This is a genomic window from Spiroplasma endosymbiont of Cantharis nigra, assembly GCF_964019925.1.
In the GTDB taxonomy this organism is placed as follows: Bacteria; Bacillota_I; Bacilli_A; order Mycoplasmatales; family Mycoplasmataceae; genus Spiroplasma_A.
Window position 1 is genome coordinate 1153430 of record NZ_OZ026470.1, and the last position, 57671, is coordinate 1211100.

62 protein-coding genes and 1 tRNA gene (1 of these 63 cut by a window edge) are annotated in these 57671 nt (G+C 26.4%); 58 read left to right on the forward strand and 5 right to left on the reverse strand.

Annotated elements, in window-relative coordinates; translation table 4 throughout:
- Window positions 1–27 precede the first annotated feature (27 nt).
- The 35 genes from rplB (at window position 28) to AACL04_RS05225 (ending at window position 26055) form a co-directional block, all read left to right on the forward strand.
- Complete coding sequence (gene rplB, locus AACL04_RS05055; RefSeq protein ID WP_339030106.1) at window positions 28–870, forward strand: 50S ribosomal protein L2; 843 nt, start codon at window positions 28–30, stop codon at window positions 868–870.
- 12 nt (window positions 871–882) lie between these two features.
- Window positions 883–1152, forward strand: a complete 270-nt coding sequence (gene rpsS, locus AACL04_RS05060; protein ID WP_339030108.1) for a 30S ribosomal protein S19 — start codon at window positions 883–885, stop codon at window positions 1150–1152.
- A 26-nt stretch (window positions 1153–1178) separates the two neighbouring features.
- Window positions 1179–1514 (forward strand): 50S ribosomal protein L22, encoded by a 336-nt coding sequence (rplV, locus tag AACL04_RS05065; RefSeq protein ID WP_339030110.1) that lies wholly within the window; start codon window positions 1179–1181, stop codon window positions 1512–1514.
- Window positions 1515–1530: 16 nt separating this feature from the next.
- Window positions 1531–2238: a 30S ribosomal protein S3 gene (rpsC, locus tag AACL04_RS05070; protein WP_339030112.1), complete on the forward strand. Its 708-nt coding sequence runs from the start codon at window positions 1531–1533 to the stop codon at window positions 2236–2238.
- 2 nt (window positions 2239–2240) lie between these two features.
- Window positions 2241–2654, forward strand: a complete 414-nt coding sequence (gene rplP / locus AACL04_RS05075; RefSeq protein ID WP_053946583.1) for a 50S ribosomal protein L16 — start codon at window positions 2241–2243, stop codon at window positions 2652–2654.
- 20 nt (window positions 2655–2674) lie between these two features.
- Window positions 2675–3901, forward strand: a complete 1227-nt coding sequence (rpmC, locus tag AACL04_RS05080; protein WP_422397918.1) for a 50S ribosomal protein L29 — start codon at window positions 2675–2677, stop codon at window positions 3899–3901.
- Between the two features lie 2 nt (window positions 3902–3903).
- Window positions 3904–4161: a 30S ribosomal protein S17 gene (rpsQ, locus tag AACL04_RS05085; RefSeq protein ID WP_339030116.1), complete on the forward strand. Its 258-nt coding sequence runs from the start codon at window positions 3904–3906 to the stop codon at window positions 4159–4161.
- A gap of 18 nt (window positions 4162–4179) precedes the next feature.
- Window positions 4180–4548, forward strand: coding sequence for a 50S ribosomal protein L14 (gene rplN, locus AACL04_RS05090; protein WP_053946581.1), 369 nt, complete (start codon window positions 4180–4182; stop codon window positions 4546–4548).
- A gap of 13 nt (window positions 4549–4561) precedes the next feature.
- A complete protein-coding gene (rplX, locus tag AACL04_RS05095; RefSeq protein ID WP_339030118.1) occupies window positions 4562–4879 on the forward strand; it encodes a 50S ribosomal protein L24 in 318 nt (105 codons plus the stop codon).
- A 17-nt stretch (window positions 4880–4896) separates the two neighbouring features.
- Entirely contained in the window at window positions 4897–5451 is a 555-nt protein-coding gene (rplE, locus tag AACL04_RS05100) for a 50S ribosomal protein L5 (protein WP_339030120.1), read from the forward strand.
- A 19-nt stretch (window positions 5452–5470) separates the two neighbouring features.
- Window positions 5471–5656 (forward strand): type Z 30S ribosomal protein S14, encoded by a 186-nt coding sequence (locus AACL04_RS05105; protein WP_053946578.1) that lies wholly within the window; start codon window positions 5471–5473, stop codon window positions 5654–5656.
- A gap of 18 nt (window positions 5657–5674) precedes the next feature.
- Complete coding sequence (gene rpsH / locus AACL04_RS05110; protein ID WP_339030124.1) at window positions 5675–6064, forward strand: 30S ribosomal protein S8; 390 nt, start codon at window positions 5675–5677, stop codon at window positions 6062–6064.
- Between the two features lie 16 nt (window positions 6065–6080).
- A complete protein-coding gene (gene rplF / locus AACL04_RS05115; RefSeq protein WP_339030126.1) occupies window positions 6081–6623 on the forward strand; it encodes a 50S ribosomal protein L6 in 543 nt (180 codons plus the stop codon).
- A gap of 23 nt (window positions 6624–6646) precedes the next feature.
- Window positions 6647–6997, forward strand: a complete 351-nt coding sequence (gene rplR, locus AACL04_RS05120) for a 50S ribosomal protein L18 (protein WP_339030127.1) — start codon at window positions 6647–6649, stop codon at window positions 6995–6997.
- Window positions 6998–7014: 17 nt separating this feature from the next.
- Entirely contained in the window at window positions 7015–7665 is a 651-nt protein-coding gene (rpsE, locus tag AACL04_RS05125; protein ID WP_339030129.1) for a 30S ribosomal protein S5, read from the forward strand.
- Between the two features lie 16 nt (window positions 7666–7681).
- Window positions 7682–8119, forward strand: a complete 438-nt coding sequence (gene rplO / locus AACL04_RS05130; protein ID WP_339030131.1) for a 50S ribosomal protein L15 — start codon at window positions 7682–7684, stop codon at window positions 8117–8119.
- Window positions 8120–9550, forward strand: coding sequence for a preprotein translocase subunit SecY (gene secY / locus AACL04_RS05135; protein WP_339030133.1), 1431 nt, complete (start codon window positions 8120–8122; stop codon window positions 9548–9550).
- An 18-nt stretch (window positions 9551–9568) separates the two neighbouring features.
- On the forward strand, window positions 9569–10204 hold the full coding sequence (locus AACL04_RS05140) for an adenylate kinase (RefSeq protein ID WP_339030135.1): 636 nt from the start codon (window positions 9569–9571) through the stop codon (window positions 10202–10204).
- A 3-nt stretch (window positions 10205–10207) separates the two neighbouring features.
- Window positions 10208–10981, forward strand: coding sequence for a type I methionyl aminopeptidase (gene map, locus AACL04_RS05145; protein ID WP_339030137.1), 774 nt, complete (start codon window positions 10208–10210; stop codon window positions 10979–10981).
- Window positions 10981–11208: a translation initiation factor IF-1 gene (infA, locus tag AACL04_RS05150; protein WP_053946570.1), complete on the forward strand. Its 228-nt coding sequence runs from the start codon at window positions 10981–10983 to the stop codon at window positions 11206–11208. The genes map and infA overlap by 1 nt, the downstream gene beginning before the upstream one ends.
- A 60-nt stretch (window positions 11209–11268) precedes the next feature.
- Window positions 11269–11382, forward strand: a complete 114-nt coding sequence (gene rpmJ, locus AACL04_RS05155; RefSeq protein WP_020834730.1) for a 50S ribosomal protein L36 — start codon at window positions 11269–11271, stop codon at window positions 11380–11382.
- A gap of 63 nt (window positions 11383–11445) precedes the next feature.
- Window positions 11446–11811, forward strand: a complete 366-nt coding sequence (gene rpsM, locus AACL04_RS05160; RefSeq protein WP_339030139.1) for a 30S ribosomal protein S13 — start codon at window positions 11446–11448, stop codon at window positions 11809–11811.
- 17 nt (window positions 11812–11828) lie between these two features.
- Window positions 11829–12218, forward strand: coding sequence for a 30S ribosomal protein S11 (gene rpsK / locus AACL04_RS05165; protein WP_339030141.1), 390 nt, complete (start codon window positions 11829–11831; stop codon window positions 12216–12218).
- A 9-nt stretch (window positions 12219–12227) separates the two neighbouring features.
- Window positions 12228–13181, forward strand: coding sequence for a DNA-directed RNA polymerase subunit alpha (locus AACL04_RS05170; protein ID WP_339030143.1), 954 nt, complete (start codon window positions 12228–12230; stop codon window positions 13179–13181).
- Window positions 13182–13198: 17 nt separating this feature from the next.
- Window positions 13199–13558, forward strand: a complete 360-nt coding sequence (gene rplQ / locus AACL04_RS05175; RefSeq protein WP_053946566.1) for a 50S ribosomal protein L17 — start codon at window positions 13199–13201, stop codon at window positions 13556–13558.
- A 105-nt stretch (window positions 13559–13663) separates the two neighbouring features.
- On the forward strand, window positions 13664–14470 hold the full coding sequence (locus AACL04_RS05180; protein WP_339030146.1) for a pyrroline-5-carboxylate reductase family protein: 807 nt from the start codon (window positions 13664–13666) through the stop codon (window positions 14468–14470).
- A gap of 101 nt (window positions 14471–14571) precedes the next feature.
- A complete protein-coding gene (locus AACL04_RS05185; RefSeq protein ID WP_339030148.1) occupies window positions 14572–15774 on the forward strand; it encodes an energy-coupling factor transporter ATPase in 1203 nt (400 codons plus the stop codon).
- Window positions 15775–16091: 317 nt separating this feature from the next.
- Window positions 16092–16991, forward strand: a complete 900-nt coding sequence (locus tag AACL04_RS05190) for an energy-coupling factor transporter ATPase (RefSeq protein ID WP_422397919.1) — start codon at window positions 16092–16094, stop codon at window positions 16989–16991.
- An 18-nt stretch (window positions 16992–17009) separates the two neighbouring features.
- Entirely contained in the window at window positions 17010–17909 is a 900-nt protein-coding gene (locus AACL04_RS05195) for an energy-coupling factor transporter transmembrane component T (protein ID WP_339030152.1), read from the forward strand.
- Between the two features lie 9 nt (window positions 17910–17918).
- Window positions 17919–18656 (forward strand): tRNA pseudouridine(38-40) synthase TruA, encoded by a 738-nt coding sequence (gene truA, locus AACL04_RS05200; RefSeq protein ID WP_339030154.1) that lies wholly within the window; start codon window positions 17919–17921, stop codon window positions 18654–18656.
- A gap of 331 nt (window positions 18657–18987) precedes the next feature.
- Window positions 18988–19686 carry a hypothetical protein gene (locus AACL04_RS05205; RefSeq protein WP_339030156.1) on the forward strand — a complete coding sequence of 233 codons (699 nt, stop codon included), beginning with the start codon at window positions 18988–18990 and terminating at the stop codon, window positions 19684–19686.
- A 39-nt stretch (window positions 19687–19725) separates the two neighbouring features.
- A complete protein-coding gene (locus AACL04_RS05210) occupies window positions 19726–24123 on the forward strand; it encodes an ABC transporter permease (RefSeq protein ID WP_339030158.1) in 4398 nt (1465 codons plus the stop codon).
- A 149-nt stretch (window positions 24124–24272) separates the two neighbouring features.
- A complete protein-coding gene (locus tag AACL04_RS05215; protein WP_339030160.1) occupies window positions 24273–25043 on the forward strand; it encodes a DeoR/GlpR family DNA-binding transcription regulator in 771 nt (256 codons plus the stop codon).
- Window positions 25044–25118: 75 nt separating this feature from the next.
- A complete protein-coding gene (locus AACL04_RS05220) occupies window positions 25119–25553 on the forward strand; it encodes an RpiB/LacA/LacB family sugar-phosphate isomerase (RefSeq protein WP_339030162.1) in 435 nt (144 codons plus the stop codon).
- 1 nt (window position 25554) lies between these two features.
- Window positions 25555–26055 (forward strand): RpiB/LacA/LacB family sugar-phosphate isomerase, encoded by a 501-nt coding sequence (locus AACL04_RS05225; protein WP_339030164.1) that lies wholly within the window; start codon window positions 25555–25557, stop codon window positions 26053–26055.
- A 983-nt stretch (window positions 26056–27038) separates the two neighbouring features.
- Here AACL04_RS05225 and AACL04_RS05230 read toward each other — a convergent pair.
- Window positions 27039–27476: a hypothetical protein gene (locus AACL04_RS05230; protein ID WP_339030166.1), complete on the reverse strand. Its 438-nt coding sequence runs from the start codon at window positions 27474–27476 to the stop codon at window positions 27039–27041.
- 188 nt (window positions 27477–27664) lie between these two features.
- Here AACL04_RS05230 and AACL04_RS05235 point away from each other — a divergent pair, with 188 nt between their 5' ends.
- The 3 genes from AACL04_RS05235 (at window position 27665) to AACL04_RS05245 (ending at window position 30751) form a co-directional block, all read left to right on the forward strand.
- On the forward strand, window positions 27665–28258 hold the full coding sequence (locus AACL04_RS05235; protein ID WP_339030168.1) for a hypothetical protein: 594 nt from the start codon (window positions 27665–27667) through the stop codon (window positions 28256–28258).
- 73 nt (window positions 28259–28331) lie between these two features.
- Window positions 28332–29045: an ATP-binding cassette domain-containing protein gene (locus AACL04_RS05240; protein ID WP_339030170.1), complete on the forward strand. Its 714-nt coding sequence runs from the start codon at window positions 28332–28334 to the stop codon at window positions 29043–29045.
- Window positions 29045–30751 carry a hypothetical protein gene (locus tag AACL04_RS05245; protein ID WP_339030172.1) on the forward strand — a complete coding sequence of 569 codons (1707 nt, stop codon included), beginning with the start codon at window positions 29045–29047 and terminating at the stop codon, window positions 30749–30751. Before AACL04_RS05240 ends, AACL04_RS05245 begins: the two co-directional genes overlap by 1 nt.
- 771 nt (window positions 30752–31522) lie before the next feature.
- Here the strand turns inward: AACL04_RS05245 and AACL04_RS05250 are convergent.
- The 3 genes from AACL04_RS05250 to AACL04_RS05260 form a co-directional block, all read right to left on the reverse strand.
- Window positions 31523–32692, reverse strand: coding sequence for a hypothetical protein (locus AACL04_RS05250; protein WP_339030174.1), 1170 nt, complete (start codon window positions 32690–32692; stop codon window positions 31523–31525).
- 531 nt (window positions 32693–33223) lie between these two features.
- The gene (locus AACL04_RS05255; protein ID WP_339030176.1) at window positions 33224–33424 is read right to left on the reverse strand and encodes a hypothetical protein; all 201 of its coding nucleotides are present in this window, start codon (window positions 33422–33424) and stop codon (window positions 33224–33226) included.
- A gap of 303 nt (window positions 33425–33727) precedes the next feature.
- Window positions 33728–33964, reverse strand: a complete 237-nt coding sequence (locus tag AACL04_RS05260; protein ID WP_339030178.1) for a hypothetical protein — start codon at window positions 33962–33964, stop codon at window positions 33728–33730.
- A 1036-nt stretch (window positions 33965–35000) separates the two neighbouring features.
- On the opposite strand from AACL04_RS05260, the gene AACL04_RS05265 reads away from it, so the two are divergent.
- From AACL04_RS05265 to AACL04_RS05310, 10 genes are all read left to right on the forward strand, one after another.
- Window positions 35001–35699 carry a hypothetical protein gene (locus tag AACL04_RS05265; RefSeq protein WP_339030180.1) on the forward strand — a complete coding sequence of 233 codons (699 nt, stop codon included), beginning with the start codon at window positions 35001–35003 and terminating at the stop codon, window positions 35697–35699.
- 131 nt (window positions 35700–35830) lie between these two features.
- A complete protein-coding gene (locus tag AACL04_RS05270; protein ID WP_339030182.1) occupies window positions 35831–37873 on the forward strand; it encodes a lipoprotein in 2043 nt (680 codons plus the stop codon).
- A 4-nt stretch (window positions 37874–37877) separates the two neighbouring features.
- Window positions 37878–41972, forward strand: coding sequence for an ABC transporter permease (locus AACL04_RS05275; protein ID WP_339030184.1), 4095 nt, complete (start codon window positions 37878–37880; stop codon window positions 41970–41972).
- A gap of 4 nt (window positions 41973–41976) precedes the next feature.
- Complete coding sequence (locus tag AACL04_RS05280; RefSeq protein ID WP_339030186.1) at window positions 41977–43023, forward strand: Vmc-like lipoprotein signal peptide domain-containing protein; 1047 nt, start codon at window positions 41977–41979, stop codon at window positions 43021–43023.
- A gap of 170 nt (window positions 43024–43193) precedes the next feature.
- Complete coding sequence (gene rplM, locus AACL04_RS05285) at window positions 43194–43649, forward strand: 50S ribosomal protein L13 (RefSeq protein ID WP_339030187.1); 456 nt, start codon at window positions 43194–43196, stop codon at window positions 43647–43649.
- Entirely contained in the window at window positions 43649–44053 is a 405-nt protein-coding gene (gene rpsI / locus AACL04_RS05290; RefSeq protein WP_422397903.1) for a 30S ribosomal protein S9, read from the forward strand. The genes rplM and rpsI overlap by 1 nt, the downstream gene beginning before the upstream one ends.
- 150 nt (window positions 44054–44203) lie before the next feature.
- Window positions 44204–45157 carry an L-lactate dehydrogenase gene (locus tag AACL04_RS05295; RefSeq protein WP_339030188.1) on the forward strand — a complete coding sequence of 318 codons (954 nt, stop codon included), beginning with the start codon at window positions 44204–44206 and terminating at the stop codon, window positions 45155–45157.
- A gap of 92 nt (window positions 45158–45249) precedes the next feature.
- The gene (locus tag AACL04_RS05300) at window positions 45250–45597 is read left to right on the forward strand and encodes a hypothetical protein (protein ID WP_339029627.1); all 348 of its coding nucleotides are present in this window, start codon (window positions 45250–45252) and stop codon (window positions 45595–45597) included.
- Complete coding sequence (locus tag AACL04_RS05305) at window positions 45528–46499, forward strand: IS3 family transposase (RefSeq protein ID WP_339030190.1); 972 nt, start codon at window positions 45528–45530, stop codon at window positions 46497–46499. Before AACL04_RS05300 ends, AACL04_RS05305 begins: the two co-directional genes overlap by 70 nt.
- A 95-nt stretch (window positions 46500–46594) precedes the next feature.
- Window positions 46595–47512 (forward strand): alpha/beta fold hydrolase, encoded by a 918-nt coding sequence (locus tag AACL04_RS05310; protein ID WP_339030192.1) that lies wholly within the window; start codon window positions 46595–46597, stop codon window positions 47510–47512.
- Between the two features lie 28 nt (window positions 47513–47540).
- On the opposite strand, the gene AACL04_RS05315 is transcribed toward AACL04_RS05310, so the two are convergent.
- On the reverse strand, window positions 47541–48278 hold the full coding sequence (locus AACL04_RS05315) for a type III pantothenate kinase (RefSeq protein ID WP_339030194.1): 738 nt from the start codon (window positions 48276–48278) through the stop codon (window positions 47541–47543).
- A gap of 101 nt (window positions 48279–48379) precedes the next feature.
- On the opposite strand from AACL04_RS05315, the gene coaD reads away from it, so the two are divergent.
- The 10 genes from coaD to AACL04_RS05365 form a co-directional block, all read left to right on the forward strand.
- Entirely contained in the window at window positions 48380–48832 is a 453-nt protein-coding gene (gene coaD, locus AACL04_RS05320) for a pantetheine-phosphate adenylyltransferase (protein WP_339030196.1), read from the forward strand.
- Window positions 48811–49794, forward strand: a complete 984-nt coding sequence (gene pta, locus AACL04_RS05325) for a phosphate acetyltransferase (RefSeq protein WP_339030198.1) — start codon at window positions 48811–48813, stop codon at window positions 49792–49794. The genes coaD and pta overlap by 22 nt, the downstream gene beginning before the upstream one ends.
- A complete protein-coding gene (locus AACL04_RS05330; protein ID WP_339030200.1) occupies window positions 49794–50984 on the forward strand; it encodes an acetate kinase in 1191 nt (396 codons plus the stop codon). The genes pta and AACL04_RS05330 overlap by 1 nt, the downstream gene beginning before the upstream one ends.
- An 88-nt stretch (window positions 50985–51072) precedes the next feature.
- Window positions 51073–52368, forward strand: coding sequence for a hypothetical protein (locus tag AACL04_RS05335; protein WP_339030202.1), 1296 nt, complete (start codon window positions 51073–51075; stop codon window positions 52366–52368).
- A 74-nt stretch (window positions 52369–52442) separates the two neighbouring features.
- Window positions 52443–55478 carry a 2-oxo acid dehydrogenase subunit E2 gene (locus AACL04_RS05340; RefSeq protein ID WP_339030204.1) on the forward strand — a complete coding sequence of 1012 codons (3036 nt, stop codon included), beginning with the start codon at window positions 52443–52445 and terminating at the stop codon, window positions 55476–55478.
- A gap of 66 nt (window positions 55479–55544) precedes the next feature.
- Window positions 55545–55620, forward strand: a tRNA-His gene (locus tag AACL04_RS05345).
- 70 nt (window positions 55621–55690) lie between these two features.
- Complete coding sequence (locus AACL04_RS05350; protein ID WP_339030206.1) at window positions 55691–56953, forward strand: hypothetical protein; 1263 nt, start codon at window positions 55691–55693, stop codon at window positions 56951–56953.
- 106 nt (window positions 56954–57059) lie between these two features.
- Window positions 57060–57353 carry a hypothetical protein gene (locus AACL04_RS05355; protein ID WP_339030207.1) on the forward strand — a complete coding sequence of 98 codons (294 nt, stop codon included), beginning with the start codon at window positions 57060–57062 and terminating at the stop codon, window positions 57351–57353.
- A gap of 25 nt (window positions 57354–57378) precedes the next feature.
- Window positions 57379–57603, forward strand: coding sequence for an acyl carrier protein (locus tag AACL04_RS05360; RefSeq protein ID WP_339030208.1), 225 nt, complete (start codon window positions 57379–57381; stop codon window positions 57601–57603).
- A 3-nt stretch (window positions 57604–57606) separates the two neighbouring features.
- Window positions 57607–57671, forward strand: partial view of a Fur family transcriptional regulator gene (locus AACL04_RS05365; RefSeq protein WP_339030210.1) — the beginning only. Its footprint extends 364 nt past the window's final position; the window shows 65 of its 429 coding nt (coding positions 1–65); its start codon is at window positions 57607–57609; its stop codon lies off the right edge, out of view.

Below are 57671 nucleotides of genomic sequence, written 5' to 3' on the forward strand. Positions count from 1 at the left end.
GATTAGGCGAAAACAGGAGGATATATTATGCCAATCAAAAAATATAAGCCTACGACCAATGGTCGTAGAAACATGACTAGCTTAGATTATAGTATCCTTACAACTTCAAAGCCGGAAGGTTCATTAGTTTCAAAACTAAATGAAAAGGCTGGAAGAAATAATCACGGTCAAATAACTACTCGCCATAAAGGTGGAGGACATAAAAGAAAATATCGTATCATCGATTTCAAACGTAATAAATTAGATATTGCTGGAAAAATCGCAACTATTGAATATGATCCAAACAGAAATTCATTTATTTGTTTAGTAAATTATATCGATGGGGAAAAAAGATACATCTTATTTGCAAAAGGAATGCAAGTAGGACAAGAAGTAATTTCTAGTGAAAATGCAGATATCAAAACTGGTAATGCAGCACCACTAAAAAATATTCCTGAAGGAACATTAATTCACAATGTTGAATTAAGACCAGGAAAAGGTGGACAAATTGCACGTAGTGCAGGAAGTTCAGTACAAATTTTAGGTAAAGATGAAGAAGGTAAATATGTCACTTTACGTTTAGGTTCAGGAGAAGTTAGAAAAGTACTTGCCGAATGTTATGCAACAATTGGTGAAGTAGGAAATGAAGAATATAATTTAGTAAACTGAGGAAAAGCTGGAAGAAATCGTTGAAGAGGAATTAGACCAACTGTTCGTGGTTCTGTTATGAACCCAATCGATCACCCTCACGGAGGGGGAGAAGGTCGTGCTCCAATCGGACGTAAAGCTCCATTAACACCATGAGGTAAAAAAGCTCTTGGTGTAAAAACACGTGATAAAAAGAAAGCTTCTACTAAATTAATAGTAAGAAGAAGAAATGATAACAAATAGGAGGATTATGAAATGTCAAGATCATTAAAAAAAGGTCCCTTTGCAGATGACTATTTAATTAAAAAAGTTGAAGCAATAGGTGAAAAAAAAGAAATTATTAAAACTTGATCACGTCGTTCAACAATCTTTCCAAGCTTTGTTGGTCACACATTTGGAGTTTACAACGGGAAAGAATTTATCACAGTTTATGTTACAGAAGATATGGTAGGTCACAAATTAGGAGAATTTTCACCAACACGTAAGTTTGGTGGTCATGGTGATGATAAGAAAAAGAAAAAATAATCATTAGGAAATAGGAGTTTCAAAATATGGAAGCAAAAGCAAAATTAACAATGATTAGAATCTCACCAAGAAAAGTTAGACTAGTAGCTGACACTATCAGAAGTAAAAAAATATCAGAAGCTGTAGCAATTCTTCAAAACCAAGACAAAAGATCTTCAGAACCAGTATTAAAATTATTAAACTCAGCTGTAGCAAATGCTGTTAACAATAACGGTATGGAAGCTGATCAATTATTTGTTAAAACAATCTTCGTAAATGAAGGACCAACATTAAAACGTTTTAGACCAAGAGCTCACGGAAGAGCTTATGAAATTTTGAAAAGAACTAGCCATATTACAATAGTGGTTAGCGACGAAAGATAGAAGGGAATTATAGAGTATGGGACAAAAAGTATCTCCAAATGTTTTACGAATAGGTATTATTAGAGGTTGAGATAACCGCTGATATGCTGAAAAAGGTGAATATGTTAAGTGATTGCATCAAGATATCAAAATTAGAAAAGCTGTTGAAAAACAATTAAAAAACGCTGCTGTTTCAAAAATTGAAATCGAAAGAACTAAAAAAGAAATCACTCTAGTAATTCGTTCTGCACGTCCAGCTATTGTTCTTGGACAAGAAGGTAAAAATGTTGAAAATATCGTTTTAACAGTTAGAAAAACAATAAAAGATAGAAAAGCTGACGTAAAAGTTAAAGTAATTGAAATAAAAAATCCAGATGTTGATGCAAAATTAGTTGCACAATTTATTGGAGAACAAATTACAAATCGTGCATCATTTAGAACTGTACAAAAATTAGCTATTAGAAAAGCTTTAAAAGCTGGAGCTAAAGGAATTAAAACTGCAGTTTCTGGAAGACTTGGAGGAGTTGAAATGGCTCGTACTGAAGGATACCTTGAAGGTTCAGTACCATTATCAACTTTAAGAAGTGATATTGATTATGCTCTATATGAAGCAAGAACTACATATGGACAAATCGGGGTTAAGGTTTGAATTAACCACGGGGAAATTATAGGAAAACAAAACCAAAACAATTCGAAAGCGATTGAGGACAAAAAACCTCAAAGAACACCAAGGGAGGTTAAATAGTTATGTTAATGCCCAAAAGAGTTAAATTCCGTCGTCCTCACAGAGTGAGTTACGAAGGAAAAGCAAAAGGTGGAAAATTTATCGCATTTGGTGAGTACGGATTGATGTCATTAGATGGTAATTGAATTACTTCAAGACAGATAGAAGCGGCTCGTATTGCTATGACACGTTATATGAAACGTTTTGGTAAAGTTTGAATTAGAATCTTCCCTCATATGGCAATAACTAAAAAGCCATTAGAAGTACGTATGGGTTCAGGGAAAGGATCTCCTGAAGAATGAGTAGCAGTTGTTAAAACTGGCCAATTCATGTTTGAAGTTGGTGGAGTTTCAGAAGAAGTTGCTCGTGAAGCCTTACGTTTAGCAATGCATAAATTACCAGTGCGTTGCAAAATCGTTAAGAGAGGTGATGAATAATGTCTAAAGCAGTAGACTTCATGATAGAATTAAGAACAAAATCAGTGGAAGATTTAATCAAACTTGGTGAAGATCGCCGTGCTGAATTATTCGCTCTTAAATTTCAAGCTGCTGTAGGTAGTTTAGAACAAACTCACAGAATTCCTTCACTTAGAAAAGACATTGCAAGAATTGAAATGTTATTAGGTGAAAGAAGAACAGCTGGAGAAGAAGTAAATAAAACTATTAAAGCAGATTATTCAAAAGCAGTTGTTGAAGCTGAAAAAGCTGGTAAAGAAGTTCGTAAAAAACATAAGGATATGATTGAAAAACTTCAACAAGAGCAATTTGGAACTGGAGAACAAGTTTCAGAGGATGCAATTATGGCAGCAATGCAAAATGCAACTGAGGAACCAAAAGAACCAATTGAAATAGAAGTTAAAGAAGAAAAACCTGCTCCTGCTCCTAAAAAAGAAGTGGTTGTAGAACCTAAACCTGCTCCTGCTCCTAAAAAAGAAGTGGTTGTAGAACCTAAACCTGCTCCTGCTCCTAAAAAAGAAGTGGTTGTAGAACCTAAACCTGCTCCTGCTCCTAAAAAAGAAGTGGTTGCTAAACCTAAACCTGCTCCTGCTCCTAAAAAAGAAGTAGTTGCTAAACCTAAACCTGCTCCTGCTCCTAAAAAAGAAGTAGTTGCTAAACCTAAACCTGCTCCTGCTCCTAAAAAAGAAGTAGTTGCTAAACCTAAACCTGCTCCTGCTCCTAAAAAAGAAGTAGTTGCTAAACCTAAACCTGCTCCTGCTCCTAAAAAAGAAGTAGTTGCTAAACCTAAACCTGCTCCTGCTCCTAAAAAAGAAGTAGTTGCTAAACCTAAACCTGCTCCTGCTCCTAAAAAAGAAGTAGTTGCTAAACCTAAACCTGCTCCTGCTCCTAAAAAAGAAGTAGTTGCTAAAACACCAGTTAAAAAACCAGCTAGCGCAAAAGTAAGTAGCAAAGTTGTTCCAGCTGGAGAAGCAAAAGCAACTGGAAAAGGAAAAGCGTCATTAAAAGATGTAAATATTAAATCTGCTAAGGTTGGGGTAATTAAAGGTGATCGTATTGAAGGTATTGACTTGAAACTTTCAAAAAAACCTGCCAATGCTAAAACATATACATTTGGATCAAATGTAGTAGAAGCAAGAAGACAAATTGAAGAAGCTAATAAAAAGTTAGCTGAAAGAAAAGCAGCTAAGCAACAAGCAGCAAAATCATTAATTAAAGGAGCTAAATAACCATGGAAAGAAATTTAAGAAAAACTTATACTGGTAGAGTAGTTTCAGACAAAATGGATAAAACTATTACCGTATTAGTTGAAACATATAAAAACCACCCAATTTACAAGAAACGTGTTAAGTATTCAAAGAAATACAAAGCACACGATGAAAATTCGAGTGCTCAAATGGGAGACAGAGTTGAAATTATGGAAACTCGCCCAATGAGTAAAACTAAAAACTTTAGACTTGTTAGAGTTGTTGAAAAAGCAATTATCTAATTTCAGAGGTACGACAGAATGATACAAAATGAATCAAGATTAAAAGTCGCTGATAACTCAGGTGCTAAAGAAATATTAGTTATTCGTAATTTAGGTGGAAGTGTTAGAAAATTCACAAATATTGGTGATATTGTTGTTGCAACTGTTAAATCGGCAGCTCCCGGTGGAACTGTTAAAAAAGGTCAAGTTATTAAAGCCGTTATTGTTAGAACTGTAAGAGGTTTAAGAAGAGCTGATGGTACATACATTAAGTTTTCTGAAAATGCTGCAGTAATCATCAAAGATGATAAAACACCAAGAGGTACTCGTATCTTTGGTCCAATCGCACGTGAAGTAAAGGATGCTGGATTTGCAAAAATTGCCTCTCTAGCTCCCGAAGTGCTATAGAAGGAGAACTTTTATGAATAAATCAAAAATCTTAAGAGGAGATGTTGTAAAAGTTATCGCCGGAAATTACAAAGGAAAAATTGGACCAGTAGTTAAAGTATCAAAGGATAAAAAAAGAGTTTATGTTGAAGGAATTGTTGCAATTAAACATGCTAAACCTTCACAAACAGATCAAGAAGGTGGAATGAAAGAAATACCTGCATCAGTAGATATTTCAAATGTTTCATTGGTTGATCCAAAAAATAAAAATGGCTTTACAAAAATTGGATACAAAATTGCAGATGGAAAAAAAGTTAGAATTGCTAAAAAATCTGGCGTAGAAGTTAAATAGGGAAGGGACAAGTTAATATGGCAAAAGCAAATGTTAATAGATTAGAACAAAAATATAAAGAAAAAATCATCCCAGAATTATTTAAAGAAAAGCAATACAAATCAATCATGCAAGTTCCAAAAATAGCAAAAGTCGTTATCAACATGGGTATTGGAGATGCTGTACAAGACACTAAGAAATTAGATGATGCAGTAATCGAATTACAACAAATTACAGGACAAAAACCTCTTGTGACTAAGGCTAAAAAATCTTTAGCTGTATTCAAATTGCGTGAAGGTATGCCAATTGGAGCAAAAGTTACTTTAAGAGGAAAAAGAATGTATGAATTTTTAGATAAATTAATTTCAGTTGCGTTACCACGTGTGCGTGACTTTAGAGGGGTACCAAAAACTAGTTTTGATAAACAAGGAAACTACACAATGGGTATCAAAGAACAAATCATCTTTCCCGAAATAGACTATGATAAAGTTAAGAAAGTTCGTGGAATGGATATCACAATAGTTACAACAGCAAACCAAAAGGACGATGCATTCTCATTATTACAAAAAATAGGAATGCCCTTCGTTAAGTAATTGAGGAGAATAGGATAAAATGGCAAAAAAATCATTAAAAGTAAAACAAGCAAAAGTCCAAAAATTCAAAGTTAGAGAATACACACGTTGTGGAAATTGTGGTAGACCACATTCAGTTTTGAAAAAATTTAATCTATGCCGTGTATGCTTCAGAGATTTAGCATACAAAGGTCAAATCCCTGGTATTAAGAAAGCTTCATGATAGTGAAAGGAAAAAGAAATTATGACAACAGATGTAATCGCAGATATGCTTACTAGAATTAGAAATGCAAACCAACGTTTTCACAAAGACGTTCTAATTCCAGGAAGCAAAGTAAAATTGGAAATAGCAAACATTCTTAAAAAAGAAGGTTTCATCGAAGACTTCAAAGTTGCAGATGACTTTAAGAAAGACATTACTATAAGCTTAAAATACAAGGGGAAAATTAGAGTTATTAAAGGATTAAAAAGAATTTCAAAACCAGGATTAAGAGTTTACTCAAATTCTCATGACTTACCTCAAGTATTAAACGGTTTGGGTATTGCAATAGTTTCAACTTCAAACGGAATTTTGACAGATAAGGAAGCTCGTCACCAAAACATTGGTGGAGAGGTTCTAGCATTTGTTTGATAAGGAGAGGAATTAATATATGTCACGTATAGGAAACAGAATATTAAGTATTCCCGCCGGAGTAGAGGTTAAAGTTGAAACAAATAACGTTGTAACTATAAAAGGATCAAAAGGTGAATTAATTCAAACTTTCAGCCATTTAATTGAAATTAAAGTTGAAGGTAGTGAATTACAAACTCTTAGAAAAAACGAACAAAAACATACAAAACAATTACATGGAACTACAAATTCATTAATTAAAGGAATGTTAACTGGAGTTAGCGAAGGATTTGTAAAAGAACTTGAAATTGTTGGGGTTGGTTATCGTGCTGCATTAGCTGGCAATAAAATCAACTTATCGCTAGGGTTTTCACACCCTGTAGAATACGAAGTTCCAAATGGAATTTTAGTAGAAATCCCAAAACCAACAGAAATTAAAATATCAGGAATTGATAAACAATTAGTTGGAGAAGTAGCAGCAAATATTAGAGCATATAGAAGACCAGAACCTTATAAAGGTAAGGGTGTTAAATACAAAGATGAAAAAATCATTAGAAAAGAAGGTAAAGCAGCTGGTAAGTAGGCTGTTGCTAAGGAGAAGTAAATATGAAATACACTAAAGCAGAAGCTAGAAAAAGAAGACACTATCGAGTAAGAAATAAAGTGTCTGGAACTAGTGCTAAACCAAGATTAAATGTATTTAAATCAAACTCATACTTCTATGCTCAAATAATTGATGATGCAAGTGGTGTTACATTAGTATCATCATCTTCAATAAAAATGGGATTTAAAAACGGACGTAACGTTGATGCAGCTAAAGCTGTGGGAAAAGATATTGCTGAAAAAGCAAAAAGTAAAAAAATAACTAATGTAGTATTTGATAGAGGTGGATATTTATTCCATGGTAAAGTAAAAGCTTTTGCAGAATCTGCAAAAGAAAATGGTATGAAATTCTAGAAGGAGATTAAGAAAAAATGACAGAAGAAACAAAAGTTGTTAAAACTGAATCAACTCCAAAAGTAGATTCAAGCAACCAAGACAAAAGAGAAACTAGACCAAACAATAACAATAACAATAGACCTAACGGACAAAGAAGAGATTCAAAATTCAACAGAAACAGAGAAGACAACCCTTATGAAGAAAGAGTTGTTACTATTAACCGTGTTACAAAAGTTACAAAAGGTGGACGTAGATTCAGATTTGCAGCAGTTGTAGTTATTGGTGATAAAAAAGGTAGAGTTGGGTTAGGAACAGGAAAAGCTAACGAAGTACCAGATGCAATTAAGAAAGCTATTAAAGAAGCAAGAAAATCTTTAATTAGAATTCCATTAGCAGGTTCTACAGTACCTCATGATGTTATGGGACATTATGGTGCTGGAAAAGTTATGATTAAACCTGCAAGAAAAGGTACAGGAGTTATTGCTGGTGGTCCAGTTCGTGCTGTTGTTGAATTAGCTGGAATTTCAGATATCTATACAAAATCATTGGGATCAAATACACCTATCAATATGATAAGAGCTACATTAGAAGGTTTACAACAAATGCAAACACCAGAACAAATTGCAAGATTACGTGGAACTCAAGTTGAAATTAAAAAAGAAACTAAAGAAGCTACAATAGCTTAAGAAGGAGTAATTATTTATGAAATTACATGAATTAAAATCTACACCAGGAAGTAAAAAAGACTCAACACGTGTTGGTCGTGGTATGGCTTCTGGTAAAGGTAAAACATCAACTAGAGGACATAAAGGTCAAAATTCACGTTCTGGTGGAGGGGTAAGACCTGGATTTGAAGGGGGACAAACTCCTTTATTCAGAAGATTACCTAAAATAGGTTTTACAAGCTTAAATAGAAAAGAGTTTGTATTAATTAATTTAGATAAATTAGAAACATTAGGGTTAACTGAAGTAAATCATAAAACTTTAATGGAGAAAAAAATTATTAAAAATGAAAAAACATTAGTAAAAGTACTAGGAAATGGTAAAATTACTAAGTCAATAAAAGTTAAAGTAAATAAAGTATCAAAAGGCGCTGAAGAGTTAATTAAAGCTGCTGGTGGTACTATAGAGGTGATTTAGGTGGCTGCTAAAGTTAATAAAACTAAAAAGGCTAAAAAAACTAAATATAAAAACGAATTCGCTAAAGGTGGCTTCTTTGTTAGAAACAAAGACCTTGTCAAACGAATCGTTTTTACTTTAATAGTATTAATAATAATTAGAATGGGAACTTTATTAACAGTTCCTGGAGTTCAAGTTTCAGCAAATTTTAAAGAATCAGTTGGAAATCAAGACTTTTTCCAATTATTATCTACTTTAGGTGGGGGAAGTATTGGACAATTCTCAATCTTGGCTTTAGGTGTTTCACCTTATATTACTGCCTCAATTATTGTTCAATTACTTTCAACTGATGTTATTCCTGTTTTAACAAGATGAAGTAAATCTGGTGAAAGAGGAAGAAGAAAATTAGATAGGTTAACCAAGTTATTAGCAATTCCATTTGCATTAATGCAATCTGTAGCTACAATCTTTACATTAACAAGTCAAGGACTAATTGATGCTAAATGAGGTACAAATGCACAAGGAACTGGACCTGCATGATTTTATTACATATTAGTACCAACAGTAATGCTTGGTGGAACATTCTTAATGCTATGAATTTCAGATCAAATAACAATTAAAGGTATTGGTAATGGAGTTTCAATTATTATTTTTACAGGTATTGTTTCACAAATGCCAAATAACTTTACAAACACATTTAAGTTTTGAGTTGAAATAAAAGGAGAATCAACAATTCTATTTGATGGATTATTGAAATTTCTAATATATATTATTTCATTCTTATTAGTTATTTTTGTTGTTGTTTTAATGAATGAAGCTGAAAGAAAAATTCCAATTCAACAAACTGGTGCGGGATTAGTTGATACAAAAGATCACACACCATATCTGCCATTGAAATTAAATAATGCAGGGGTTATTCCAGTTATTTTTGCCTCAGCTATAATTTCAACACCAATGACAGTTGCTCAAATTATTGCAGCTACAAACCCAAATAATGGTTTTGTGTTGTTTACACAAAATTACTTATCATTTGGTACATGGTGAGGAATTGCAATTTATGGAATACTAACAATTCTATTTACTTTCCTTTATGCACAAGTACAAATTAATCCTGAAAAAATTACAGAAAACTTTAAAAAATCTGGGACATTTATTCCAGGAATTAAACCTGGAAAAGAAACTGAAAAATTCTTATCAGGGGTAATTAATAGATTAAGTATTATTGGAGCATTATTCCTTGCAGGAATTGCCGTTCTTCCTTATGTAATTTCAAAAATTACAGCTTTACCATCTCACTTAGCAATTGGGGGAACCGGTTTAATAATTGTAATCTCAGTTGCAATTCAAACTGTTCAACAATTAAAAGGTAGATTGATTCAACAATCATTCTTGGATAAAAAACAAGATAAATTTAGTGAAAATGAAACTGCCTATAATTCACATATTTGATAATAAGGAGAAATAGCAATTATGAATATAATTTTACTTGGTGCTCCAGGTAGTGGTAAAGGAACTCTTTCAGAGTTTCTTTGTGAGAAAAAGGCTTTTACACAACTTTCAACTGGTGATTTATTTAGAGATAATATTTTAAACAAAACTGAATTAGGTTTAAAAGCTCAAGAGTTTATAAATAAGGGAAAGTTAGTTCCAGATTCAATAACAAACTCAATGGTTGAAAAATACCTTAAAGGTAAAAAAAAGGATTTAATTTTTGATGGTTTTCCAAGAACAGATGATCAAGCTTTAGCTTTGGACAAAATGTTAGAAAAATTAGATGAAAAAATTGATCAAGTGGTTTACTTGGATATTGATGAAAGCACTTTAATGGATCGTTTAACAGGAAGAATGATTTGTCAAATTTGCAAAAGAAGTTATCATAGAATAACTAGAAAACCTTTAAAAGAAGGAATTTGTGATTTTGATAATGGCACTTTAATTGTGCGCCCTGATGATCAAGAAGATAAAATAAAAATAAGATTAGAAGCATATCATAATCAAACAGCACCATTAATAAAATTTTATAAAGATAAAATAATAAAAATTGATGCTGACAATTGTTCACCTGAAGAACTTTATATTAGAGTAGAAAAAGTTTTGGGTTTTTAATAAATGGCTATTACAATTAAAAATGCTGAACAAATTGAAAAAATGAGATATGCGGGAAGAGTTCTTGGAGAAGCCTTACATGAACTAAAAAAAATGATTAAACCAGGCATTAATTGTTTGGAATTAGATAAATTTTTTATAGATTTTATTACAAAAAAAGGTTGTACAAGTAATTTTAAAGGTTATGGTGGATTTCCTGCACATATATGTATATCAATTAATGAACAATTAATTCATGGAATACCTAGAAATAGAATATTAAAAGATGGAGATATTGTATCAATTGATGCAGGATGTGTTTTTGAAAAATATCATGCAGATGCAGCAATAACTGCAATTTGTGGTAACTCAAAAGATAAAAAGTATGATAAACTAATAGAGTTGACTGAAAAGTCACTATACTTGGCAATTGAGCAGGTAAAAGCTGGTGTACGCATCGGAACTATTTCTTCTACTGTTCAAAAATTTATTGAAGAAAATGGTTATCATTTGCCAACAGATTATTCAGGACATGGTATTGGATTGGAAATGCATGAAGATCCCTTTGTTCCTAATGTAGGAATAGAAAATACTGGAATGAGATTAGTTCCAGGAATGGCTATTTGTATTGAACCGATGGTTCAAATAGGAACAAATAAAACTATTGTTGCTGATGATGATTGAACAGTGTCATCAAAAGATGGTAGCATGACTGCCCACTTTGAACATACTATTTTGATCACTGAAGGAGATCCAGAGGTATTAACTTTATTTAAAACCAAGGAGGAAACAGAATAATGGCAAAAGAAGATTATTTAGAAGTGGATGGTACCGTTTTAGAGGTACTACCAAATGCTACTTTTAAGGTGAAATTAGAAAATGAAATAGTTATAGACGCCCACGTGTCTGGTAAAATCCGAATGAATTACATTCGCATCTTACCAGGAGATAAAGTTACTGTTGCAATTTCACCATATGACCCAACACGTGGAAGAATTACATATCGTTTTAAAAATGGTAAATAAGTAATTTCAATCAAAAATGTAAATATAAATTAAGTACACAAAATCAGGAGGTTAGAAAAGATGAAAGTTAGATCATCTGTCAAAAAAATTTGCGACAAGTGTCGTGTAATAAGACGTAAAGGCCGTGTAATGATTATTTGTGAACAACCAAAACATAAACAACGACAAGGTTAATTATTTTATTAATATTTATTAATAAAATAAAAAAGGTTAATCTTATTAGAAAGGAAATTAATAATGGCTCGTATAAATGGGGTAGAGATACCTAATGAAAAAAGAGTAGTTATTGCTCTAACTTATATTTATGGTATTGGTTTAACAACTTCACAAAAAATCCTTGAGGCTACAAAAGTAAGCGAAGATACAAGAGTTAAAGACTTATCAGAAGAGAATATTAAATCAATCTCTCAAGAAATTTCTAAAGTAAAAACTGAAGGAGATTTAAGAAGAGAAACAGCATTAAACATTAAACGTTTAATGGAAATTGGATGTTACAGAGGAATGAGACACAGAAAAGGACTTACTGTTCGTGGACAGTCAACTAAGACAAATGCACGTACAAGAAAAGGTCCTCGAAAAACTGTAGCTAATAAGAAAAAATAGTTAGAGAGGTATAAACTATGGCAAATAATAAACAAAACAACAAGAAAAAAGTTAAAAAGAATATTGCTAAAGGTATAGCTCACGTTCACTCAACATTCAACAATACAATCGTAACTGTTTCAGATGAAAAAGGTAATGTTATAGCTTGATCAAGTGCTGGAGTAATGGGATTTAGAGGAAGTAAAAAATCAACACCTTATGCTGCTCAGTTAATTGCTGAAGCTGCTGGTAAAGGGGCTATGGACAATGGAGTTAAATCTATTGCTGTTGAAGTAAAAGGTCCAGGTCCAGGAAGAGATGCTGCTGTTAGAAGTTTACAGGGTATCGGATTAGAAATAACTTCAATTAAAGATACAACACCAATTCCCCACAATGGAGTGCGTCCACGTAAACGCCCGAGAGGTTAATAAAAAAATATGAAACAATTTTCAAGACCAGAATTTAAATTATTAAAAGAAGAGAAAAACAGAAACTATGGGGAATTTAAAGTTGAACCTCTTGAAAGAGGATTTGGAACAACTCTTGGTAATGCAATTAGAAGAACATTAATTTCTTCAACACCAGGAGCTGCTGTTTATGCAATTAAAATTGTAGGTGCAGCCCATGAATTTACATCAATAAATGGAATTGTTGAAAATGTAAGTAGAATTATTTTAAATCTAAAAAAATTAGCTTTAAAAATTGATTCAAAAATATTTGAAGATGAAGAGTTTGTTGAATTAAAAGTTAGTTCTACAAGAGTTGGAAAAATAACTGCAGGAGATATTAGCTTACCTACTGGAGTTGAAGTTACAAATCCAGAATTACACATATGTACAATTGCAGACGGTGGAGTTTTAGATTTAACTTTATTTGCAAAAAACTCAAGAGGTTATAGATCATTTAAAGATAATAAAAAAGAGAAATTAGTTGCAGATGCAATTACAATCGATTCAAATTATTCTCCAATTGTTAAAGTTGCATATCATGTAGATGCAACAAAAATTGGAAAATCAGTAGATTTAGAAAAACTTGTTTTAGAAGTTGAAACTGATGGAACTGTTACTGCAAGTGATGCAGTTGCAACAGCTGCAAAAATATTAGTTGAACACTTACAATTCTTTGTAAATCTAAATGATGAAATTAATGAATTAAATGTAATTGGGGCAACAAATGAAGAAGATGAAAAAGAATTAGATCGTTTAATTGAAGATTTAGACTTTACACAAAGAAGTTTAAATTGTTTAAAAAGAGCAAGCATCAATTCATTGCGTGACTTAGTCTCTCGTACTGAAGATGATATTCAAGAAATAAGAAACTTGGGTAGAAAATCATTAAAAGAAATTAAAGATAAAGTTGTTCAATTAGGATTAACTTTTAAACAAGACTAGAAGGAAGGTGTAGTTATATGTCATATATTCAAAAAAGAGGTAAAAACACTGCTTGAAGAGTTGCTTTAATGAGAAACTTAACTACAGAGCTAATAATTTCAGAAAGATTAGAAATTACTGAAACTAGAGCTAAAGAATTAAGACAACACTTTGACAAAATGGTTACACTTGGTAAAAGGGGTGACTTACATGCTCGTAGACAAGCTGCTGCTTGATTAAGACATGTTGATGCTTCTGAGAAGGAAACTGCATTACAAAAATTGTTTTCAACAATTGCAAAAAGGTTTAAAACAAGAGAAGGTGGTTATACAAGAATTCTTAAATTGGATAACCGTCGTGGTGATAATGCACCAATGTGTATCATAGAGTTAGTTTAATTATTTATAATAAAAAAAGTTCCCAAAAGGAGCTTTTTTTATTAATTTATTTTTCTTTGAATACACTATTATAAAAGATTTATAATATATTAAGGAGGCATGCTTATGAACAATATTTTATTTATTGGTTTAGGTCATATGGGATCATCTTTGTTTAAAGGAATGCTTAAAAATAAGCAAATTAAGGCAAAATTTTATGGTTATGATACACTTAAAGAATTAGAAGACAAAGTAATAAAATCTGTAAAAGGTGCTAATTCCTTAAATAATTTAGAAGAAATAGTATCCAAAAATATAAACTATATTATTTTTGCTGTTAGGCCAATTGATTTTGATAAATTATGTCAAAATTTAAATAGGTTAGACTTAACAAATAAAACCATTATTTCAATGGTTAATGCCATAGAAATAGAAGAAATTAAGTTAAAATTTAAAAAGCAGAAAAATTTAAAAATTATAAGAATAATGCCAAATATGAATGCTTCAATACAAAAATCAGTGACAGCTATTGCATATAATAATGCTGCAAAAGAAGAATTAGACTTTGTTATAAAAATGTTTGAAAGTTGTGGTATTGTAGAGTTAATTGAAGAAAAAAACTTTGCTACTTTCACAGCAATTTCTGGTTGTCTGCCAGCTTATGTATTTACTTTTTTTAAGGCAATTACAGATTATGGCATTGAAAATGGCATTGAAAAAGAAAAAGTTTTTAGAATTGTTGAACAGTCAATAATTGGAAGTATTAGAAATGCTGCCAATTCACAGATGGAATTGAAGGAAATGATTGATAGTATTTGTGTTCCTAATGGTTCAACAATTGAAGGTCAAAAAGTTTTACAAGATTATAAGTTTGAAGAAATTATAAAACAATGTCTTCAACAAGCAGATAAATATTCTAAACCAATTAAGTAAAAATATGTCTGCTTAAATATTACTAAATTATATTTTTTATAATCTAATAATGTTTAAATATTTATATTTGATATAATAATAAATGTATGAGAGGTAATACTATGTCAAGCAACAATTTAAATGCAACTGAAAAATTAAATGAATTCAGGCTTAAACTAAATGAACATAATGATAAGTTAATTCGAGCAAGTCAAAAAATGATTATTGCAAGAAGTAAGTTTTCTAGACGTGAAGTTGATATGGATTTTGTTAAGGCAACTGAAAATGAGTACAAATTAATAAAAAAAGAATTTAAGGAAGTTTCTAATAATAGCTTCTTTTTTGACAATGTAATAAAAGCAAAACAAGAATTAAAAAAAGCCTCTAAAAACTCAAAAGAATATTGAAAATTATTTGAAGAGTATAAGTTAGCAGTCTTTTTATATAAAGAATCAAAAATAGCTATTAAAGACAGAGGTCATGGTGGATTACTATCAAAGCTATCTGATACAGCTTTAAAACTTGAAAAAATTAAGTTTAGATATAGAGAAGGACATCCTTTTGCAGTTAATGGAGTTAGTGTTGAAATTAAGCATGGAGATTATGTAGCTATTATTGGACATAACGGTAGTGGTAAGTCTACACTTTCAAAAATTATTATTGGGGTTTTACAACCAACAGTAGGTTCTATTGAAGTATATGGAAATAAAGTTACAAGAAATAATATAAATATGATTCGTAAATTTTTAGGCATTGTCTTTCAAAATCCAGACAATCAATTTATTGGTTCTACTGTAAGAGATGATATTGCATTTGGATTAGAAAATAGAAGAATTGCTCCGTCTAAAATGGCAGATATTATTATGAAATCTGCTAAAAAAGTAAGAATGGAAGAATTCTTAGATCACGAACCTTTAATGCTAAGTGGTGGTCAAAAACAAAGAGTTGCAATCGCTTCTGCTTTAGCTTTATCTCCAGATATATTAATTTTTGATGAAGCAACAAGTATGTTGGATCCAAAAGGAAAAAATGAAGTAAAAGAAATTATGGTAGAATTAAAAAACACAAGAGAAAAAACAATTTTTTCTATTACTCATGATATGGATGAAATTTTAAATGCTGATAAAGTTATGGTTATGAATAAAGGCGAATTAGTTAAATTTGGTTCACCAAAGGAAATACTATCTGAAAAAGAATTCTTGAGATCTATTCATTTAGATATTCCTTTTGTAGCACAAATTGAAGAGGCTTTGCAAAACGAGGGGCTTAAAATCTCTGGAAGTGCAAATTTGGAAGAGTTGGTGAAAAATATATGTCTCAAATAAAAAGAATGTCACCAGAACAAAAAGCAAAAGCTTTAGCAGAGAAAAAAGAACATAAAGTTGAATATAAAATTCATTTAAAAGAATTAAATGAAAAGCAAAAGCATGATAATAAAAGCAGAAAAAAAAGACACAAAGAAGTAAAAAAATTAATTAAAGAAGATAAAAAAAATCAAAGCCAATATCAAAAAGAAATTAAAGCAGATATAAAAAAAGATAAAGAATTAATGCCTCAAAGAATTAAAGAAGTTAAGGAATGATATATAAGTCAACCAAAAAAAGACTCTTTAGTTAAAAAGGAATTTAAAAGAAAACTTAAAATGGTAAGTCAGCCAAAATGAGATTTTAATGGAGAAATTAAATTTGAGTCAGTTGCTTATACATATAGCAAAAACTCTCCGTTCGAATTCAGAGCTTTAAATGGAACTGATTTAATTATTGAAGAGAAAAAAATTACAGCAGTAATTGGTATGACAGGTAGTGGTAAATCTACTTTAATACAATTAACTAATGGATTATTAGTAACTGAAACTGGACGAACAAAAATTGGGGACTTTCAAATTCCTGCATCTACTAAAAAAATTAAACAGGTTAAAGAATTAAGAAGGGAAGTTGGGTTAGTATTCCAATTCCCAGAGTATCAATTATTTCAAGATACAATAGAAAAAGATATTTCCTTTGGACCAATTAATCTAGGAGCAAATAAAAAAGAAAGTTTTGAAAAGGTTCCTGGATTATTAAAGATGGTAGATTTACCAGTAGATTATGCTAAAAGAAGTCCATTTGATTTAAGTGGTGGTCAAAAACGTAGGGTTGCTATTGCAGGAATTATTGCAATGGATGGAAATACACTTGTTCTTGATGAACCAACAGGTGGTTTAGATCCTCAAGGTGAAGAAGACTTTATGAATTTATTTAATAAATTAAATAAAGAAAAAAATAAGAGAATTATTATTGTAACTCATAATATGGATCATGTTTTACAGATTGCAGATCAAGTAATTGTTATGCATAAAGGTAAAGTTATTTCAAAAGGAACCCCATTTGAAATTTTCTCTAATAATAAATTATTAGAAGAAATTGAAATAGAACCACCAAAATTATATAAACTTGCTCATAAATTAAAAAAAGCAGGTCTTGATGTTACAAAAACTGAGTTTAGATCAGTTGAAGAACTTGCAAAAGCAATAAAATTAGCTGTTAAAGCTAAAAGAAAATAGGTAAGGAGAAATTCAATAATGAGAATGGTATTTGGTAGATATATGCCCTATAATTCAATAATTCATAAAATGGATCCAAGATTGAAACTATTTATGATTATTTCATTAATTGTTGTTGTATTTTTGCCTATTGGCTATACAGGTTTTGTATTTACAGCAGCTTTTATTTTTATGATGTATATTATAAGTAAATTAAGCTTTAAAATGTTAATTAAGTTATTTTTTCCAATAATATTTATATTTTTGGTCTTAATTTTAATTAATATATTTATGCTAAAGCCGAAAGGTTTTGAAGATCTAGCAAATGGAGTACATGATACGGGTGCTTATGCTTATGGTTATATTTACAAATGAAAAGCAATTTGTTTTTCAGAAAAAGCTTTATATTCAGCTTTATATATGACAATTCGAATATTTTTAATGATTACTTTAACTACAATTTTAACAGGTACAACACAACCTTTAGAATTAACATTAGCAATTGAAGATTTATTATGACCTTTAAAATTAATTGGGATACCTGTATATATTTTCTCAACAATTATTTCAATTGCTTTAAGAATGATTCCAACTTTAATTGATGAAGCAGGGAGAATTATGAAAGCCCAATCTTCAAGGGGAATTGACTTTAAAAATGGAAAATTAATTGATAAGGCTAAATCAATGACTTCTTTAATTATTCCTTTATTGGTATCAGCTTTTCAAAAAGCTGAGGATTTAGCTTATGCAATGGATTCGAGAGGATATGATCCTCATGCCAAAAGAACGAGATATAGACAAGTAAAATTTAGATTTTTAGATGTTATTATTTTTACTCTTGGAATGGGTTTATTTGCAACTCTTATTTGTTATATAAATATCAGTTCATTTCAAAATATGGTACAAATTCCTAGAATTGATACAATTCTATTTTCTTAATAAGTAACAATGTATTATTATTTATTAACTATTGAGTACGATGGAACTGATTTTTGTGGTTGAGCTAAACAAAATAGACAATTAACTATTCAAGGCGAAATTGAAAAGTCTATAGCAAAAGTAGCTAAAAACTCTATATTTAGAATAGTTGGAGCTTCAAAGACTGATTCAGGAGTTCATGCAAATGATCAAAAGGCATGAGTAGAATTAAACTTTAAACCAAATATTGATGGTTTTTTAAAGGCATTAAATAGAAGTTTAACTTTGGGTATTCAAGTAAAAGATATGATGCCTATAAGTAAGGAATTTAGAGTTAGAAATTGCAAAGAAAAAATTTATGAATATAAAATAAACTTAGGAAAAAATAATGTCTTTGAAAATAGATATTATTTTTTGCCGAAGAATTCATTAAATATTTTAAAATTAAAAGAAGCCTTGAATATCTTTGTAGGTAATCATGATTTTTTAAATTTCTCAGGTTTAAAGACTGAGGAAGTAGATTTAATTAAAACAAAAAGAAAAATTAATTCAATTGAATGCGATTTAAAAAATGATTTATTTTTAATTACTTTTAAAGCAAAAGGTTTTATTAGATATCAAATTCGAATGATTATAGGGGCTTGTATAGCTTACAGTTTAAACAAAATTAGTTTAGAAAAAATTATAAATGTTTTAGAACTAAAAGAAGAAAAAATGCCATATATTGCAAATCCTGAGGGACTTATTTTAAAAAAGATTATTTATTAACTACTTTTTAAGGTATTATTTATTTAGGTCGGTTATTGTGAACTTAAATACACCAAAAAATGAGTAATAGATATTTATTAGTTTATCTTTTTTGAATAAGTTTTCTTAACAAGAAGGAAAAGGTATGTAATAAATTTCTTTTACAGTAAGCCGACTAAAATACGTTTTAAACGTATTTTTTATTTTTTAATTAGATACATTTTTTTAAAATTAAATCTCAAAAAAACTTATTTTTAAATAATTTACAATAATTGCTTAACACCAAAAGTTTGTTATTTTTATTTAAAATGTTATTATAATGTTAAAGAGTAAATTTTCTAGGGGAGTTTATATGAATAGTTATAATAAAAAAAATGTAAAAAAACTATACTTGTTATTTGTTTTAACTCATCTAACTATTATTTTTACTTCAACTTTTTTTAAATATTCAAATGAAAAGTTCTACATTGCAATACAAATTACATGAATAATAAACACTGTGATAATTAGTTTAATATGTTTTTGAATAGTTATCGAATTAATGGTTATAATTCATAAACTTAAAAAAAGTTTTATTGATTTTAAGACATTTAAATGTTTTAAAAGGTTTACTTATTTAAATAAGTTTTTCAATTTAATATTAATTACAGTGCCAATTTTTATTTCAACTGAATATCAAACTGTAGAATATTTTTGAGATTCAAATCAAGCTATAATAAATTTGGAATTCTTTTTAATAGTTTCATTTACTATAATAGTTTCATTTACTTGTGTAATTATTTCACTAAATATAGTTTATGAAAAAATAATAAATAAAATAAAATTAAAAATGACTGAGCAAGTTTTCTTTAATTTTTCAAGAATAGTTAAAAAAGAATCATTCTTTTCGGAGTATTCAAATCTTACAAAATCTTTATTACAAAAAATTGATTGAGAATTCGAAAATATTTTAGAGAAAAATTATTTTGTAGAAGAAGTTGTTAATTGTAAAAAGAGTTTTCATCTTAAAACTTTTAAAAAAGGAGTTACTCCTCCACTAAACATTTTTTAATAAAAGAGTAATTATCAATTAATAGGAGGAAAACTAAATATGAAGGGAATTAGACTTTTACTAAAGAACGCTTTTAAGTCGGCTGGAAGAAATAAATCACAAATTATAGGTTTATCACTTTTAGTTATGTTGGTATCTTTAGTTATATCTGTTTTAGGAGCAACTTCAACTAGAGTAGTTGGAGCTTATAATTATTTAAATACACAATCTAATTTAAGAGATTATGTTTTAGATATTAATTTAGAAGATAAAATATTGGAACCTGATGAAAATGGTAAAGATATAAAAGAGTGAGAAACTGATAAAAAACTTGCAAAAGATGATATGCTTTATCAACAATATATTATGAATCAAATTGCACTTAAATATGGTTTGGATGTATCTTTTACTGAAGCAAGATTAATATCAGGTTTATATGGTAAAAAAGGTGATATTAGAATTAAAGCAATCTCAAAAATTAATTCTGATTTAAATAAGGGTGTCGATAAACTTGTAATTTCAAAAGGAAGAACTTTTAAAGGAAATGCTAAAGAAGTTGTTATTGGTGAATCTTATGCTAAGCAAAATGGAATTAAAACGGGTGACATTGTTAGAATTAACTCTGATAAATATGGAAACGATTTATTAATTAAAAATACACAAGGTAACTCAGCTGAGGTAAAACAACTTAACGAGGATTTAAAAAATATGAAAGATGTTCAAACTTTTTTAAACAGTAATAGTTATAAAAACCAGGTTTGATTCGAAGTTGTTGGAATTGGAACATCAGCAGATTTTACAACTCCAATAATGGATGAAACAACAATAATGCCAAACATTAATAATGAGGTTTTAATGTACATGGATTCATCATGAATGGGATATGAAAGTACTGCATATAATTTTACAAAAGTAAAAGAAGAAGAAACAACAAAAAAAGAAGTTGTTCAAAAAACTATGGCTTCATATATTGTCTCAAATGCAAAAGTAGTTGTGACTTCTGAAAATGATAGAGAGGCCTACATTTCTGTAAAAGCAAATAATGAAAGTAACAATGAACTTTTAAATAATCTAGAAAAAGAATATAAAACTTGAGCAGATATCAAAATAGATAGTAAATATATATTTGTTTCAAATGATCCATTATACAAATTCTCAGCTAGAATAACAACATTTAAATCAATTATGACAGGTTATAATTCAATGGCAACAGGATTAATAGTTGTTATCGTTGCAATTGCTGGGTTTACAACAGTATTAACAACTAAAAAACAAGTAGAATTGCAAAGTAGACAAATTGGATGTTTAAAATCATTAGGATATAAAAAGCGAGAAATTGTTAATAACTTTATTGCGCTTCCTTTAATAGTTTCAATTCTTGGAGCTTTAATGGGATATATTATTTCAATATTTATTGAAACAATAATTGTAAGTATATTTTCAAATTACTTTAATATTGCTTTCTTTGGATTTAAATTTAATATTGTTTCATTTGGTTCAAGTATTATTGGTTTATGAATTGGTTTAACACTATTGGCATTTATAATTGGTTATTGAACAATTAGGCTACCAGCACTTACTTTATTAAAAGGTGGAGATGATAAAGTAATTAATAAATTCTCAATGTATATTAAGTCTCTATTTTCAAAAAGAAGTTTTAATCCAAGATTAAGAGCAGCTCTGTTAACGACTTCTTTAGGAAAATTGGTAGGTGTTAGCGCAACAATGCTTTTAAGTGCAACTCTTATTACAACAACAATTGTGGCACCAAAAGTTATGAAAGATAACATGACAGCTACATTCAATGGAATGAACTATGAAAATATGGTTGAATATACTCAACCAATAGCAAATAACCCATGATCATTTCAAAGAACATATAACCCAAATTGAGATAGTGGAAGTGAAGGATGAGGTCAATATGATGAGCTTGTATTAATACGAAATAGTGGTAGTGGTAATAAGATAGGATCAAATTTTTTAGGATCAAAACCAGAAGGATATAATTATGGGTGAACAGCTTATCCAACAATTATTGGGGAACCACAGGCTCCTACTTCCAAAGTTAATAATATAATAGATTGAGAAAAAGTTTATTTAGAGCTTTTAGAAGGAAAAATAAGTCCATATTACTATACATATGATATAGCAGAAAATGACAAATTCTTTTGAACTGAATTCTCATATTTAAATTGAAAAAATATGTCTACAAAATTGCTTCAAAATTTAGATAGAGCAGAGGTTTCAGGTACTGGTGCATCTATAGCTCTTACGCAATTACAAGCACAGTGACCAGATTATACTAAATTAATAGTTGATTTAAAGCAGCTATCTTCTATAACTTCACCCTCAATTAATGAATTAAAAGTATATACTAGATTAATGTTACAATTTTACAGCAAGTATATAAAGGGATTAAACTTAACTTATAATAAAGGTATGGTTAATACAGAAGATCCTTCCGTATTAAATATTAAAAAAGCAGAAGATAAGTTAAACTCTAGTTTTAATAAGTTAAGTAATAAGTTTTGAAAGAAAAAAATGCAACCAAATGATGTAAAGGAATTTATGATTATTGAAAATTCTTCTACAGCTGATTTTAAATTTAAGTGAGAAAATAATTTTATAAGTCCTTTGGAAATAAATGAAGAGGAAATTCTATCTATTATGGATAAAGATTTATTAATGAATTTAAATACAGCATTTACTTTATGATTTGGTTCTGTTATAGATGGTAGGATGGGAACTGCTGTTTTACAAACTACATATACAAGATCCCCATATTTTGTTCAAGAGTATATGAAAGAGGCTATTGAAAACAATCAAAATTATAATATTACTTTTAATTTAATTCCATATGATAATAAGAAAGATGAAATTGGAACAATGTTAAATTCCGAGTTTGTAACAAAGAAAAATAAAATTGAAAGTGCAAAAATTTTTGGAATAGATAAAGATTCACAAATGGTCTCATTAAAAAATAAAAATGGAATTAATTTAACTAATGAATTATTTTTAGATAATAAGAAGCAAATACCTATTATTATTAATGAGAGTTTTTATAAGAAAATAAATAAAACAGTAGGGCAGACATTGAGTTTAGGCATTTTAAAGGAACTGCTTGGGAAAAAAGAAAGTGATAAAGAACTAACTTTAAAAAATGATATTAAATATGGTCATAATTTAATAGAAAAAAATAAGTTTATAAATTTCTCTGATGAATTTAGAACTCAATCTTCATATGGCTATTATACTAATGGAGGGTTGTATGCTGATAACTCTGCTAGTTTAATTGCTAATGATGGAGGAGTAGATTCTTCAAAAATTGATGATATTAGTATAGCAGCAAAATATGCAGAAGATGCAACAAATCCAATTGATATATATAATAGTTATAAAAATGGTAATCTTAAAATAAATTCAATGTATGATGATATTGAATTTGTAATTGCAGGAGTGCAAGATGGTTATGGTCAACCTCAAGGTTGAATTTCAAATAAAAATGCAAACAAAATTATGCAATATGACCAGATTAAAAAATATAACTTTGAAAATTGATTCGTAAGAGAGTATCCACAAGGAAATCCATTGTATAAACTAGAAAAATTCTCAAATAAGGATGAGGAAAAAATTCAGGGAGTTACTCTAGAAGAATTTATACAAGAAGTTTACGATGGAAATAGAACTTATGAAGACTTTATAGCTAATGTACAAAGAAGTGAAATTGGATCAAGTTGAAGAAATATGAATCAACTTTATGAAAATTTATATCCTGTATTTAATTATAAGTATAGTTATGATAATAATATTGTTGATTTAACTCAAGGATTTTCTGTGTCATCAAAAATTGGTGATTTTAGTTCAGTTGGTTTAAATGGAAGTTTTGAAACAATTTCTGTACCATGTCCAGAAGAAAATTTAACAAGAGATGATGAAAATCAATGTACAGTAGTAAATCCTGAAAAGTTTAATCAGGGTTATGGAATTGGAACACTTTCAACAATGTTACCAAAAGAACAAACTAGACAAATATTAGGTCAAGTTACTGATTTAATAAATTTAATTATTATTATGTTTATTACAATAGCAATTATTGTTTCTGCAACAATTATTCTTTTAACAACAAGTTTAATTATTTTTGAAAATAAACAATTTATTGCAACAATGAAAACTCTAGGATATTCAAATTCTTATGTTGTAAGACAAATTTTAGGAATGTATATACTACCAATTCTAATCATGTATGTCATTGGTTTTATAGCAGGATGATATATTTTTGTAATAATAGCTGATTTCTTAGCTTTAAATACTGCATGAGTTTTACCAGTAAATTTCTCACTGTGATTGCCATTTACAGTATTTGCAGTTATTGCAACAATTTATATAGTAACTTTTGCAATAGGATGAAAAAATATTCAAAGAATTAATCCATTGGAAGCTTTAAAAGATAAAGATTAAAAACTAATCTTATATATTTGTATATAAGATTTTTTTTATTTTTTAGAAAACACAAATTATAGGTACTTAATCTTTAATAAAAACTTTAGTGTAAATAAAAAAAGATTAAATTAATATTATTCTAGGTTAAAATTATTTTGAGGTGCTTTATGAAAAACCATAACAAGGCAGAACGTATTAATATTTATTTAGCAAATCTTAGTGATCAAATAAATCTTAATATGAAATCTTTTATTGAAATAGGACATGATTATAACATTCCTGAAATAACTGTTAGAAGGGATGTTAAATTTCTTGAAAAAATGGGATATATAAAAATTTATATGGGTTTAATTAATTTCTTTAGAAATAAGGGCTATGAAATTACTAGAGCTGAAAAGTTGCAAACAAATAAAGAAAAGAAACAAAAAATTTCTATTAAAGCAAATGAGCTAATTAACTCATCTGAAATATTTGTAGGTCCAGGAACAACTTGTGAAACTTTTGTAAGATCTATTACAAAAACTATTAATGTTTTATATACCAATGGAATGGAAATAGCAAGAATAGCCAACAACTCACCAAATGTTAAAAATGTTGTAATAATTGGTGGTAGATTAAGACCACAATCAACTGCAATGTGCGGACCAATTGCTAATAGAATATTAGAGAGTTTAAAATTCTCTCAATCTTTTATAACTGTAACTAATCTTGATAAAAATTTATATCTATACAATAATCATGAAGATGAAGCAGAATTTGTTAATAATTTAATTAATTTAACAAATGAAACTATTTGTTTGATTGATTCAACTAAAATTAGTAAAGTTGAAAAGGGAAATTTAATATGCAATATTGATAGAATTAATATTTTAGTATTAGATGAACCTCTAGAAAGAGACTTACTAAGAAAAATCTCTATAACTACAAAGGTTGTTTAAAAATGATAAAAAATGATAATTTTTTATCATTTTTTATTTTCCTGTGTTAATCTTTAAGTGGAAAGGAAAGTATAAATGAACAAAATTATAGTATATATAAATAATAAAATAGATAAAGAGTATGAAAATTTTTTATTAGAAAATATTAAATCTCAAAACTTTGATATTACATTTCAAAAGGAGATTAGTATATTTAATGACTTAAATAAATTAAGTGATAATTTAAATCAAAAAAAATTAGATAGAGTAATTGTTATTGATGATTTTGGAACTTTACCATTTATGATTATGGCTCAAAAAAAAGGAGTTGTAGTAGCTCAAATATCAGATTATCATTCTGGGAAGATGACAATTCAACATAATAATTCAAACGTCTTATCATTAGGTTTTTCTATAATAGGTAAAGAGAATATGTTAAATGTAATTGATGCATATTTAAGTGCTACTTTTGAAGCTGGAAGACATATGGTAAGAATTAATATGTTAGAAAATATGTTGGAGGGACAATAAAATGAGAATTGCAATAGGATGTGATCACATTGTTACAGATATTAAAGATAAAATAATTGAAATGTTAAAAGCTAATAAAATTGAGGTAATTGATTGTGGAACTAATGATTTTAACAGAACTCATTATCCAATATATGGTCATCAAGTTGCTGTAAATGTAGTAACAAAAAAAGCTGACTTTGGAATTGTAATTTGTGGAACTGGAGTTGGAATTACAAATAGTGCTCAAAAAGTTAAAGGAGCAAGAGTAGTTCTTGCAAAAGATGTTTTGACAGCTATTGATGCTAGGCAAAAATATGATGCAAATGTTGTTGGCTTTGGAGGTCGAATTATTGGTATTGGTTTAATGTATGAGATTATTGAAAGTTTTATACAAGCTAAGTATCTAAGTAAAAATGATGCTTTAATTAATCAAATTAATCAAATTATTGAAAAAGAAAATTATGATAGTAAAATTTTTGATGAAGAAAAACACAAGTGAGATCAGGGATTTTATAATTAACTACTATAGTTACAAATACATAACATGAAATCAAAAATTATATTTAGTATAGTAGTAATTATTAAAAAAATATAATCTAATTCTAAGATTTGAGTCATGTAGATAATAAACGATTATGTCCTAAAATAAAAGATTTATCTAATAAAATAGATCTTGTATTCTTTCTTTCTCTATCAAAAAAATTTATTTATTTTCTCTCCAAGGAAAATCAGTTTTGGGTATTTTAGTAGTCTCAAAATACTAATTAAATTGAATTTTTTATTTGCATGTAAATGCTCATCTTCAATTTGAATAAGAATGTAAATATCACTCCCAATTAACGTATAATGTTCTTTATTACTTATCTCCATAATCATTAATTTTAACTTTGTCTTAAAGTAAATTGGAGTAAAACTTTGCTTATAAATCACTTATCTTTTTAAAATTAATACTAGGATCATTATTATTAATTTTTTTCACTTCAATAAAAAAACTTGGTCAAATTTTCTAGTTATTAATTCTAATTGAACTATAAGGGTATTTAAAAATCTTGATTGTATTCTTGAATAAGATGGGGCAAATAATTATTTAATTGTTCCATATTTTTAAATCTAAAGTTCTAATTACTTTGGTTATATTATTTGCAAAGTCCCGAAAGTTCTTTCAACTAATGCTTTTTTAAGGGCTAGAAGTCGTTTCGTATTCACTCCTAAGGAGTGGAAAAATAAATTGTAATTGAGTATTTGAAAACACTATCATTAAAGAGATTGCCATTATTTTTACTCTAAAAACATCTTGATTATCAGTAAAATTAATTTTTGGTAAATCTTAATGTTTAAAGACTTCTTTATAGATATTATAATAACTTTCAGTAGTTTCTTGCTTACTGAAATAGCCTGCCAAAATCTTTTTACTAGCTTTATCAATTATAATATTCAAATGACATTTTAAGTTTTTAATTCATTGATGATTTGAAACATTAGTTTCATATATCTCTCCAAATTTTATAATTTCCTTTTGCGTAGGATGGGGCTTCGTTCCTTTAAATTTTTACGAATATCTTTTTTTGTTTTTCTGTTAAGAGTATCAATTAAAATATTTTCTTCTATTAATATGTCTCTAATTGCAAAGTAACTTATTTTTCTTTTTGAATTTATTTCTCAATAATGTTTAATAATAAAGTCATAATATTTAGTTTGAAATAATTGAATTATTTCATCTTTAAATAACTGTTGAATTTTATTTATAGGTATTTTATTGGTATTTTTATGAATAAAAGCTTTTGCTCCAATCTCTTGATATTTTTTAAGTTTTTTTCTTTTGTGTCTAACACAATAACCTAATTTATGGACTGTATTTTTAATAGAGTCTTTTCTTAAAGATAATTGCTTAATTAATCATAATTGCTCTTGTTTCATGGTATTTAATAGTAGTCCTTTCATAAAACATTCATTTATTGATTATAAAGGAGGACAAAGTCGCTTGTTAATATGTAGGGACATAATTGCTTATTACTCATAATTTAATTATTTTCTCTCATTAAAAAAATTATTTTTTTTATTATATTAGTATATAATGAAAGTGGTTATGAATTTAACTACAGAAAGGTATTAATAAAAGGGTAGGAAATATGAAATTTTTATTATCATCATTTGCTGTTAGCACTTTATTAGTAGCACCAGTAACATCAGTATCATTTGGTCTACAAGTACAAGAAAATAAAAATGAATTAGTTTTGTATAATAATGAATTAAATTATCCTGATTTATTTTGAAATAATAACTCAGGGTTTGTTACAGATTCATTATCAAAAGGGTGATCTGGTGGAGCAGCTTCTAAAGAAACTACAAAAGTATTTTTAGGAAATATTTCAAAATTTGGAATAAATTACAATGATCTTGAAAATTATAAATCTGGAGCAACACAAGGTGATTTTTCATTTGAGTTTAAAGATGGAAAAAAAAGAGTTGAAAAAAAAGAGATACATATTACAAGTATGGGTGAACAATCAACTCCAGAGGGAAAACATTATTTATTTCAGGGAGATTGAAATGATTCAAGCACTTCGGGATGAGCTTATCAAGGTGGAGAAATTAAAAACTCTGTATTAATAAATAAAGAGGGCGATGTATTTTTATGGTCACGATTATGAGCTAAATCTACAGGAGCTGTTACTTATACTACAACAAAAGTAAATATCAAAACTGTCAAATTAGAAAGTTAATAAATAAATAGCCTTTTATTTCATATATAAAGGCTATTTATTTATTAAAACTTTTAATATATTTGGAGGAATTATGGAAATTTTAAATATTAGTAAAATTTTTAAAAAAAATGTTGGTGTAAAGAATGTCACACTAAAAATAAATAAGGGAGACTTAATAGGGCTGATAGGTCCTAATGGAGCAGGTAAAACTACACTAATGAAATTAATTTTTGGTGAAATAATACCTGATAAAGGAGTAATAAAATTGCAAGATGATGAACTTTTGTCATATTTTCCTGATAGTAATAATATACCTTTAAATATGAAGGCTAATGAGTATATTGAATATATAGGATTTTTAAATTCTCTTTCAAAAAAAGATGTGGAAGAGTCTAAAGAAAAATTGTATAAAATATTTGATTTTAAAGTATATGAAAATAAATATTTAAAAGATTTATCAGCTGGACTAAAAAAAACACTAATTTTAATTGGAACTTTAATTATCAAACCAAATATTTTATTTTTAGATGAGCCAACAGCAAATTTGGATTTAGAAAGTAAAATTAATTTTTTAAACGTAATTAGGAAATTAATAGATTTTAATATTACTATTATATTTACTACTCATCTTTTTGAAGAAATTAAAGGTTTGATTAATAGAGTTGTGCTAATTAGCGACGGGATTATAAAATTAGATAAAAAAATTGATAATAACACTAATATAGAGGAATTGTATAAGTCAATAACTAATAAAAAAACAGTAGATTTAGAAGAATTTGGAGAGTTTTGAGGTAATAAGAAATAATGAAAAATTTTATTATTTATAAATTTCAATTTAAAAATATTATTAGAAATAAAACGTTAATTATTTTCTCAAGTATTACTTTTGTATTAACAGCTTTTTTTTCATTGCTAATAGTAATTGCAAGTCCAACAGTTAATAATTTCTATACTAGATCTTTTGGTTTGTACTTTACTTTTAAAATGATAATACAAATTATTTGTATTGGTATATTTGAAGCATTTTTAGTTTATTTCTTATTCTATAAGCAATTTAATGATGGATTAGTTAAAATTGAAATAAGAGCTAAAATTAAATATAGGAATATTTTTTTACAAAGATTGCTATTAAATAAGTCACTATCATCTTTATTTATTTCAACTATGTTTATTTTAGATTTACTAATAGCTAGTTTCAGAATTAAATCTGCTGACCAATTAATTATTAATAAATTATTATATGCTTATTTATTTATTATTTTATTTGATCTTTTTATTAATTTTTTTGTTCTACTAATTTTATCTATTTCTAATATCCCAGTATTTTTTACTCTTATAATGTTTACAACATTAGTTACTTCATTCTCCTCTTTAATTGATAGTATTGGATATATGAAAACAATAGATATAAATGATAAACATAATGTCGGAAAATCTGATTTGGCGATGAGTTATAGTATTTCTAATTTTGAAGATAAGTATGTATATGATTTTTATAAAGTTACTAATAATAGTAATTTATTAGATGAATTTTATGAGCAATATATTTATTATATAAATCAAGAAAAATTTAATTCAGAAAAAGGTTTTATATATTTACAATTTAATGATGCTTTTAAGCCACCTAAAATAGTGGAAACTATAAATAAATTATTTGAAAATGATAGTACTTATAAAATTACAGAAAATGATTCAAAGGAAATTAATTTTTTACCAAGCCAAAATATTAATAAATTTAAATTTACATATTTTTACAAATTTAAATTAGATAAATCCTTAACAAAACTTTATGAGTTAGCTAATCAATCCAATAATGAAGATGCTATTTTATATTTACCAATTTTTAAATATTTAGCGGATATTGAATATCCAACTATGAAATCAATGATGATTTCAGCACCGCAGTCATCAAAAATAACTAGTCCTTTTATTAAAGAAGACAATAATATAATTGCTTGAAATAGTGGTTTATTTAAAGACACTATAAAATATTTTAATAATAATTTTGCTGCTTATTTATGTTCTTATATAGTTTTAAATTATATGAGAACAATGTTTTCTATATCATACGATTTGATTTATAGTGATTATGAATTAAAAAATGTAATACCAAGTCAAATTAGAAGTAATCTATACTTCAACCCTTTATCACATGTCTCATCAATGCTAGCAGGAAAAGGAAAAAATAAATTTATAACAGATAAAGTAAATGTCTTTTCAAATCCTTTAAATTTTAATTTTGTTAATACTACTAAAGAATTACAATATGAAGAAAATTCTAACCATTACTTAAGTAATATTTTAATAGATAAGGAATTAAAACAAAATGAAATTCAATATAAGCCCGATTTCATTGAAAATACAAAATATAAAACTTATTTTCAATTAATTAAAAGTCTAAAATTTAAATCAATATTATATATATGAGTGTTATTTTTATTCTATTTTATTTTAGGAATAATATTTTTATTATTGAGTTTTCTTTTTATGAAAAAAAGAATATATATTTAATTAACTAAATTCTACTATTAATTCTTATGGAACTTAAATAAAAGAAAATTTATATTAGGGCTTATTTCAATTAAAAAAATATAGCAGAATAAGGTAAATATAAAACGCTTTTAAATATGGTTAATGAGTTTGGATTATTTCAAAAAAATTAGTTGTTCCTTTAGCTTCGATAATAACTTAGATTTTAATATTGCTTTAGATATAATGAGATTTGCCTTAAGTACTTCTATAGTAGGAGAATATGAAAGTCCAAAATAGACACGTGAAATGATTGTTAAATCAATTGCAAATGGTCTTTAAAATTTTCTATTCTTTTTTTATATTTTTTCGTTTCATTAAGAGGGGGTTAAAATTAAAATCAAGTGTTCTATTCTTGCCTGCTTATAATTATAATTAATCTTCGTGGAGGAGGCAAACACTTTTTTAATAAATAATATTTTTCATTTATAGCTGTTAATTTTAATTGCTTACTTTCTTTGCATTTTTAATTTATATATTTAAAAAGTTTAACCCCTAATCTTTACTTAGAAATAAGTAAGTTTTAAATTTTATACTAATGAATTCTTCATTATTTATATTGTATTTTTATATTTAGATATGCAAAACTTGATTTTAAGATTTTAAATCTAAATATCTTGCTTTTTTATTATAATGTGATATTTTTTCAATCTATTGTTTTTTGGCCTAAAGAATGAAAATCCTTTTAATGAGACAGGAGGTTTATTTTTTTTAGGGTTTTTACTCTAAAACAAAGATTAAATTATTTTCTTCTTATTTTATTTCTTTAGCCTTTTTCATAAACTTAATTTGCTTATTAATTGTATCTCTTTTGTTTCCAATTATAAAATATCTTGCTTTTTGATAAATAAAATTATTAATTAGAAATACATTTTTAGAGTCTATCTCTATAAAATCAAAGTTTTCAATATTATTTTTAATTCAATAATTAGTTTCTTCAAATATAAAGGGCATTAGATTTTTTATAAAATTTAGATATTGATTTTTTTCATCCATATTATTAATATTTAATAAATCAAATTTTTCATTAAAATATTTCAATAATAAATTTGCATTTTCTGAGTTAATTGAGAGTATAGATATTTCTGGTGATAAAATAGATATTCTACAAAAGGGATTCCCTAAATCTTCAGTATATCTTAAATATAAATACTCTCCACTAAGCTCATTTATTAAAAAATTACCATTTTTGTTATATAAAATGTAATGATTTAAATTTAAAAAACATGATTCTACATAACTACAAGCTATACTAATTTTTTCTTTAAGTAGTTTCTCTTCAAATTTTTCTAATTTACTTGAATAATCTATATTAGTATCAATATTATTAATAAATTCATTAAAAAATTCTTTCCTTTTCTTAATTAATAATCTCACTTCACTTGGAAGTAAATTAGTCTGATCTCATTTTTTATTATTTTTATTTTTTACATAATGTCTTACAAGTCATAATAAAATATTAAAATTATTACTCTTAAAACTATCATTATTAATATTTCTTTTTCATATTTTTTTAATATTATTATTTTTACTATAAAACTTATTTGTAACACTTTTTTTTATTAATTTATAAAAGTACTCATTTCTAAGTTCATTTGATAATATTCAAAATGCCAATACATATTTTCATTTAAATTTTTTTTTCCATTTCTTAGACTTACAAGCAACTATAATTTCTCCTATTTCACTTTCAATAGTGGAGATTGATTCTTCAAATTCAGATGGATCTAAAGAATCATTTTCAGCAAATATTGAGTCATAATATTTATAATATTGAAATAGTTCTGAATCTAATTCGTATTCTGAATTATATTTTTTCTCATTTACAAAGTATATATTTAGTTTTGTTTTACTTTTATTGTATGTAAATTTTTTTAATAAAGCTTTTTGAAAATAATGTTGCTTATTTTTTGGACTACTCATTTTTTCACCTTAATTATTATATAAAAATATTAAAAAATTAGAAGAAATATCTAAAAAATTATTTAATATTAAAAGATAATAGACAACCTTAAATAGACTTGCACTTGATTTTAAATCAACTGTAAATAGTCTCTTTTTTATTATAAATATAATCTTGAAGGTTATTTCTTTTTGAAATTAATTCTTTGAACTTAGTTTTAAAATCTCCAATGAATCAAAACTATTTCCATAATTTTTGAAGAAAATATCTTTATATCATCCATTTAAAGATTTAGTAGGAGAATTGTGTTTAAATCCAACATCAGACATTGACAATGTAAGATTATTTGATTTATTAAATAATCTCTTAACAATAAAAGAAGTATTTACAGTTCTCTATTTGAATGATTGATTGCTATACTAAATTGGCAATAACAATTTTCTCAACTTGTAATAAAACATTATAAACAACTATACTATTTTCTGAATTCTGAATTCTGAATTCTTAAAATCAAAAGATATCCTTTGTCTAGTATATCAATCAAAGGCAAATTAACCCAATATTTTTACTTTTTTATTGCTAATATTTAAATGTATTCAAGAACCATCTAAACTAATCTTTTGATATTTATATTCGTGCATATAGTTTTGAACTATAAGATCAGGAGCAACATTGCCTCTAGTTTCACCTTTGTATTTTTTTGGTCTATTCAAATGCTTTAAGTTAATATTTTTTCTAGCTTTTAATATCATTTATAATTTTGTAACTAACATTAATATTTCAATTATCTACAATTCAATGACTTATGATCCTACTTCCAACACTACCATTTTTTTAATGAATTTATTAATACTTGCAATTGTTTGTTTATTCTATTTTCTATTATACTTAATATTTTACCAATTAATAAAGCCTCAATATTTTTATTTTTTCATCTATAATATTAAACTTTATTAACGTATAAAGCTTCACATTTTTCTTTGGCTGATAAAGTAGTGTCTTTAAAATCAAAATAAATAAAATTAAATGCTTTATTCTTTCATGTCTTCTTCGGGTTATAATCACAATCTGATTCTGTGTCATGTATGTGCAAGAAGAGAAGACATACAAATTTCAAAAAGCTGATATTTTACTTTTCCTTTATAACTTTTGATTTTAATTGCTCATTTTCTTTTTGTTTTTTTAAGTTCCTCTTTCAAAAGTTTTAACTCTGAATCTTTGCTCATAAATAAGTTAGTCACACATTCTCTATTAATGAATGTCTCATTATTTATATTGTATTTTTTATTCAAAGTAGTACAATTTTCCTCCAAATTTTAAATCTAAATCACTTGCTATTTTTTTATGACCTTCTACATTTCGATATTTTTCTAATGCTATTCTTTTTAAATTCTCATCTATTATTTTGGTATAAAAAATGACAACCTTTCTATTGAGACTATTAGTCTCTTTAAGGTCCTCTATTCTAAGTTAAAAAATAATTTGCAAATATTAAACTTTGTTTACAAATAATTTATTTATAAATCAAAGTTGTTATTGCAAAAAACATTTAAAAGTAGTAGAAACTATCAAATAAATATTAAGAAATAGAATAAAAACTTTTTATAAAGTATAATTTATGGTTCTACAATAATATTTAAGTATTTGGATTTAAATTTTAGTAGTAAAAATCTTCTAATCATAATGATGTTTTTAAAGTTAAAGCCCTGCAACTATAAAATGCAAAAGAATAAGATAGTTAGCGCAGAAAAAAATATCCAGTACTCTAAAATGTTTGAATATAAAAAAACTTAAAAAATATGGATATATTTTCTCAGAGGATATCACAGAAAAATAATAGCTTGATGCATATTATATACCTGCACTATTTTATTATGTAAATACTAAAAAAGTTTATGGTTTGATAATTGAAAATATTAAAGCTAAGAAATTAGCACTAAAATACTTTTAAATATGTTTAATGAGTTTGTTACATTTAATCAAAACTCAATTATTAACTATAATAATGATACAGAGTTTAAGTCTTCTTATCAATGTTATTTAGACACAATATTATTTGGTTTTAATTTAATTATATCAATAGTAGACAGATCAACATACAATGAATATCTTGAAGGTTTTTGGAAGTGCCACTAAAAGAGAAGTAATAAAGTAGATTTATAAATATAATATTGTAAATGTATCAATACTTTTATAATAATAGAGTTAGTTATAAAATGTATGTATCTAAAAAACAGTAAATTTTTTTATTATTTGCTTGATTATATTAATTAAACTTGCTTTTAATTTTTTATGTTGTTAAAATTAAAAGAACAGGAGATACTAAAAATGTTAAAGATAAGAAATCTTAGTAAAACTTTAATAAAAAACACCTTTGTATTATCTTTGCTTTTATATTTTTATTTGTCTACAATCTCTGAATTTGAAGTTTTTTTAAATAATAAAGCAAATATAATTTTTAATAGTTTTAATGTTTTTTTAAATACGATATTTATGTTTATTTTACTTCTTGTTCTAACAATTGAATTTAGTAAATTTATGTATTATATTGAGATAAATATAGGCAATACTAAAAATTTAAAATGAGTAATTAAAAGAGATAATTTAGTTTCCTTATCTAAATTAGCTGTTTTAACTTTTCCTTTTGCAGTTATTTATTTAGTTAAATTTTTTACAAAGCAAACAAGTGTATTAGAGTTTGAAATTATAATTTTATTTTATGCATCAGCTGCAGTTCTTTTAATAATTACTTTAATTACTATGTATATTGCCTATAGTTTTATTGTAAAAAGAAAATGAATTAATACTTATGAAAAAGAGTATAACTTTTTAATTGAATCAATTTATTTTAATTCAATGTTCCTTGATATTTTAAACTTTGATCAAGATAATTACTTTACTGAATTAAAAAAAGAAATTGATATATTTTTAGCAACTAAAAATGAAGAAAATAATATCTTATTTAATCATCATTTAGCAGTATTTCTAAATGATACAAAAAAGGCAACAACTCCACCTCTAATTTAATATATTTATTTGAAAAGCTATTTATTAGTAAACTATTTAAATAGTAATTTTTATTATACTCTATTTATATTTTTATGATATAAGAGTAATTTTTTAAATACCAAAATATATTAAAGAAGGAGAAAAAATATATGAAAAAATTATTAACAATATTAGCTGCAACAAGTTTGTTTGCAACTTCATCAATATCAGTTGTAGCATGTGGGGGAAATGTTGGTAAAGGTGGCGATGATGACACTCTTCCAAATGCAAATTTTGAATTAGATAAAAAAAATATTGATATTTATAGTAATGAAGTTGGTTATATAAATATAACTAACTGAAGTATTTTAAATACTAAATCAAGACCAAGTGTGTTTACTTATAATGAAGATGGCATAGTTCAGGTTACAAAAAGTTTAAAAGGTGATCAACTTGTAATTACACCATTATCACAAAAAGTTGGTTCAGTAAAAATAATAGTAGCTTCTGAAGTTCATTCAGTTGAAATAACAGTAGAGGTTAAAAAAATAGAACAAGAGTCTAAATTTAAGTTAGAAAAAAATTCTTTAAGTATGAAAACATCTTCATCAAGTTACATTAAAATTACCAATTGAGATGCTCTAGAAGAAAATGCAAAACCAGATAAATTTGAATTTGAAAATGAAGGACTGGCAAGCGCTTCTTTGGATAGTGCAAATAAAAGAATTAAAATAGAAACAGAATCACAAGGTGCTAATAATTTAAAATTAATAGTTACTTCAAAAGATAATAGTCACTTTGAAGAAATTTTAATTACTATTGAGGCTTCAAAGTTTAATTTAGCCCAAGAGGGTTTAATTTTAAATATAGCTGCAGGAAATATGCATAACGGTTTAATTGATTCAAGTATTGCTGTAGGAAAAGAAGGTTTTACAATAACTGATGAAGCCATTATTAATGGATTTAATACTATGAACAATTCAAATATAGATCAACAAGAGTTAGAAATTGATAGAGAAGGAGAAGGTACTACAGAGGGTAATAATGGAATTGGAACTTCTGTAATCATAAGAGCAAAAGCAAATAGTGAAGTTGTAGAAGGGGAAACACTTTTATTACTTAATCAAAATATTGATCCAAATGAGTATTTTGCAAATAAAAATTTAGGAGAAATTAGATTATTTGCAGGAGCTTATAATAGACTACCTGAAGTATTAGAATCAAAAGACGTTATAAGTTTAGGCGCAATTATTTTTGAACAAGTTGGTGCAAAAAACACTCAACTAGAATATGTAAAAGCGAACTTTATACAAAATCTTGGAGAAGCTGGTAAAGCAATTATGCAAAATGCCAAAACTACAGCAACTACTTTCCAAATTACAAATATGCCAACTCTTGGAGGAATATTTAAAGAGGGTATAGATGTGGAATTTACATATAAATTTGTATTAGAAGATAGAATAACATTATTTGAATCTTTACCTGAAAATAAGAAAGTACTTGTAGATGCAGATAAATTGACTGATAAATCTAAATCAGCTCAAAGAGGTGCTAAGGAACAAATTTATAATCAGTTAAGCGAAAAATTTAAAAATGAGATTAGCTTAAATCACTTTATTGAATTTACAAATATAATTTTTGATACCTATGAAGTTATTACTCCTGGAATAATTTCAACTAGTATTCCAGTGGACTTTAAATTTGATGTATTGCCTGGTTCAGATAAATTGTATGCCCATGATGGTGCCGCATGAAATGGTTATATTAATGCCAGTGGTGTGGCAGGTACTGCAACTGGTGGAGGTAATTTAGAAAAATATGAAGACAATAAAAAGTTTGATGAAAAATATACAGCAGGAATGGGAGGATTTACTCTTGGTGGATCTACTAGTGGTAATTTTTATCAAGGGCATAATATTATGGAGTTAAATCAGAAATTAACTACTCCAATTGAATATCAAACAGTGGGAAATGGAAAAACAAATAATTTAAACTTTAGTTTGGAAAATATGAAATCTGAATATAAAGTCACAGTTGAATCAAGTGATTCAAATGTGGCCTCTGTAAACTTAATAAAAAATGAGAATTACCAATATGTTATTGAACTTACAGGGAAGAAAAAAACTGGTGGTTTTTTGGGACCAAAAGAACCTACTATTAGTATTAAAGTTAATGGATTTACAACACATACATTTAAAGTAAAAGTAAACTAAGAAAATGAAAAATCAAAAACCATTTTTTAAAAATTCTTTTAAAAACTTATTAAGAAATAAAATTCAATTAATTACAATTATTGTTCTAGTCTTTTTAACATCTTTTGTATTTACTTTATCTTATTCTTCTACTAGTAGAGTTGAAAGATCCTATGAGAATTTTATTTCTGAAAAAAATAGTAACATCCATGACTTAGTAATTGATTTATCAAATGCTTCATATATTAATGATTTTGAAAAAGATTTATTTAGTAAAAATATTTCAAATTCTGAAGTTAGAGATAATTTATTAATAACATATTTACAAAATAAATTAAGAGACTCAAATTTGGATTTTGAATTTGATAGAGTTGAGTCGAGAATTACAACTTTATCTTCAAATAAGACATTAAAAGTTTTTGCACTGAATCCAGAACAAAAAGTTGATAAACTTGTAGTTAGTAAAGGAATGAGTATAGATACTTGAAAAAAGTATACTCAAGCAACTAATATAAATACAAAGAAATGAGTATATATTAATGAACAATTTGCAACTGCAAATAATATAAAAATAAATGACATAATTAGATTACAAGATGATAACTATGGAACAAGCATTTTAGTAAAAGATAGTGAAAAAAGAAAAGTTGATTTTAAACTTTATGAAAAAATAGATATAAACTCTTGAATTCATAATACTGAATATGCTAATCAAAACTGATTTCAAGTTGTTGGTTTTGGTTCAAGTGCCGATTTCTCAACTCCAATAATTAATGAAGCAAAACCTTTACCCAACACAAAACAGGAAGGTCTTATATATATTGATCCATCACATTTGGGTCTTAAAAATATTTATTACCAGAGTATATACTCTGAAAACGAGTTTGATCTTTCAAATTATGAAAGTCAAAAAATCTGATATACAGATAGTGAGATAAAAAATGAAGAAATAATATCAGCTTCTTCAAATTTAGATAAAGAAGTTAGTTTTGTTTTAAAATTTAAAAATAATAAAGATATTAAAAACTCAGCTATTTTAATTAATGAATATTTAACTAATTTAGATAAAGCAAAAGAAATTAAATTATATGCCGGGTATGAAAATACTATAAATAGAGATATACCAATAGCAATCCAAAGGGGAGATATTAAATACAAATTTAGTAATAGAACACAAATGCTAGTTTTAGCAATTAAGTCCTATAAGACTTTTAGTTATATTATTATGTTAGTAACTTTATCTATTGGAATTGTTATGTTAGTAATAATGTTAAATAATCAAATAAAAAAATCATTTGGTCAATCTGGGGTTTTATTATCTTTAGGATATAAAAAATCCTCTTTAATTTGAGCAAATGGACTTTACCCCTTAGTTATTTCTATTACTGGAGGATTACTAGGATATATTCTTGGAATGAGTATGCAAGAATTAGTAATTGGTTTAACAAATAATTTCTTCTCAATAAAAATGGAAGTATTTAATCTTTCTTGGGAATCAATAGTTATTACTGTATTTGGAATGTTTATATTCCTGGAAATAGTTACTCTAATTACTTATTTCTATATGTTTGATAAATATACACCTTTGCAAATGATAAATTTTGAAAGTAGAAGCTCTACAAATAAATTTAAATTAGCTATTAAAAAAACTTTAACAAAGGGTAGAAAATTTGATGGTAGATTTAAAGGAGCAATCTTATCGGGTTCAATTTTAAAATTACTTTCAGTATTTTCTGTAATGTTAGTTTCTTCAAGTTTAATTACAATAGGAGCTATCATGCCAAATGTTTTACATGAGAATAAGGATAAAACATATTTAATTAATGGTTTTGATAATCAGATTGAATATCAAAATCCTATCTATAATTCTCCAACAAGTTTCTATAAGACATATAATCCTTATAGTACAATGAAAGAAGATTTAAATGAGTCTAAAAATATTTTTGATATGTTTTTACAAAATAATGTATCAGAAAAAATATATAATCCATCAATTGATGTTGGATCATTAAATGATATGACTTATAAATCAATTGATATTGATTATTTGAAAAATGATAACTTAACAATTGAGTTAGAAGATATGCCACAAGATGTAAAAAACAATTTTTATAAAACAGTTATATTTAATCTTTGATCAGATTTAAATAATTTCAACTTAGATAAATATTGAAGTAAGCAAGCTATAATAGAAATTTTAGCAAGCGATTCAAAGTCAAGAGACAATATAGAAGACTTAGAAAAAATAAGACAATTTTATTTAAAATATAAAAACGCGATGGGTTTAGATAATAAAAGAAAGGGTTATATTATTTCTAATGGAACAAGGTTGGATAATAGAGGAGGGCCTGCAGAAGTAGGAAAACCTATGATTAGTGAAACTGATTATTATGCTGCTTTTGGGAAAAGTTTTACTTTTACTCAAGTTGATGTTACTTCAACAGGACAAATTAAAAATGATGAACCCTTTGAAAAATCTCTTTATGATTACATTGATAAAGAGAATTGAACTGAAAAAAGATTAGCAACTATTGTTCCAATTTATAATTGAATAATAGCTTACTTTTTTAATAATTTACAACAAGCATTTTTGCAAGGAATTTATAATGATTCCCCAGCTTCAATTAAAAAAACTATTGAAGAAGAGTATAAAAAAGAAGATGGAAATTTTAATGTTACTTTTGGATTAATTCCTTATAATGACAAAAAAGAAGATTTAGGAATATATTTAAATGGTTATTTAAAAAATCAAAGTCTTAAATTGTATGGAATTAAAGAAGATAATAAAACTCAAATTTTACAAGATAGTAACAAAAAAGATTTAAAACAAGAGTTGTTTAAGACTAATGATTCAATTTTAATTAATCAATCACTTGCCAAAAGATTGAAACTAAAAGTTGGTGACAAGGTAAATATAAGTCACATAATGACAGCTTTAAGTTATGAACAAAATTTATTGGATATAGAGAGTTGAGATTCATCTTCTATGAGTGCTACTTCAAAAGAAAATGATTATACTTCTTCTAAAAATTTATATACTACTTCAATGTTAACTGATGATGGAAGAGGATGGAAGAACTCTTTAATTAGTTCTGAAATTGATAAACGAGTATATAAATCAAATATTGATTTTAGTAGTCCTAGTTTAGTAGGGGCAAATGCTATGTCAAAAAATATTGCTAGTGGAAAAGTATCAACAAAAAATATTGAAAAGGATTTCGAATATACAATATCAGGAGTTGTTGATCAATACGGTAATAATAAAGCCTGAATTAATAATGAGAATGCAAAAGTCATTTCAAATTATAATAAGACAGAAGAATTGCTTTTTAGATTGTTTATAAAGGAATGAAGTAATCCTAAAAATCCAGATACACAAATTAGTAAATTAGTAAATTGAATTAAAGAAAATGAAAAACAAAGCAATAATTCAATGCTACTTCAAGACTTTAAAAAATTTACATCTCAACCAGAAAATCAAATATATGCGAAACTATTTGAGTCACAATATCCTTTATTTAATTATAAAAGTTCTTTTGATAGTAGTTTTACTGATATTTCAAAAGGAGTTTCAACACAACAAAAATATGGTGATTATTCAATGATTGGTTTAAATGGAGGTAGTGACAATGTTACTTCATATACTGGCCAGTCAACTAGTTCAATTGAAAATGCATTAAAAGTAGATGAAGCTTTAAAAGTTATAGATAGAATTAATAGTACAGTTGATATGATAATTTATTTTGTTGTATTTATTACAATTTTTCTAAGTGCAATTATTATCTTGTTAACAATAAATTTAGTAATTTCAGAGAATGCCAAAATAATAGCAGTAATGAAAATATTAGGATATAAAGAGTGATACATTAGTAAATTGTTTATAGGTATCTACATACCAGTTGCAATTATTAGCTCCTTTATTGGTTTTGGAGTTGCTTGGGCGATAATCTTATTAGTAGTTAAGGCTCTTTCAGTTAGTTTAGTTTTACCATTAAGTTTTCATATTTGATATATTATTCCAGGAGTTTTAGGAACTTGACTATTATATTCTATAAGTAATGCTTTAAGTTGAACTTCACTTAAAAAAGTTAGTATGTTGTTAGCTGTTCAAGGAGGATAAAAAAATGAGTAATAAATTTAAAAAAATTCTAGGAGGACTATCTTCAATTGCTTTTATTCCAACTATAACTGCCAATGTAGTCTCATGTACAAATGATAAGTATGATGATATTTTTAGACCCGATCCAATTATGCCAATAACAAAAAATGGTTTTGAAAAAGCAAACTTGGATAGTATAAATATTGAAAAAATATATTATACAGATGAGCTACTAAAGGCTCTTATTGAAAGTTTAAAACTGGGAGGATATAATGAAGAAAACTTAAAGATACAAGTTTTTAAAAATAATAGTGAAATAAGTTTAGATGAGGATTTGTATAGAAATGCTTCATATAAATTTATTATTACTAACAAAGAAAACAATAATGATAATATTACAGCAGCAATTAAAATATCAAATTCAGTTCATTTACAAGATGTTTTTAAAGTATCAACTATTGGTAATATTTATGATAATCGACCAAGAACAATTATGATGGCTTTAATGTTTAATAATATGGATATGATCAATCAATTATCAAAAGTTGGTGATGAATTAACTGATGTAAATAAATTTGAATATAAAAAAGATAATAAGGGGGCTATAATCAGAATTAATGATGAAGTTCCTAAACAAAGACCGGAGAATTACTATGGGTCTTTAGACTTAAATTACCAAGTAACTCCATTTCTAGAAGAAGAAATTGGAGGGCAACCATTTCCAATGACTATTTCAGAAATGGTAAAAATATCAAATAATAATTTACCAATAACTAGTTTTGGTAAATTAGAAGGAAAAGATAAATATACAGTACTAATGCACTTTATTATTGAAAATTTATCAAATCCTAGTTATTGAGCATTATTTGTCAATGATCTTGACTTAGATAGTTTTGAAGCACAACCTATTAAAAATAGTTCAAATCAGTATATGATTAGATTTTATTCAAAGGATTATCAAAAGATGTCATTGCCAGAAACTTCAGAAGAACAAAATGGTGATTATGATAAAAAGGCTCATTACTTAAATGATAAACAGGGAATTGAATTAACTTTTAGTTATTTTGATTAAGCTATTTTTTATATATTATTTTAATTAAAAGAAGGATGTAAACAAACCGTTTGATAGTAATATTAAATGGTTTTTTATACTTTATTCCATTTTTTATTTGTGAGTTTTAATAATTAATGTATAATATATTTGCTTACTCACTAGCCCCGGAAGGTAAGGAGAACAAGCACATGAAACAAACTACACTTATTAAAACAGCAGATATTGCTAAAAAATGATATGTAGTTGACGCAACTGGAGCAACTTTAGGTAGATTATCTACTCAAATTGCTATGGTTCTAAGAGGAAAAAATAAACCTACATTTACACCACATATTAACAATGGTGATCATGTAATTGTAATTAATGCTGAAAAAATAGTTTTATCAGGTAAAAAAGAAAATGATAAAAACTATTACCACCACTCAATGCACCCAGGGGGATTAAAAACTAGAAACGTTGCAACACAACGTAAATTATTCCCTGAAAGAATTATTGAGCGTGCAGTAAGATTAATGTTACCAAAAAATGTTCAAGGAGGAAATCAATACCGTGCATTACACGTTTATGCAGGTAATGAACATCCACACCAGGCACAAAATCCAGAAATTTTAATAGTTCAATCAAAAAAAGGAGATAGTAAATAATGGCAGCAAAAAAAGAAGTTGTTATGTATAGAGGAACTGGAAGAAGAAAATCTTCTGTTGCTCAAGTTATATTAACTCCCGGTCAAGGTGAAATTATAGTTAATGGAAAACCAGCTTTAGAGTTTTTCCCATATCCAACATTAGTTCAAGATATGGAACAACCTTTAGATGCTACAGGTACAAAATCAGATTTTTCAATCAAAATTACTGTTAAAGGTGGAGGATTTACTGGTCAAGCTGGTGCAGCTCGTTTAGGGATTGCAAGAGCTTTATTAGAGGCAAGCAAAGATTACAAACCAGAGTTAAGAGGAAATGGTTTATTAACACGTGATGCTCGTGTGAAAGAACGTAAAAAATACGGACTTTATGGAGCACGTAGAGCACCACAATTCTCAAAACGTTAATTAACAATATCATATGTACATATGAAAATACTCATTTATGAGTATTTTTTTTACTTCTATAAAATTTTTTTTCATTTTTGTATTAGTCAGCTATTTATAAAAATATAAGTGGAGTTTGTATTAATATATAAGTGTAGGAGCGATAAAAATATGATAAAAAATAAAAAAGTAGTATTAGTAGGTTGTGGAGCTGTTGGAACAAGTTTTATTTATTCAGCTGTAAACCAAGGAATTGCGCAAGAATATGTATTAATAGATGTTTTTAAAGATGCAGCAGAAGGAAATGAAATGGATATTGCAGACGCACAGGCAGTTTTACCTATATCATTTAATTCAATAAAGGCAGGAGATTATTCAGATTGCAAAGATGCAGATATTATTGTGATAACTGCTGGAAGACCACAAAAACCTGGTGAAACTAGATTAGAGATGGTTGCAGATAATGCAAAAATTATGAAAGAAATTGCTGAACAAATTAAGAATTCCGGATTTAGTGGAATTACATTAATAGCTTCAAACCCAGTAGATGTTTTAACATATGTATATAAAACAGTTACTGGATATGATAGTTCTAAAGTTATTTCTTCAGGAACAACTTTGGATTCAGCAAGATTAAGAAGATTATTAGCAACTAAACTTGATGTAATGCCAAATAGTGTTGAAGCTTATTTATTAGGAGAGCATGGTGATTCAAGTGTTGCTGCTTGAAGCAAAGCTACTGTAATGGGAAAAACAGTTCAAGAGTTTATTGAGGAAGGTAGCATTACTCAAAAAGATCTTTCAGAGATAAAAGATGAAGCTACACATTTAGCCTATAAAATTATTGAGAAAAAAAGAGCTACATATTATGGTGTAGGAGTTTGTTTGGCTATAATTGTAAAAGCCATTCTTAAAAATGAGAAGAAAATGTTATTAGTAGGAGCTCATTTAAATGGCGAATATGAAAATAAGGATATTTATACAAGTGTTCCTTGTATCATTGGAAGAAATGGAATTGAAAAAATTATTAAATGAAAACTCACAAATAATGAACAAGAGTTATTTAATAAATCTTGTGAACAATTAAAGGAAGTATTTAATACAGCAAAGCAAGCAATAGCATAAATAAAACCCTTTAAAATAATTTAATGAATATAATTCTCTAAGTATACATAATGTTAAAAAAACATAGAATGTATACAAGGAGAATTTTTTATATGTCAAATGTTACAGGTAATAAATCAAATATTTTAAGTATCAAACAAAAGCAAGAGTTAGTAAATAGACACTATAATGAAAATAGAACTTTTAGAGAGCTTTCAATTGAATATGGTGTATCTTATTCAACAGCAAGAAACCTTTGCATAAATTATAAAATATATGGAGCTGAATGTTTAATTTCAAAAACAGGAAAGCACAACAAGCATTCTAGTGTTAGACCAAATTCTTTAGACCCAAAAGATAAGGAACTAGCAATTCTTAAAAAGAAAATTAAATGATTAGAAATGGAAAATGAAGTTATAAAAAAGTTCAATGAAATGATGGAAAATCAAAAGAAAAAATAAATTATATTTATAAAATCATAGAAGAATTTAAATACAAATATCGTATTTCGGATTTATGTAAGCTTTTAAAAATTACTAGATCAAGTTACTATAGGTGAGTTAGCAATGGTAAAAAGGATTATATTATAAAAATAGACATTAATATTGCAAAAGAAATAAAGTTTCACTTTTTTAAATATAAAGGTATTTATGGTAGTCCAAGAATAACAATATGTTTAAAAAATAAGGGAATAAAGATTAGTCAAAATAAAGTAGCAAGAATAATGAGAATATATAAGATGTATTCAGTAATTAGAGTTAAAAAGATGATTAGAAAACCTAAGGAAAAGAAAAGTATTACTCATGGACCCAATATTGTTAATAGAAAATGAGAAATTTATGAGAAGAATGAATTCTGAGTGACTGACATTACTTATTTACCATTAAATAATAAATTTGCTTATCTTAGTATTTTAAAGGATGTTAAGACAGGATTTATAGTTGGTTATAAATTGTCTAAAATAAATGATATAAAAATTTATAGAGATACTCTTATTAATTCAACAAAATATAGAAATGACATAAGTAAATCGCTTATAATTCACTCTGATAATGGTTCTCAATATACATCATTTTTTGCAAAAAACTATTCAAAAAAGAATAATATAATTATTTCTTTATCAAGACCTGGAAATTCAATAGATAATGCAATGTGTGAAACATTTTTTTCTTCATTAAAAGAGGAATGAAAAAAAGAGTTAAAAGTAAACTCTTTTGAAAAATTGGAAAGCTCTATTAGTAAATATATTCACTTCTATAATTATGAAAGAATACGAGTTAAAACTTCTAACCCTCCATCTTATGAATACTTTAATAATTGAAACAAAATAAAAGTAATTGCATTAAATGCAATTACTTTATAAAAAAACATTTTGTATACTTGACAAAGTATATTCATAAAATAATTTAAAGGGTTTTATTTATGTATCATATAATATTAAAAGAAGGATGTGCATTAATGAAAGAAATAGAATTATTATCTCAAGATGGTAAAAAAATTTATACTTATATTTGAGATAAAGTTAAAGAAGTAAAAGGAGTGTTGCAAGTTGTACATGGAAGCTGTGAACACTCAAAAAGATATGATGAATTTGCAAATTTCTTAAATAAAAATAATTGAGTTGTAATTTCAAATGATCATAGAGGTCACGGTAAAACAGCAGATTTAAAAAATCAAGAACTAGGTTATTTTTCAGATCATAATGGTTGGAAAATTCTAGTGGATGATCTATACTTAGTAAATAGTTTTATTAAAAAAAATTACTCAAACAAAAAAATAGTTATGTTAGGTCATTCAATGGGAAGTTTTTTAGCAAGAAATTATGCAATTGATTATGGATTATCAATTGATGGGTTAATTCTTAGTGGAACTGCTTGGGAAAGTAAATTATCTTTAAAGTTTGGTATTAAAGTTGCAAAGTCAAGACAGAAAAAATATGGTCCAAAAAATATTGATAAGTTTATATGAAATTTAAGTTACAAAAAATTTAATAAAAAATTCAACAAAGAGGGAAATACGGGGAATGAGTGATTATCTATTGACTCAGGCAATGTTAAAAGTTTTAATGAAGATCCATTATGCGGTCAAATATTTACAACATCTGCTTTCAAAGATCTTTTCATGGGCCTTTTATATATTCAAAATAAAAAAAATATTTTAAAAATTAGAAAAGATTTGCCAATAATTTTAGTTTCAGGTTCTGATGATCCAGTAGGAAATTATGGAAAAAAAGTTGTTAAAACCTATAAAAAATTTAAAAGGGCAAAATTAAATGTAGAGATGAAAATCTATGAAAACTTAAGACATGAAATACTTTTTGATATTGATAAGAAATTAATTTTTGAAGATACTTTAAACTTTTTAAGTAAAATTTAAAAATTGATATAAATATTTATATCAATTTTTATTTATTAAATTTTATAAGTCCCTTAAAAATTAATGATTCATCGAAAGTAAAACCATCTTTTATGATATCTTCTTTGAATTCTATTGAGTTTCCACCAGTAAAAATCGCAAAATCCAATTTTAATTTTTTAATAACTGAAGTTAGCATTAAATAGTGAGCATTAAAAGCACCAACATTTATAGCATCTATTGTATTTGTACCATAAAGTTTATTTGACTTTTTATAGTTATTATTTTGTAAAAGAACTGCACTAGAGATTAAACAATTTAATGAGTTTTTTAGTCCTGGACAAATTATTGTTCCCTTAAATTTTCTATTTTCAATTATAGCAATAGTTGAAGTTGTACCCATAGAAATTATTGCTCCATTTTTAATTTCATAATTATCCATAGCTCCATAAAAGTTTGATATAAAATCTGCTCCAAGTTTATTAATATTGTCTACTTTAAATAATTCACTTTCGATATCATAGTCATCTCTTAAATTTGATATGGATACTCCAATATTATTTGCAAATGCTCTCATAATATCATTTCATTCAGGTACAACAGATACATAACTAATTTTATCAATTTCTATATTATTGTCTAAGAAATATTTTCCCAAAGCCTTACTTCTTCTTCAATTAGGGTCCTTTGTTTCTGGCCTAATTATTTTTTTCAATTCATTTGTTTTTTTATTTCACAAACGGAAATCTGCAGTGGTATTTCCAATATCAACTAGTAGTATTTTCATTTATATACTCCTTTCCTTTATTTTATTACATAAAATAAAATAAAGACATTTTTTTCACTAAAATAAATATAAAATTATAAATGTATTAAGGAAGGGTTAATATGAGAAGAGCTATTTATCCAGGGAGTTTTGATCCTTTTCATGAAGGTCACTTAAATATTTTAGTGAAAGCTACAAAGCTATTTGATGAGGTTATAGTTGTTATTACAAAAAATATTTCAAAAAATGAAAATCCTGATCTGAAATATAGAATTGAAAAAATTAAATCTATGACTAAAGGATTAAAAAATGTAAAAATTGAAATAAATGAAAGTGAATTAACTGCTTACTTTGCAAAACAAAGAAAAATAAAATATATGGTAAGGGGAATTAGAGATTCTCAAACTTTAAATTATGAAATAGAGCTTTATGATGGAAATAAAAGTATTTATGATGAATTAGAAACTGTATTATTTTTATCAGATAATAAAAATAGAAAAGTTTCGTCGACATTATTAAAAGAAATAGAAAAGTATAAAAGTGAGGAATTTATATGTGATCAATTAAAGAAATAGAGAATAAAATTAAAGCAATCAAGAAAAAACAAAGAATTGTTTTCCCTGAAGGGACACAAGAAAAAATACAACAAACAGCTAATTTTTTAGTAGAAAATGATTTAGCAATACCTGTATTGTTATTTAATACAAAAGAAGAGGTACCAAGTAATTTAAGCGAAAAGATAGAAGCTGTTATTATGGACCAATATGATAAAGGTAAAATGATTAAATTATTTTTGGAAGTAAGAAAAGATAAAGCTGATGAACAAACAGCAAAAAAACTAATGGAGCAGAGAACTTACTTTGGTGTAATGATGATGAAATTAGATTTAGCTGATGCAATGATTTGTGGTTTGGAGTATACAACAGCTGATACATTAAGACCTGCTTTGCAAATTATTAAAACAAGTAAAAAATATTCAATCGCTTCATCTGTTTTCTTAATGTCAAAAGAAGAAGAGATTTATTTATTTACAGACTGTGCATTAAATGTTGACCCAAATGCAAATCAATTAGCAGATATTGCTTCAATGTCTGCTGATTTTGCTCAACAATTAAATGAAGAAAATGTTCAAGTAGCAATGTTGAGTTATTCAACAAATGGTTCGGGTATGGGGACAAGTGTAGATAAAGTAAAAGAAGCTGTGAATCTATTAAAGTCAAGAGAGTCAAAAGGAATAACTTTTGATGGAGAAATGCAATTTGATTCTGCTTTTGATAAAAGTGTAAGAGTGAAAAAATACCCAAAAACAAAAATTACAAAAGAACACCCAGATGTTTATGTATTTCCAGATTTAAATTCTGGTAATATTGGATATAAAATTGCTCAAAGATTTGGTAATTTTCAAGCTGCAGGACCTTTTATTTTAGGTTTAAATAAACCTGTAAATGATCTTTCAAGAGGCGCAACTTTAGAAGATATTAAACAAACATCAATAGTAACAATATATACATCAATGTTTAATGGAGGAGACAAGTAATGATTTTAGTAGTAAATGCTGGAAGTAGTTCAATTAAATTTAAATTATTTAATATAGCAGATAAAAAAAATCCAATTTCAACTGTTGAAGGATTAGCAGAGAGAATTTCAGTAGATGGTAAATTGACAATTGAAATTAATGATAAAAAACATGTATTTGAAAATGAAATGAAAGATCACTTAGACGCAGTTAAACTAATTTTAACTAAGTTTACAGAACTAAAAGTAATTGATAAACCTGATGATATTAAAGGAATTGGTTTTAGAGTAGTTCACGGTGGAGATAAAATTGTTAAAACAGTAGAATTAACAAAGGAAATTAAAAAAACCATTGAAGATAATATAAGGTTGGCACCTTTACATAATCCAGGAGCATTAACATCAATTAATGCTTTTCAAGCAAGTTTGCCAAAAGCAAAACTTGTAGGTTGTTTTGATACATCATATCATCAAACAATGCCGGAAATTAACTATATGTATACAACACCATATAAATGGTATACAGATTATAAAGTTAGAAAATATGGTTTTCATGGAATTAGTTATGAATATATTGCCTATAAAGCTCAAGAAATATTTAACAAAAAGCAAGAAAAATTAAACCTAATTGTTTGTCATTTGGGAAATGGTGGAAGTATTTGTGCTATTAAAAATGGTAAATCTTATAATACAACTATGGGATTAACTCCATTGGCAGGATTAATGATGGGAACAAGAAGTGGAGATATTGACCCTTCAATTATTCAATATATCTCAAAAGAAACTGGTAAAGATATCTATGAAATTACAGATATTTTAAATAAACAATCTGGTTTACAAGGAGTTAGTGAAGTAAGCAGTGACATGAGAGATGTAATTTCAGCTTCTGAAAAAGGTAATAAAAAAGCTTCCTTAGCAGTTGAGCTTTATACTCAAATAGTTGCTGATTTTATAGTTAAATTTGCAAACCAAATAAATGATAATATTGATGGAATTATATTTACTGCAGGAATTGGCGAAAATGCAGGAGTAATTAGAGAAAAAATATCTCAAAAATGTAGATTATTAGATTTACATATTGAATCTAAATTAAATGATGAAAAATATTCTGACTATTTATTAATTTCTTCTAATAAATCAAAAATTCCAGTTTTAAAAGTTAAAACTAATGAAGAGTTAATGATTTGTAATCAAACTCTAAAATTTTTATAAAAAAATGTCTAATACAAATAGTATATCGATTTGGTTTTTTTATTGTATTTAGATATAATTTTTACAATGAGAAGTAAGGTGATATATTATGAAATTTAATAAAGATTTTGAGTTTTCTTTAAAAGTAATGATTTTAATGGTTTTACTTTCTTTTTTGGCTTTCGATTTTGTTTTACAAATTTATGCTCCTAAAAAAAATCTTGAAGGTATTCCTACATTAGAGAGATTAAATATATATTATTCATTTTTTACAACTCAATCAAATTATGCAGTAGTTTTTTATTTAGCAATGGCTATTTTTATGAAAAAAATATATAATACAAAACCGCCATTCTCAGTAGAGTTAGCAATGACAGTATATATAAGTTTAACTATGATTGTTTTTTGACTTGGATTAGTAGCATCTGTTGATGAAATGGGTGCTTATTATCCGTCAAGTTGGGTTTCAACAAGTGTCTTGCATGTTTTTATTCCAAGTATTATGATTGGTTATTTTATTTTCTCTTGTGGAGATCAATATTATTCTCCAAGAAGATATTCAAAATTCTCTTTACCAATGAATTGTTTTTATCCAACAGGATATTTAATATTTGCAATGATAAGAGGAGAATTAAGATATAAATTTTATTCTCCTGAATTCTATTCAAGAATTTATAGTCCCCCAAGTGATATTTTAAATCCAACTGCTCCTGGTTATAATTATTTTTGAAATAATATTTGAAGTCCAGAAAATGGGGTCATTGATAAATCAAGACATTTTACTGATCAAATGTGATATCCATACTGATTTTTAAATATTCATCAGTATGAATTATCTTATACAGTTGATGGGCAAAAATATATTGCTGGGGAAAGCTTTGGTCCAGAATGATTAGTTATATGTACTTTTTTATTTGCTTGTTTATGCATAACTTTAATAGTTGTAGGATTGCAATTTGTCTTTCTAAAATGAAATAATGGTAAGTTCTATAGATGACATGATATTGAGGGAAAATTAATTACAAGAGAAGAACATGCATATCGTATACAAAAAAGAAAATTACAAAAAATTAGATTAAAAAGCCAAAATAAGATGGATATAATTCACAAAAAAACAGAATATAAAGTTTTTCTAAAGGGAATTAAATCGCTGGAAAAAAATGAAAGAAAAGTTAAAAAAAATGAATATATCAAGTCTAGAATCTTAGAGCATAAATTAGAAATTGCTTCTATTAAAAATGAAAAAATAGCTCAAAAAAATAATAAAATTAAAATTAAGGGATGAATATTATCCCTTAATTATAAAGATAGATCTTTTGTTAAGGAAAATTTGAGAGAAGCTGAACGATACAAAAAACTTGTTAAAAACGGAGTTTTGATATTTAAAACTAAATATGTTAACTAATAAAGGTAGGAATTTGCCTTTATTTTTTATATAATAATAGATGGTATATAAAACATCAAAGGGGCAATGGGGTTATGGTGCATCTAAGAGCTAGAAATTTAAAGTCAAAAGCAATTTTAAAGAGATGATTATTTTCTGGAGAAGAAGCTGTTTTTGGTGAGGATTTTGCCCTTGTTGAATTAGAAGATGGCAGTGAAGTTAAAATAAAGTCTAACTATAATGGTCTTATTGCAAGAACTATTAAAATAGGTAGTCATATCAAAAATGGTAGTATTTTAGCAAATATTGTTATTGGAGATTTAGAAATTGAAAAGTATAAAAAAGAAAGTCTTAAAAAAACAGAAGTTAAATTAATTAATAAGCAAGAACTTGATATTAAAAGTGAAAACTTAAATTCAAATAATACTGAAAAAACTGAGGATATAAAGTTTAATACTATTAATAATAAAGCAATTTCTAATAAAAATATTGAATCAACAATAGTAAGTGATTTTAACAAAAAAGATATAGATAATAGTTCAATAAAGTCACAAGAAAATAAAGAGGTAAATGAAATTATGAGCGAATCAAATATGCAGCCAAAAGATAAATTTGCTCAAATGAGATTAAGCATTAAAGAATCAATTAAAAATGCTCCTCAACATAAATATAATGGTGATTTATCAAAAGAAGAACTGCTAAAAATTACTCCAGAAGAGGTAAAAAAATCAGATAGTACTAATTTATTTTCAACAGATAATGTTAGTGGTGTAAGTAAATTTAGGCAACTTGTACAAGCAAGAAAAGAAAAGCTACTTGAAGAAAATAATTTTAAAGAAGTTAAAGACAATGCAGGTGAAATCAATGCAATGTCAAAAACAGACGAAAAGGGTCGTCCTTTAATTATGAGAAATATAATTCAAGCAAGAATTGAAAAACTTAATAGTGCTGGGGGAGATACAAGAGTTTTACAATCTGACATCGTAGCTACCAAAGATAATGCTATATTAGACCACCAGAGAGTTGAAAATAATAGTGAGCAACAAAAACACTTACAAGAGGAAAATAATGAATTTAAAGAAGGACTTGACGTAAAAAACCAAAATTTTGGAACTACATCAACTTTTAAAAGGGAAAATAATGTATCAAATGAATCGTATTTTAAAGAAAAAAAATCAACATTAGTAGATTCTAATGATGCAATTGATTATAGTGAGGCCATAATGAGTAAAGATAATTCAAATAAATTTGATGAAGAAATTAACTCAAAAAGTAACTGAAATTATGCAGATACAAAAATCTCTAATCTTCATGACACAAGAAAAAGATGAAATGTTATAAAAAATCATGATGATAGAGCAGCTATTAGACAAAGAAGAGAAGCAATAGAACAAGGTTTAACTGAGGATAATTTAAGTTTTAGTAAAAAAATAAAAGAAATAGGAATACCTCAAGAATTTCTGAGAGAAGTTTTATATCAAGATCCAGAAAGTGGAGCTACAACATATGTTTTATATAACGAGACTCCAAAAGGTAGAATAGAATTTGAAAATTGATTAAGAACTACAAATTTATATTCAGCTTATAAAGCTGAAAAGCGTTTCAATGAAAAGAATCAAGGATTAGAATTTGATGGTCAAATAAATAATAAAGACTTAGCTCAAAATGAGGAACAAGATTCATATAAAAATAGAGAACGTGATTTATATAAAAAAATACATTTAAAAATTTCTGAAAATGAAAACTTAAAAACTATCGATAATGAACTTGACCAAACTATGACATTTGAAACTGTTAATACAGCTGAATTTGATAGAGATGAGATTCCTGAAAAAACACCAAAAGTTATTCAAAAGGAAATTAAAACTCAAATAAGTAAAAAGGATGATGAATTAGTGAAAGTCTATGATAAAAAAATTGCTGATGAAACATTGGATTTTTTAAAGACTGAAATTAAAGAATTACATAGAACTCTAAAAGAACAAAATCAATTACACGCTGCTACTTCAAAATTAAATCAACAGTCAAATTTTAATGCTGGTCCTGATACTTTTGGTCAAATGATGCAATATATGTTAATGCAAAATATGATGCAAAATATGAATCAGAATAAAGTTTCAAATAGAGATATTAGTGCAAGTGATTTAAAATCAGTGATTAAAGAGGAAATTAATTCTTTTGCAAATGAACTTAAAGAAAAAAAACGTAAAGAAGAAGAACAAATTCTTTTAGAGCAAGAAATCATTGCAAAAGTTGAAAGACAGTTTAGAGAAAAATATGAGAGAGAAAGATATCAAGAAGAGCAATTACACCATGAACAAAAAGAAGTAAAGAGACTACAAAGAAAAGAAGAAAATATTAGGGATATCAACTTTGAAGTTGATAAACCAGATAACTCTGTAGGATATTTACAATTTGAATCTAATGATGAAAATAAAGTTATTGAAAGAGAAAAAGTTAATAAAAATAGAAATTCTGCTGTAAAATCAATGATTTTAAGCCAAAACTTTATTCCTCCATTAACAATATCAACAGAAATTGATATGAGTTCTATTTTAAAACTAAAACATATGTTAAAACAAACTCAAAATCATATTAAATTTACAACAATTTCATTTATAGCTAAATCTATCTCAATTGCTCTTGAGGAATATCCAAAATTGAACTCAAGTTATGACCCAGAAACAAATGAAGTTATTATTAAAAAATATCATAATATTGGTCTTGCAACTGAAACTAGTGAGGGTTTAATTATTCCAGTTTTAAAATTTGTTGATAGATTATCAATAAAGGAAGTTGCAATTGATATTAAGGAAATGACATCAAGACTTCGTGCTGGAGAACTTTTAAATTATGAATCAGAGGGAAGCACAATTACAATTTCTAATTATGGTAATATAGGTGCAATTCAAGCAACACCAACAATTTTTTACCCAAATGCTGCAGTTATTGGAGTAGGAAAAGTTGTTAAAAAACCTGTAGTAGTTGATAATGAAAAATTAGCAATTAAGGCAATTATGCATATGAGTTTAACAATTGACCAAAGAATAATTGATGCAGCAGAAGCTGGTAAGTTCTTAGCAAAAGTTAAAGCAATTCTTGAAAAACCTGAAATTTTAACAGTTTCTTAAAATACAACAAAATTGTTGTATTTTTTTTGCTCTTTTTAGTATAATAAGTAAGTGCAATATTTTATGGCGTATATGGCGAAGTGGTTAACGCTCCGGATTGTGGTTCCGGCACTCGAGGGTTCAATTCCCTTTATACGCCCCATTAAAGAATTTAAAGTCTCTTTTTTTAGAAAAGAGACTTTTTTATTTAAAATATCGATAACTTAATTGAGGTGATTTTTATTTTAGATATAAATATTAAAGATGAAATTAAATTTACAAGTGAATTTAAAGATAAGGAGTTTATAAAGGTAAGTGAAGTTGAAAATGACACTTTAAATTTAGATACTATATTTTTTAATGAAAAATATACATTTAATAAAAAAGAATACTATAGATTATTTATACGTCCAAGTTTATCAAATAAAAATGGTTATGATTATTTTCAAACATTTTTTTCTCATTCTATTGCTCTCCAAACAATTATTAATCTCAAGTCAGCAGCAATTAAATTTTATATAAAGACACCAACAGGAGCTGAGGTTATAAAAGTGGGTAAGGACGATTTACTTATTATTCCAAGTTATAGCATAACAGCTTGAAGAGATAAAACCTTTCGTATAAGTAATTTTGATTTTATGCAATTGAATATACCAGCTGAATTAGTGGACGGTCAACAACAATTATTTATAACATATAGTGCTAGTTATAATATTGATGGTTATAGACTAGAACCTCATTCAAATTATGGCACAATTGAAATTGATCGAAGAAATTTAACTCAGCATAAATATGAAACAAATAATAGTGCTATTACAATCTCTAATCTTGCTTATGGTTATTTGAATTATGATTTTAATTATAAATATAAAAAAAATTACTTTGATTTAGTAAAAAATGATTTAAGTATTAAAGTAGAATCAAATTCCCTTAATACTATAGATCCAAAAATGAAAATTAGAAGTAAGTATTCTTTATGAAATGAACTTCAATTACCAATTTTAGGTAGTAAAATGAATACTTTTATTAGTATGTTTTTAGAAGGAGTTAATAGAACAAATAAACTATCTTCAACACCAAAATTAAAGAGTTCAGAGGATTTTTCAAAATACTATAATATAAAAAAACTTAAAGATAAATTTATATATCAAGATAATGAATATGAGATAGATAATGATAATTTTACTACGTACAAATTTATAAAAAATGTCGTTGAAGAGGATGAAAATGGAAGTTCTGGAATTTTATGAAATCCTTTATATAATAACTCAATTATTTATAATAGAGTTATTGACCTTAACTCAAGAGAATTATCAATAGACTATATTTCGGAAAACTTAAATAAAGAGTCATATGAAATAAATTACAGTGATGAGATCATAAATAAAAGATTTAATTTTTTAATAAATTGAAAAGTAGATGAGATAAATTCAATAGGATGAAAAGAAAAGGAAAGCGTTATAAACTACATAAATGAAAATCAAAAAACTTTATAAATATTTATTCCTGTTGATATTTTTTTTATCAATTATCTCTACTTTTAGCTTTGTAATTTTTTACTATATAAAATCTAGTAGTTCTGTTATTGAAACTGATACTAGTGTGGAAGATGATAAAAATCCTCCAGTAAGTGAGAAAAGTGATTTTGTTAAAACGAATCTAAAAATAAATTTTACTTTAGAGCAAAAGATGTATATTATTAATTTTTCAAAAGAGAGATATTTTATTTTGAATGAGTTTAAATATTATTTTTTGTTAGAGTTTAATAAGTTAGGTCCTAAAAATAATAATATTGATATTAAGTTTTCAGTAAGTAATTTAGAATATCCAAAGGAGATTTATGTTCTTTATGAATGTGCAAATCATAGATATACTTGAAATTTTAAACTTATTTAAGTTATAATTATTAGAGGTGATTTAGATGAATTATTTTGAAGAAATTAAAAAAGCACTTTTAAATAAGGGTGCAAAAGGTACAATTACTAATAAAACAGAATTCAAATCTATGGGGTTAGACTCACTTGATTTAATGGATATGATTGTTACTTTAGAGGAAAAATTAAATATTACTGTTTCAGATGAAGACTTATTAGATATTAAAAAAGTAAGCGATCTTTTAGAAATTATTGAGAAATTAAAGAAATAATTTATGGAAAAGAAGCTTAATGAGTATTTGGAACTTTTTAAAAGTAAAAAAATAAAACTTACTGATGT